The sequence below is a fragment of the Chelatococcus sp. YT9 genome, assembly GCF_018398315.1.
Classification (GTDB): domain Bacteria; phylum Pseudomonadota; class Alphaproteobacteria; order Rhizobiales; family Beijerinckiaceae; genus Chelatococcus.
On record NZ_JAHBRW010000001.1, the window covers coordinates 4,291,501 to 4,349,171 of the forward strand.

At 62.7% G+C, this 57,671-nt stretch carries 47 protein-coding genes and 2 tRNA genes (2 of these 49 only partly in view); 14 read left to right on the top strand and 35 right to left on the bottom strand.

What is annotated here, in order from left to right; all coding sequences use genetic code 11:
- From KIO76_RS19740 to KIO76_RS19755, 4 genes are all read right to left on the bottom strand, one after another.
- A protein-coding gene (locus KIO76_RS19740) for an amino acid ABC transporter ATP-binding protein (RefSeq protein WP_213325358.1) crosses the window boundary here: on the bottom strand, positions 1-42 show its start. Its footprint begins 675 nt before the window's first position; 42 of the gene's 717 nt are visible here — the first part of the coding sequence; it begins with the start codon at positions 40-42; its stop codon lies beyond the left edge, outside the window.
- An 83-nt stretch (positions 43-125) separates the two neighbouring features.
- Positions 126-1,277: an amino acid ABC transporter permease gene (locus tag KIO76_RS19745; RefSeq protein WP_213324846.1), complete on the bottom strand. Its 1,152-nt coding sequence runs from the start codon at positions 1,275-1,277 to the stop codon at positions 126-128.
- Positions 1,278-1,284: 7 nt separating this feature from the next.
- Entirely contained in the window at positions 1,285-2,478 is a 1,194-nt protein-coding gene (locus tag KIO76_RS19750) for an amino acid ABC transporter permease (RefSeq protein WP_502761864.1), read from the bottom strand.
- A gap of 1,070 nt (positions 2,479-3,548) precedes the next feature.
- A complete protein-coding gene (locus tag KIO76_RS19755; protein ID WP_213324848.1) occupies positions 3,549-4,580 on the bottom strand; it encodes an amino acid ABC transporter substrate-binding protein in 1,032 nt (343 codons plus the stop codon).
- A gap of 256 nt (positions 4,581-4,836) precedes the next feature.
- Between KIO76_RS19755 and metC the strand changes: the two genes are divergently transcribed.
- Positions 4,837-6,039, top strand: coding sequence for a cystathionine beta-lyase (gene metC / locus KIO76_RS19760; protein ID WP_213324850.1), 1,203 nt, complete (start codon positions 4,837-4,839; stop codon positions 6,037-6,039).
- A 6-nt stretch (positions 6,040-6,045) separates the two neighbouring features.
- Here the strand turns inward: metC and KIO76_RS19765 are convergent, their stop codons facing one another.
- From KIO76_RS19765 to KIO76_RS19775, 3 genes are all read right to left on the bottom strand, one after another.
- Positions 6,046-6,390, bottom strand: coding sequence for a lipid-A-disaccharide synthase N-terminal domain-containing protein (locus tag KIO76_RS19765; RefSeq protein WP_213324851.1), 345 nt, complete (start codon positions 6,388-6,390; stop codon positions 6,046-6,048).
- The gene (locus tag KIO76_RS19770) at positions 6,390-7,160 is read right to left on the bottom strand and encodes a glycosyltransferase family 2 protein (RefSeq protein ID WP_213324854.1); all 771 of its coding nucleotides are present in this window, start codon (positions 7,158-7,160) and stop codon (positions 6,390-6,392) included. The genes KIO76_RS19765 and KIO76_RS19770 overlap by 1 nt, the downstream gene beginning before the upstream one ends.
- 64 nt (positions 7,161-7,224) lie before the next feature.
- Entirely contained in the window at positions 7,225-8,955 is a 1,731-nt protein-coding gene (locus tag KIO76_RS19775) for an ArnT family glycosyltransferase (RefSeq protein ID WP_213324856.1), read from the bottom strand.
- Positions 8,956-9,796: 841 nt separating this feature from the next.
- On the opposite strand from KIO76_RS19775, the gene KIO76_RS19780 reads away from it, so the two are divergent.
- The 3 genes from KIO76_RS19780 (at position 9,797) to KIO76_RS19790 (ending at position 11,977) form a co-directional block, all read left to right on the top strand.
- A complete protein-coding gene (locus KIO76_RS19780; protein ID WP_213324857.1) occupies positions 9,797-10,666 on the top strand; it encodes an outer membrane protein in 870 nt (289 codons plus the stop codon).
- A gap of 531 nt (positions 10,667-11,197) precedes the next feature.
- A complete protein-coding gene (locus KIO76_RS19785) occupies positions 11,198-11,569 on the top strand; it encodes a hypothetical protein (RefSeq protein WP_213324858.1) in 372 nt (123 codons plus the stop codon).
- A gap of 186 nt (positions 11,570-11,755) precedes the next feature.
- A complete protein-coding gene (locus tag KIO76_RS19790) occupies positions 11,756-11,977 on the top strand; it encodes a hypothetical protein (protein WP_213324860.1) in 222 nt (73 codons plus the stop codon).
- A 50-nt stretch (positions 11,978-12,027) separates the two neighbouring features.
- On the opposite strand, the gene KIO76_RS19795 is transcribed toward KIO76_RS19790, so the two are convergent.
- The 11 genes from KIO76_RS19795 to KIO76_RS19845 all read right to left on the bottom strand — a co-directional run bounded on the left by KIO76_RS19795 (position 12,028) and on the right by KIO76_RS19845 (position 24,902).
- Positions 12,028-13,452, bottom strand: coding sequence for an FAD-binding oxidoreductase (locus KIO76_RS19795; protein WP_213324861.1), 1,425 nt, complete (start codon positions 13,450-13,452; stop codon positions 12,028-12,030).
- On the bottom strand, positions 13,452-14,210 hold the full coding sequence (locus KIO76_RS19800; protein ID WP_213324862.1) for an SDR family NAD(P)-dependent oxidoreductase: 759 nt from the start codon (positions 14,208-14,210) through the stop codon (positions 13,452-13,454). Before KIO76_RS19800 ends, KIO76_RS19795 begins: the two co-directional genes overlap by 1 nt.
- A gap of 4 nt (positions 14,211-14,214) precedes the next feature.
- Positions 14,215-15,924: an SMP-30/gluconolactonase/LRE family protein gene (locus KIO76_RS19805; RefSeq protein ID WP_213324863.1), complete on the bottom strand. Its 1,710-nt coding sequence runs from the start codon at positions 15,922-15,924 to the stop codon at positions 14,215-14,217.
- On the bottom strand, positions 15,900-16,883 hold the full coding sequence (locus tag KIO76_RS19810; protein WP_213324865.1) for an NAD-dependent epimerase/dehydratase family protein: 984 nt from the start codon (positions 16,881-16,883) through the stop codon (positions 15,900-15,902). The genes KIO76_RS19805 and KIO76_RS19810 overlap by 25 nt, the downstream gene beginning before the upstream one ends.
- Positions 16,884-17,112: 229 nt before the next feature.
- A complete protein-coding gene (locus tag KIO76_RS19815; protein ID WP_213324866.1) occupies positions 17,113-18,243 on the bottom strand; it encodes an ABC transporter ATP-binding protein in 1,131 nt (376 codons plus the stop codon).
- 15 nt (positions 18,244-18,258) lie between these two features.
- Positions 18,259-19,089, bottom strand: a complete 831-nt coding sequence (locus KIO76_RS19820; protein ID WP_213324867.1) for a carbohydrate ABC transporter permease — start codon at positions 19,087-19,089, stop codon at positions 18,259-18,261.
- Positions 19,090-19,101: 12 nt separating this feature from the next.
- Positions 19,102-20,061, bottom strand: a complete 960-nt coding sequence (locus KIO76_RS19825) for a carbohydrate ABC transporter permease (protein WP_213324868.1) — start codon at positions 20,059-20,061, stop codon at positions 19,102-19,104.
- Positions 20,058-21,110 (bottom strand): M14 family metallopeptidase, encoded by a 1,053-nt coding sequence (locus tag KIO76_RS19830; protein WP_213324869.1) that lies wholly within the window; start codon positions 21,108-21,110, stop codon positions 20,058-20,060. Before KIO76_RS19830 ends, KIO76_RS19825 begins: the two co-directional genes overlap by 4 nt.
- A gap of 234 nt (positions 21,111-21,344) precedes the next feature.
- Positions 21,345-22,595, bottom strand: coding sequence for an ABC transporter substrate-binding protein (locus KIO76_RS19835; RefSeq protein ID WP_213325360.1), 1,251 nt, complete (start codon positions 22,593-22,595; stop codon positions 21,345-21,347).
- Positions 22,596-22,756: 161 nt separating this feature from the next.
- Positions 22,757-23,950: a mandelate racemase/muconate lactonizing enzyme family protein gene (locus KIO76_RS19840; protein ID WP_291977358.1), complete on the bottom strand. Its 1,194-nt coding sequence runs from the start codon at positions 23,948-23,950 to the stop codon at positions 22,757-22,759.
- Positions 23,943-24,902: a dihydrodipicolinate synthase family protein gene (locus KIO76_RS19845; RefSeq protein WP_213324871.1), complete on the bottom strand. Its 960-nt coding sequence runs from the start codon at positions 24,900-24,902 to the stop codon at positions 23,943-23,945. The genes KIO76_RS19840 and KIO76_RS19845 overlap by 8 nt, the downstream gene beginning before the upstream one ends.
- 105 nt (positions 24,903-25,007) lie before the next feature.
- Between KIO76_RS19845 and KIO76_RS19850 the strand changes: the two genes are divergently transcribed.
- Entirely contained in the window at positions 25,008-25,943 is a 936-nt protein-coding gene (locus tag KIO76_RS19850; RefSeq protein WP_213324873.1) for a DMT family transporter, read from the top strand.
- Positions 25,944-26,191: 248 nt separating this feature from the next.
- On the opposite strand, the gene KIO76_RS19855 is transcribed toward KIO76_RS19850, so the two are convergent.
- A complete protein-coding gene (locus KIO76_RS19855) occupies positions 26,192-28,267 on the bottom strand; it encodes a M3 family metallopeptidase (RefSeq protein ID WP_213324875.1) in 2,076 nt (691 codons plus the stop codon).
- A 1,057-nt stretch (positions 28,268-29,324) separates the two neighbouring features.
- Between KIO76_RS19855 and KIO76_RS19860 the strand changes: the two genes are divergently transcribed.
- From KIO76_RS19860 to xth, 4 genes are all read left to right on the top strand, one after another.
- Positions 29,325-29,702 carry a hypothetical protein gene (locus tag KIO76_RS19860; protein WP_213324876.1) on the top strand — a complete coding sequence of 126 codons (378 nt, stop codon included), beginning with the start codon at positions 29,325-29,327 and terminating at the stop codon, positions 29,700-29,702.
- Between the two features lie 227 nt (positions 29,703-29,929).
- The gene (locus KIO76_RS19865) at positions 29,930-31,027 is read left to right on the top strand and encodes an alkene reductase (protein ID WP_291977354.1); all 1,098 of its coding nucleotides are present in this window, start codon (positions 29,930-29,932) and stop codon (positions 31,025-31,027) included.
- A gap of 173 nt (positions 31,028-31,200) precedes the next feature.
- Complete coding sequence (locus KIO76_RS19870; protein ID WP_213325377.1) at positions 31,201-31,536, top strand: hypothetical protein; 336 nt, start codon at positions 31,201-31,203, stop codon at positions 31,534-31,536.
- A gap of 124 nt (positions 31,537-31,660) precedes the next feature.
- Positions 31,661-32,458, top strand: coding sequence for an exodeoxyribonuclease III (gene xth, locus KIO76_RS19875; protein ID WP_213324878.1), 798 nt, complete (start codon positions 31,661-31,663; stop codon positions 32,456-32,458).
- Here xth and KIO76_RS19880 read toward each other — a convergent pair.
- The 7 genes from KIO76_RS19880 to KIO76_RS19910 form a co-directional block, all read right to left on the bottom strand.
- Positions 32,448-33,167, bottom strand: coding sequence for a ceramidase domain-containing protein (locus KIO76_RS19880; RefSeq protein WP_249729658.1), 720 nt, complete (start codon positions 33,165-33,167; stop codon positions 32,448-32,450). The genes xth and KIO76_RS19880 overlap by 11 nt on opposite strands.
- Positions 33,168-33,227: 60 nt before the next feature.
- Positions 33,228-34,064 carry a tetratricopeptide repeat protein gene (locus tag KIO76_RS19885; RefSeq protein ID WP_213325363.1) on the bottom strand — a complete coding sequence of 279 codons (837 nt, stop codon included), beginning with the start codon at positions 34,062-34,064 and terminating at the stop codon, positions 33,228-33,230.
- A 415-nt stretch (positions 34,065-34,479) separates the two neighbouring features.
- On the bottom strand, positions 34,480-37,266 hold the full coding sequence (locus KIO76_RS19890) for a valine--tRNA ligase (RefSeq protein WP_213325364.1): 2,787 nt from the start codon (positions 37,264-37,266) through the stop codon (positions 34,480-34,482).
- 194 nt (positions 37,267-37,460) lie between these two features.
- On the bottom strand, positions 37,461-38,174 hold the full coding sequence (locus KIO76_RS19895) for a PopZ family protein (protein ID WP_502761865.1): 714 nt from the start codon (positions 38,172-38,174) through the stop codon (positions 37,461-37,463).
- Positions 38,175-38,574: 400 nt separating this feature from the next.
- On the bottom strand, positions 38,575-39,993 hold the full coding sequence (locus KIO76_RS19900; RefSeq protein ID WP_291977350.1) for a TolC family outer membrane protein: 1,419 nt from the start codon (positions 39,991-39,993) through the stop codon (positions 38,575-38,577).
- 174 nt (positions 39,994-40,167) lie between these two features.
- Positions 40,168-40,833, bottom strand: a complete 666-nt coding sequence (locus KIO76_RS19905) for a protein-L-isoaspartate O-methyltransferase family protein (RefSeq protein WP_213324880.1) — start codon at positions 40,831-40,833, stop codon at positions 40,168-40,170.
- 149 nt (positions 40,834-40,982) lie between these two features.
- Positions 40,983-41,056 (bottom strand) — tRNA-Cys (locus KIO76_RS19910).
- Between the two features lie 180 nt (positions 41,057-41,236).
- Here KIO76_RS19910 and KIO76_RS19915 point away from each other — a divergent pair.
- The 4 genes from KIO76_RS19915 to KIO76_RS19930 all read left to right on the top strand — a co-directional run bounded on the left by KIO76_RS19915 (position 41,237) and on the right by KIO76_RS19930 (position 47,692).
- Positions 41,237-41,312: transfer RNA gene (locus KIO76_RS19915), tRNA-Asn, on the top strand.
- A 652-nt stretch (positions 41,313-41,964) separates the two neighbouring features.
- A complete protein-coding gene (locus KIO76_RS19920; RefSeq protein WP_213324881.1) occupies positions 41,965-42,867 on the top strand; it encodes an ImuA family protein in 903 nt (300 codons plus the stop codon).
- The gene (locus KIO76_RS19925; RefSeq protein WP_249729661.1) at positions 42,812-44,407 is read left to right on the top strand and encodes a Y-family DNA polymerase; all 1,596 of its coding nucleotides are present in this window, start codon (positions 42,812-42,814) and stop codon (positions 44,405-44,407) included. Before KIO76_RS19920 ends, KIO76_RS19925 begins: the two co-directional genes overlap by 56 nt.
- A 21-nt stretch (positions 44,408-44,428) precedes the next feature.
- Positions 44,429-47,692, top strand: coding sequence for an error-prone DNA polymerase (locus tag KIO76_RS19930; protein WP_213324882.1), 3,264 nt, complete (start codon positions 44,429-44,431; stop codon positions 47,690-47,692).
- Between the two features lie 210 nt (positions 47,693-47,902).
- Here the strand turns inward: KIO76_RS19930 and KIO76_RS19935 are convergent, their stop codons facing one another.
- The 4 genes from KIO76_RS19935 to ugpB all read right to left on the bottom strand — a co-directional run bounded on the left by KIO76_RS19935 (position 47,903) and on the right by ugpB (position 52,113).
- Positions 47,903-48,991: a sn-glycerol-3-phosphate import ATP-binding protein UgpC gene (locus KIO76_RS19935; protein ID WP_213324883.1), complete on the bottom strand. Its 1,089-nt coding sequence runs from the start codon at positions 48,989-48,991 to the stop codon at positions 47,903-47,905.
- A gap of 1 nt (position 48,992) precedes the next feature.
- Complete coding sequence (gene ugpE / locus KIO76_RS19940) at positions 48,993-49,844, bottom strand: sn-glycerol-3-phosphate ABC transporter permease UgpE (RefSeq protein ID WP_213324884.1); 852 nt, start codon at positions 49,842-49,844, stop codon at positions 48,993-48,995.
- Positions 49,837-50,721, bottom strand: coding sequence for a sn-glycerol-3-phosphate ABC transporter permease UgpA (gene ugpA / locus KIO76_RS19945; protein WP_213324885.1), 885 nt, complete (start codon positions 50,719-50,721; stop codon positions 49,837-49,839). Before ugpA ends, ugpE begins: the two co-directional genes overlap by 8 nt.
- An 81-nt stretch (positions 50,722-50,802) precedes the next feature.
- Complete coding sequence (gene ugpB, locus KIO76_RS19950; protein WP_213324886.1) at positions 50,803-52,113, bottom strand: sn-glycerol-3-phosphate ABC transporter substrate-binding protein UgpB; 1,311 nt, start codon at positions 52,111-52,113, stop codon at positions 50,803-50,805.
- A gap of 284 nt (positions 52,114-52,397) precedes the next feature.
- Here ugpB and sseA point away from each other — a divergent pair, with 284 nt between their 5' ends.
- Positions 52,398-53,249 (top strand): 3-mercaptopyruvate sulfurtransferase, encoded by an 852-nt coding sequence (gene sseA, locus KIO76_RS19955; protein WP_213324887.1) that lies wholly within the window; start codon positions 52,398-52,400, stop codon positions 53,247-53,249.
- Between the two features lie 229 nt (positions 53,250-53,478).
- On the opposite strand, the gene KIO76_RS19960 is transcribed toward sseA, so the two are convergent.
- The 5 genes from KIO76_RS19960 to acpS all read right to left on the bottom strand — a co-directional run.
- Positions 53,479-54,558 (bottom strand): class I SAM-dependent methyltransferase, encoded by a 1,080-nt coding sequence (locus KIO76_RS19960; protein ID WP_213324888.1) that lies wholly within the window; start codon positions 54,556-54,558, stop codon positions 53,479-53,481.
- Between the two features lie 141 nt (positions 54,559-54,699).
- Positions 54,700-55,626 (bottom strand): GTPase Era, encoded by a 927-nt coding sequence (gene era, locus KIO76_RS19965; RefSeq protein ID WP_249729976.1) that lies wholly within the window; start codon positions 55,624-55,626, stop codon positions 54,700-54,702.
- A gap of 16 nt (positions 55,627-55,642) precedes the next feature.
- Positions 55,643-56,347: a ribonuclease III gene (gene rnc / locus KIO76_RS19970; protein WP_213325367.1), complete on the bottom strand. Its 705-nt coding sequence runs from the start codon at positions 56,345-56,347 to the stop codon at positions 55,643-55,645.
- Positions 56,347-57,117, bottom strand: a complete 771-nt coding sequence (lepB, locus tag KIO76_RS19975) for a signal peptidase I (protein WP_213324890.1) — start codon at positions 57,115-57,117, stop codon at positions 56,347-56,349. Before lepB ends, rnc begins: the two co-directional genes overlap by 1 nt.
- 268 nt (positions 57,118-57,385) lie before the next feature.
- Positions 57,386-57,671, bottom strand: the 3' portion of a protein-coding gene (gene acpS / locus KIO76_RS19980; protein ID WP_213324891.1) for a holo-ACP synthase. Its footprint extends 113 nt past the window's final position; the window shows 286 of its 399 coding nt (coding positions 114-399); its start codon lies beyond the right edge, outside the window; its stop codon occupies positions 57,386-57,388.

The window sequence follows — 57,671 nt, forward strand, 5'->3', positions numbered from 1 at the left end:
GAGCACATGGAATTCACCATACCACTTGTGCACGTCGACCATCTCGACCGCCACCTCACCTTTCAGCGGTGTCGGCTTCAAACGGGCAGATGTCTGAGGGGCAGTTGCAGTGGCCATTGTCGCATTCACCTCTTGTGTCCCCTCGCGAAGCGCCGTTCGATCGCGAGCGAATAGCGAGACATACCGAAACAGAAGATAAAATAGAACACCGCAGCGAAGGCGTAACCCGAGAAACGGGTCGTGGGCGTGCTCCAGGTAGGGTCCGTCAACGTGGCTTCAATGGTACGCAGGAGATCAAAGATGCCGACGATGGAAACGAGCGTCGTGTCCTTGAAAAGCGCGATGAACACATTGACGATGCCGGGGATCACGATGCGCAGGGCCTGCGGAAGCACCACCAGGCGCATCATCGTCCAATAGCCGAGGCCGAGCGACATCGCGCCCTCGTATTGCCCCTTCGGGATCGCCTGCAGTCCGCCGCGCACGACCTCCGCCATATAGGCGGCGGCGAAGATCGCCACGCCCACCAGTGGGCGCAGCAATCTGTCCGGCGTCATGTTGCCCGGCAGAAACAGAGGCAGCATGGTGTTGGCCATGAACAGCACGGTAATCAGCGGCACGCCGCGGATTACCTCGATGAAGATGACACTGGCCAGCCTGATCGCCGGTAACGCCGACCGTCGGCCAAGCGCAAGCACCACGCCGAAGGGCAGCGAGAACACGATGCCGACGATCGACACGATCAAGGTGACGAGGATGCCGCCCCAGAGCGACGTGTCGACGGTGCTCAGACCGACGGCATTCCAGCCGCTGAGCAGGATGAACGACACGATCGGGTAAACGATGAAGAAATAGATGGCGCCCAGGTTGCGCCGTGGAGCGTCGAGCCAAAGCATCCAGACGACGCCGATCGCCGTGAGCACGAAGAAGATATCGACTCGCCAGCGCTGCTCCCAGGGGTAGGAGCCGTAGATGAAATAGCTGAGCTTTGCTCCCACATAGGCCCAGCAGGCGCCGACCTCGCCTCCGCCGGGGCCCGCCAGGCAAGCTTCACGATCCTGCCCTGTCCATACCGCGTCGATCAGCGCGAATTTGATCAAGGGCATGAAGATGAGATACGCGAGATAGAGCGTTATCACCGTCATTGCGATGTTGAGCGGTGACGACAACAGGTGGGCACGCACCCAGGCAATCGGTCCGCTGACCAGCGCGGGCGGCGGCTCCGGATCCACCTGGGTCTGACGAAGATAGGGCTGTGGGGTCACAAGCATCGACATCGCAGCCTCACCGTTCGACGATCGCCATGCGGCGGTTATAGATGTTCATCAGCAGCGACGTGACGACGCTGATGGCGAGATAGACAGCCATCGTGATCGCGATCACCTCGACCGCCTGCCCCGTCTGGTTGAGCACTGTGCCCATGAAGACCTGGACGAGATCGGGATAACCAATCGCGACCGCCAGCGAGGAATTCTTGACGAGATTGAGGTACTGGTTGGTCAGCGGCGGGATGATCACCCGCATCGCCTGCGGCACCACCACCAGCCGGAGAGTCGGGCTGGAATGAAGGCCAAGCGCGTAGGCGGCCTCGGTCTGTCCGCGAGAGACCGAGAGAATTCCGGCCCTGACGATTTCGGCAATGAACGCGGCCGTGTAAGTCGCCAGGCCGATCAAAAGCGCCACGAATTCAGGAAAGACCTGGATTCCGCCGGCGAAATTGAACCCGCGCAGCTCAGGGTAATTGAAGGTCAGCGGCTGCCCCATCAGGAAAAAGACCGCCAGAGGCAATCCGATGATGAGGCTGAGGGCGATGCGAACGACTGGATACTGCCGGCCGGTCGCCAGTTGCTGGCGGTGGGCCCAGCGGTGAAACAGGTAAGCGCCCGTGATCGCAACCGCGAGGCTGATCCAGACCCAGGCGAAACGTTCCCCGAACAACGGCTGAGGAATGAAGAGCCCGCGGCTGTTGAGATAGGTTCCTGCGCCGAGTTCGAGAGACTGCCGCGGACCCGGCAGCGGCTTCAGCACCGCGTTGTACCAGATGAACAGCTGCAGCAGCAGCGGGACGTTGCGGACGCATTCGACATAGACTGCGGCGAGTTTCGCGACGATCCAGTTCTGCGATAGCCGCGCCACGCCGATCGCGAAGCCGAGGATGGTGGCGAGGACGACGGCGATTGCGGCGACGAGCAGGGTGTTCAACAGTCCGACGAAGAATGCGTCGGCATAGGTAGACCCTGACGACGAAAATGGAATGAGCTTCTGGTTGACGTCGAACCCAGCCGGCTGACTGAGGAAGCCAAAGCCGGAGGCAATGCGTGCGGCGCGCAGATTCTCAATGGCGTTACTGGCCGCGCCATAGACGAGGAATGCCAGGACAGCGACCAGCACGAACTGGTAAATGAAGCCCCTGATCTTCGGATCGTTGATCAGGGACCCGCGTTTGGGTCCGGAAACGTCAGCGCTGGACACGGCCACTCCCCGATTTTATCGTCCGATGATCCGAAATTCGCGTCAAATTCATTATAATCCTGATTGCGAAAGAGCAGGAGAAGCACCGCAAACTCTTGGCCATATGCGCAAGAAGTCTGGTTCGGAACGCGTCGGCCGGGGATGCCACAGGACCGGCCTCACCTGCTTCTTCCCAGCCGGATAGGTCTTTGTTTCCAGCTGCTTGCATTCAATGCAGAAGCTGGCGCTTATTCCCGCCGTGGCCTTCTCTCAGAGCTTAGTGCTATCTCCGCCACTTTGATAACCGCCAGATGCTCCGCGCGCCTCTCGCTTCATCACCTTGATCTTCCTGGGCACGATCAGCGCCTACGGGATTTACCGACACGCACGGGCCGCGCCTGCGCCGGCAACTCCGGGTGGGGTTTTCCATATCAACGGCCCACTCCCTCTAGCCGAGGCAGCGGCGCAAGATCAGCGAAGCTAGCACTGCACCTCCGTGTGGCGAAGAATGCGTTTGCTTGACTGTAAACATTAACAGACTAACGAGCTTTGGCAATTTTGCATCCGCAGCAAGTCACATGCAATTCGATCCAACAATAGTCTAAGAGACTAGCAAGCAAGCAATCCATAGGCCTAACCAACAACGGGAAGGACCTGGCTGTGCTGGATCGCGTTCAGCGAACAACGGCGTCCGCCGGTTAGATCGATGGCAGCCGTGGAAATCGCACAGTGATTTGGAAAGCTGGCGGGCGATCTGGAGGACGAAGCCCATTACAGCTTAAGTCCTGAGCCATGAAACGATGGAATGAAGGCAGCCCTCAAGATCAGCGTCATTTTACCCGGAATCGAGGCCCATCGCTGAGGAAGCGCATGGCCGTACCATTGCCGTGTCCAAACGCCGGCACCCGGTAGTAACGGAAAAGCCTTGGCAGGAGCCTGCCAATTCAGGAATCACCTGGCGCTGGCGTCGGGCCAATTTCCACGCTGCCCTCAGGAAGGTTGCTCCGGCAGCTTGCCCGCCGGAGCCAAAATCAGCCACGAAGTTCAGGCGCTTGGGTCAAGCGTGGACACCTGACCGGGCCTTCGTCCATGCCCGATCAGCGCACTGGCGGCGCATACATCAACCCGCCCTTCGTCCACAGCGCATTCAAGCCGCGCTTGATCTTGAGTGGGGTCTTCTCACCCAGGTTGCGCTCGAAGACGTCGCCGTAGTTCCCGACATGCTTGACGATGCGCACGGCCCAATCCTTGGTCAGCCCGATGCCCTCGCCATAGTTGCCCTCCGTGCCGAGCAGGCGCTTCACTTCCGGGTTCTGCGACTGGAGCTGCTCGGTGACATTGGCCTGCGACACGCCAAGATCTTCGGCATTGACCATCGCGAAGAACGTCCAGTGCACGAGATCATACCACTGGTCGTCGCCATGGCGGACCGCCGCCGCGAAGGGCTCCTTCGAGATGATTTCCGGCAGGACGATGCTGTCGTCAGGCGCGACGAGCCGCAGACGCTCCGCGTAGAGCGCCGAGGCATCAGTGGTGAAGGCGTCGCAACGTCCGGAGTCATAGGCCTTCACGGCTTCCGACGAGGAGGCGAAAGCCACGACCTCATATTTGATGTTATGGGAGCGGAAGAAGTCCGCGAGGTTGAGCTCGGTGGTCGTGCCCTGCTGAACGCAGACCGAAGCGCCATTGAGTTCGAGCGCGGATTTCACGCCCAAGCCCTTGCGGACCATGAAACCCTGGCCGTCATAATAGTTGGTGGACGTAAAATTCAGGCCGAGCGATGTATCGCGCGACATGGTCCAAGTGGTGTTGCGGATGAGGACATCCACTTCACCAGACTGGAGCGCGGTGAAGCGATCCTTGGCCGACAAGGGTACGAATTTCACCTTGGTCGGATCATCGAAGATCGCAGCGGCGATCGCGCGGCACATGTCGACATCGAAGCCGGTCCATTCGCCCTTGTCATTCGGGACGCCGAAACCGGCGAGGCCGGTGTTCGAGCCACATTGCAGCACACCGCGTTGCTTGACCTGGTCCAGCGTCGCGGCTGCAGCCGAGGACATGGCAGTGGTGGCGCCAAGCGCAGCGATCCCCAGCGCCGTCGCGAGCGCCGTCAACTTTGATTTCATTGCTGTTCTCCTACTCTGGTTTCGCTTCCCCGCCAACAACGAACCTCTCTTGGCGCCTGCCAGTACCGGCCCCTCCGGCACCTGCAGTTCGATCCGGTCGGCACGAAACCTCAATAAATCTGCATCACATTCGAGATTAACGCGGCGGTCAAGAGCCGCATCATAGCGCTTTCGTGTGGCTTGACGGGGATGCCGTGCGCGGTGCAGTGAGCACGACACCTTTTTCACGAATGGTCGAAATCCTGGAGGCGCCGGCATGCGCAAGCTGACAGCAAGCGATATCGAAGGCTTGGGCGACGGCACGCGGATGGTGGTGGCCGGGCGCCACCCGGACGAGAATTTCGGTTTCGTGAATCCGCCCGTCGTGCACGGCTCGACGGTTCTCAGCCCCACCATGGCCGATCTCGTCGGCCATACCGGCCGCTACAGCTACGGGCGCCGGGGCTCCCCCACCATGGGCGCTCTCGAAGAGGCGCTCGTGGCACTCGAGGGCAAGGAAAGTGCCGGCGTCGTCCTCTGTCCCTCCGGTCTCGCCGCTGTAAGCACCGCCCTCCTTTCCTGCCTCAGGGCGGGCGATCACCTTTTGATGACTGACAGCGTCTACGGTCCGACTCGTAATTTCTGCGACGGTGTGCTGCGTCGATTCGGGGTGGAGACGACCTATTATGATCCGCTCGTCGGCGCGGATATCGCGAAATTGCTGAAGTCGAACACGCGGGCCGTCTTCACCGAATCGCCCGGCTCGCAGAGCTTCGAGATGCAGGACATTCCCGCGATCGCCGCGGTAGCCCATGCGCATGGTGCGATCGTCCTCACCGACAACACCTGGGCAACTCCCCTGTTCTATTCCGCGCACGAGAACGGCGCCGATATCGCGATCCAAGCCGCCACGAAATATCTCGGCGGCCATTCCGACGTGATGTGCGGATCGATCTCCGCCAATGCCGCCACGTGGCCTGCATTGAAGCGCACCTGGGGCGATCTTGGCGTCACGGTCGCGCCGGACGACGTGTTCCTGGTTCTACGGGGATTGCGCACGCTGCCGCTGCGCATGGCACGGCATCACCAGGCGGGACTGGAAATGGCGGGCTGGCTGGCGGGCCATCCGGAGGTCCAGCGTGTCCTTCATCCGGCGCTTCCGACCGATCCAGGCCATGCCCTCTTCACCCGGGACTATCGCGGTGCATCGGGCTTGTTCTCCATCGTGCTGAAACCGGGACCGGACGAGGCGGTCGCTGCCTTGCTCGACGGGCTTGCGCTGTTCGGCATGGGCTATTCGTGGGGGGGCTTCGAGAGCCTTGCCATTCCTTTCGACTGCGCGCCCCTGCGCACAGCGACCCGGTGGGCTCCAGGCGGGCCGGCGCTGCGCCTGCACATTGGCCTTGAGGACGTCGAGGATCTCAAGGCAGATCTGGGTGCGGGGCTGGAGCGGTTCGCGGCCGTTCGCGCGAAGGCCTGAGCGATGCTATTGCGGGGCCCCGCCCCTGCTTTTGGCGCGCCGCTTGTCGCGATTGATCAGCATGAGATTGCGCACATAGATGAATATGCTGAGCGCCTGCCCGAGGATGATCACTGGCTCGCGCTGGTGCAGGCCGTAAGCCAGGGTGATGAGTCCCCCGCCGATTGAAAAGAACCAGAAGGCGACAGGGATAACACTGCGTCCCTCCTTCTCGCTCACGAGCCACTGGACGATGAAGCGCGCCCCGAACAGCATCTGACCGAAGAGGCCGAGGACCAGCCAGAAGTCCAGCTTCTCGATGAAGACCTCATAGAGATAGCCGCCGACGGCCTGCGACAGGGAGATCAACATTATTCGGCTTCCTCGACCATCGGTATGCGTTTGCGCCGCACGATCAGCCAACGCACGCCCATGAGATCGACGATCCCCACCCAGAGGCGATCGAAGAACCCGTAATTGGACACGCCCGCAAAGCGCGGCCGGTCGACGACATCGACGAGGAGCACTTCGTAGCCGTCACGGCGGACCAGAGCGGGCATGAAGCGATGGAGCGCATCGAAATAGGGCAGCGCGAGATAGACATCTCGCCGGAAGAGCTTGAGACCACAACCCGTGTCGCGCGTGCCGTCCCGCAGCACGCGCGCTCGCACCGCATTGGCCACGCGGGACTGGAACTTCTTGAATCCGGTATCTTTGCGGCCGACGCGCTGGCCCTGTACCAGACCGGCCTTGGCGCCACCCGCCTGGAGTGCCGCCAGCATGGCGGGGATGAAGGCCGGATTGTTCTGGCCATCACCATCGAGCGTCACCACGATGGCCGCCACGGCAGCGCGCACCCCCGTGCGAACAGCCGCGCTCTGGCCACAGCTCGCCGCGTGGCGGAGCCGCCGGAGATGGGGACGCTCCGCGGCCAGCGCGGCGAGCTCGGTCGCCGTGCCGTCCGTCGACCCATCATCGACATAGATGATTTCGAAGGCGCCGAGGGGACGGCAGGCCGCTTCGATCTCCGCGACGAGAGGAGCAATATTGCCTGCTTCATTGCGCACGGGCACGACGACGCTCAGAAGCGGCACCGGCGCGTTCGCTTCTGGTTCGACGGCGACGCTGGAAGTCTCAGACATTCACGGCCCTTTTGGAGCGAGACGGAGGATCGGCTGGGATGGATGCGCGCCCACGCGTCCCGGGTCAATCCCGCCGGACGGCATAGACGTCGACAACGAGGCGCCGTCCCCCATTGATGTTGAATCCTGGCACGCTTGTGACGAGCGTGGGAGAAAGACCAAGGGCTGCGCTTGCCTGGGAGAACGCGTCGCGCTCGCGTGCCTCGATCAACGCCACGCGGCATCCCGGCGCGGTCAAGAAATGCGCGGCGCCTACACCGTCCGTCATCGCGAGATCCGTTCCGACGAGAAACACGAGGCTCGGCTCGCGATAGCCGGCCGTGACCACCGCCGGCGCCTCACAGCCAACTGCGGCAACAGCCTCCGCGAGACGCGGCGACAGCTTCAGGGCGCGCAGCAGCGGCTGCGCGAGGCCGAATACGGAGACGGACAGGGCAAGGGCGGCGATCAGGGAGACAAGCGCGCTGCCGACAACCCTGTCACGCAGGAAAAGGATCCAGGAGACAACCGCGATCACCACCGTCAGCACGAAGCCCGGGATCGCGGCATAAGGGAGGACACCATCGTAGGTCAGGCCGAAATAGCTGAGCCCGACCCCCAACCCCAGCGGAATGAGCGGAATGAGAAGTGTTGCGCTTTTTGCCAGGGGGCGATGCGGACCAACCGCTCCCGCGAAGATGGCACGCGCCGTGAGCGCCGCGATAGCCGCATAGAGCGGCAGCACATAGTGAGGCAGCTTTGTCGGCACCGCCTCGAAGACGAGCCAGGATGGCAGGATCCAGGCAAGGCAAAAGACCACCCATGGCTCGCGGCGGCTCCGCCAGACGAACGGAACGGCAATAGCTGTCAGCACGGCCGCCGGCCAGAACGTCCCAAAGAACGCGAGGAGATAGAAACCTGGCGGCGCTCCATGCTTCTCCTGTCCACTCGCCACCTTGCCGAGCATATCGTTGCCGATAGCTTCGCTGAAAAATGTGCCGCCGCTCTTGACCCAGATTGCTATGAACCATGGCGCGACGACCAGGGCGACAAGGAAAATGCCGAGCCCTGGCCGCAGCGCCGTCAGCCACCGGCCCGAGCGTTGATGGATGCAGAGGATGACTGTGGCGAGGCCGGCGATCATCGGTGTGATCGGCCCCTTCACCAGAATCGCGAGCGCTAAGGTGCCCCAGAAGGCGATCGCGCCGAGGAGGGAAAAGCGTTCCTGCGGCCGCAGGAACGCCATTGCCAGCCCCCCCATCACGGCAACCGAGCAGGCGGTGAGCACCGCATCTGTCTTGGCGAAACGCGCCTCGACCCCGAGCAGGATCGAGCAGGCCATGAAGGCACCTGCCAGAAATGCTTCGCGACGGGCGAGCCCCAGCATCAAGCCCGCCCAATAGGTCAGGACGACCGTGGCAAGAGCACCAAGCAGCGAGGGAATCCGGTAGAGCGCGATCGTGGTCCGAGCCTGCGGCACGCCGAGTGCCTCGGCGGAGGCGACGACCGTCCCCTGCAGCCAGTAGATGCCGACCGGCTTCTTGTGGCGTGCCTCGTCCTGGAAGCGGATATCGACGAAGTCGCCGCTTTCCAGCATCTGCTTCGTGGCCTGCGCGAAGCGCGGCTCGTCGCGGTCCATGGGCTGCAGGGAGGCAAACCCCGGCAGGAAAGCTGCGAAAGCGATCAGCAGCAGCAACGCGACCGCAATCCAATGACGGCTCTCGACGATCCCAAGAAAGCGGTTGCCGACAGGGACACCGCTTCCGACCGCGCCCCGTTCGAGCGCCTTGCTGTTCGTACCGTTCAGGGCAGCCATCCGCTTCCTGTATCTCGCTACATACGCTTGGCGGAACCACGGCGCCAGCCGCGAAAACGCCAGTCAGCCAACGCGGGACTTCCCCGGCGCCCCACCGGCAGTCCGTTCAGGACGACGATCCCGCCGTCCCGGTGAGGGTGTATTATCGGGGGCACGCCTCCGGCGCAATCGCACCGCTGCGTTCTATTGCCGTGGCGACGTCTTCACAACGGGCTAGGGCGATTCGCCGCGCTCCGTGCCATTCCCCGGGGCAAAGCTGCCCTCCGAGTGATGTCGCTTTCGAGGGCCTGTGCCAAGTTGCTCTCGGACCTGCCTTGGCCTGACGCGACAGGAAAGCTACACAAGGAATTGACTGTTCGCCCCTGTGTTTCGGACTCGAAAGGACCGCGCATGAAACCTGCCAAGCCTCTCCTCGCCGCCCTTGTCCTTGGCACCCTCGTCGGCCTCGTGCCGTTAGCGGGCTGCTCCAAGAAACGTCCGCCAGGCGTCCTGGAGGACACGACGGTGATTCCACCTCCACCATCGATGCAGGGGACTGCGCCCCGCGCTCCCTCGGGCGCACGTTGACCTGCAGAGAGGCAAGAAGTGGTCACGGCATCTGCCGTGACCCAGAGAAAATCTTATATCAATACTTTCTATGACGAGACTCGCCAACTATATAAGAAAATATGAGCCAGAATCCTCGATAAAAGTTACGATTTATAAATATTCATAAGAATGTCTAAACAACAAAAAAGCAACATACTGAACGAAACCATGGATAAGTCCTTTACACCCCTCCCGCTGGTGGAAATTCGCTGCTAGGTTTTTGCCAAGCCTCGACCATTGGAGGGATTTCCACATGAGGATGTTCAAGTCATCTTGCGTCGCGCTTGCCGTTGTTGCCGCTGGAGGCGCCTCGGCGCTGGCAGCGGATTTGCCCAGCAGGACGGTCGTGCCGGTCGCTCCGGTCGTTGTTGTTCCCCTGTTCACGTGGACAGGCTTCTATGCTGGCATTAACGCCGGCTATGGCGGCGGTACCAATGACAACCACGATCGCTATGATCCGTATACAGGCGTTCTCTACGGCGACGATTCATCGAATGGCGGCTTCATCGGTGGCGGCCAGATCGGGTACAACTATCAGTTCGGGCAGTTTGTCGCCGGCGTCGAAGCCGATATTCAGTATGCGGATCTTGGATCTTCTCGCAATAACAACGATTGGGCCTATTCGTACGCCGCTTATTACTACGGCCAGGGCAACGCTGGCTGGCCCTATTACGGCCCGAACGGCCGCGATAACTCGGTGGAATGGTTTGGAACTGTGCGTGCGAGGCTCGGCGTAGCTTTTGACCGGGTCCTTGTTTACGCGACTGGCGGTTTCGCCTATGGCGGCGGCGATAACAAGCACAACGACGGCTACTATGGCGGCCAAGAGGCGGCCTTCGGCTATCCCTGGTATTACGGCGGACGCCGCGGCAGCAGCAACTCAGGTGGATGGGTTGTCGGCGGCGGCCTTGAATATGCCTTCACGGACAGCCTGACGGCCAAGCTCGAGGGCCTGTATGTCAACCTGGGCAGCGATAAGAATAACGATGGTGATTATCTCTACGCGTATAATTATGCCAATCCTGCCGTCTACCCCTATTACTATGGGACGCAGCGTAAAAATGACAGGGAATTCGGCGTCGTCAGGGCGGGATTGAATTATAAGTTCAACGGACTTTGGTAGGATTTATCTTTAATATTATTGTTATATTGCAATTCTTCATTTTCTGAAAACTAAGTCTAATTCCTTTTTACCTTCAATACAATATTTTTATTTATCATATTGCAAACACACGCACACAAAGCCGGCGGCCTATCCGCCGGCTTTCTTGCCCGGAGATGCAAGACTGGGCCGCGTCCCTTGGAAACGCGTCCGCCGAAACGATCCTCGCTATTCACAGCTTGGCCGACTTCCCCCGCAAAACGCCGATCGGTCGGTTGCGCCCCGCATCGTGCAACATTCTTTTATGGGATGCCTCTTCGAGCCCAAGCGCGACTGGAAAGAAAAAACCATGCAAAAACAATGGCTTTGAATTCGCCATCCTGTCGAGTCCGCCCTTTTCTTGAGGCCGCCCCGGCGTCCGGGACCACGGGATAGTACTTTAGTCTAATAGACTGAAAGTTGCACTGTTTGCCACATTATTTTTGCGAGGCGGGGAACCTTTGGGCTTCGCGATAATGCTAGGTTTGAATGAGATTTGGGGGAGAAAGTCTCATGTACAATGCCTTGGACAAACATAATATATCCATAAGACCCAGCTTGGACGTCTACCTGCCGTGGGAAGGTAATATTGTCCATATCGGCAATGTTAACGATGCAATTGTAGTCGTGCAGAAGCTTATTGAGCACGAGCCTGACCCATGTTGGGCGCAGATCCTCAGCAGTTTACTTGCCGCCGATTCCGTGGAAGCCGCGAAAGTCGCGCGGCGCGACCTCCGTACGGAGTTCCTCCTTCGAGGAATGATGTTGCCAGAAGACGCCGACGCGCCCGTGTCTCCGCTTCCAAAAGCGAGACCCTGGTGGCGGGGCGTTATCGACAAGTCGCATCAGCTGGAAATCGAGCTTCCGCATCCTTTGCACGCCTGAGCAGAACTCAGGCATGCATTTATCCGGGACAAGCAAGCGCTTCCCGGATTTCGTCATTGAATCCGGTCGAAATCGAACTCCTGTCCCACTTCGTCACAAAGACGATGCGGACTGTGGGTTTTGTGTTTCATGCTGCTTCCGTGCTACCGCGGTCGCGACAGGAAAACAGATCGAGAAGGAGTCGCTATGACGAACGAAGCGATTGAGCGCGTGGCGCGCGCTTTGTGCGAGGCTGAGGGACAGGATCCCGACAAGCTTCTCGGCACTGGCTTGACGGAAACCATCCAGGTTGGTGACAGCACGACGGAGGTTCCGAAGACCAAGCCCAATTGGAGCGTTTTTGAGAAGGATGCACGGAAATTCCTCGCAGCCCTTGAAGCCGCTGCGGCGACTGAGGTCGCTCACTAGTTTCCCGAGGCGAGGGCCGCATCCCTGCAGGCCCTCGTCGCGCCGGATGTTCAGTTCCCCGGAAAAATCTTGCCCGGGTTGAGGATCCCGAGCGGGTCATAGAGCCGCTTGATGCCCTGCATCAGATGGTAGGCGGCTGGATCCGTATGCTTGGCCAAGCGGCCGGCGAGTGAGCGCCCGATACCATGTTCGGCGCTGATGCTCCCGTCGAATCGGTCAACCACCTCGAATACACAGTCATTCACGGCCACGGCAGCCTTCTCGAAGGCCAGCCGGTCAGTGAAGCTGCCGTGCGGAAAAAGCGCGATGACATGGATATTGCCGTCTCCGACGTGCCCCACGAACAGCGGACGCACTGAGGGGAAGCGGGCACTCAGCGCGGTCGAGATCCCGGCCAGGAAGGCCGGCACGTCAGCGGTCGCCACGGAGGTATCATGGGAGACATTTGGACCCGCACGCCGGTTGGCCTCAGACACGGCGAAGCGCAGATGCCAGATCGCCTTGGCCTGAGCCGCGTTCTGCGCGATCACGGCATCCAGCACGAGGTTCCTCTCGAGGGCCTCGCCGAGCGCCGCCGTCAGCATTTCAGCGAGTGAGGCTTCCTCGCCGCTATCGCTCGCCTCGATGAAGACATACCACGGCGCCCTTGTCTCAACAGGAAGGCGCAAAGCGCCGTCGTTGTCGAGCACGAGGTCCATCTCGCCGTCGCACATCAATTCGAAGCTGGAGATGCGGCCGGCGAGGTGCTGCCGGAGCAAGGACAGGAGATCCACCGCCGTCTGCGGGCTTGGCATTGCGCAGAACGCGCTGGCACTTGCTGTCGGCCGCGGGAAGAGCTTGAGCGCGGCTGCGGTTATCACCGCAAGCGTCCCTTCGGAACCGATCAGCAGATTCCGCAGGTCATAGCCGGTGTTGTTCTTGGCCAAGCGTTTGAGGCCATGCACAGGGGTGCCGTCGGCCAGCACATAATCGAGCCCAAGGACGAGCTCACGCGTAGTACCATAGCGGATCACATTGATCCCGCCCGCATTGGTGGCGACGATGCCGCCGATCTGGCAACTGCCTTCGCTGCCGAGGCTCATCGGGAAAAGCCGCTCGGCATCGGCCGCCGCCCGTTGCACATCGGCAAGGATAGCGCCAGCCTCCACCACCATCGTATTGCCGGCCGTATCGATATCAAGGATGCGGTTGAGCCGTCCGAGCGCCAGCACGATCCCCGTGCCGCTTTCGTCAGGCGTCGCACCACCCGCTAATCCCGTGTGGCCGCCCTGCGGGAAGACCCGCGTACGTGTCTCGTTGGCCCAGCGCAGAATCGCTGAAACCTGCTCCACGCTGCGCGGACGCAAAACCGCCTCGGCTCGGCCGACATAACGCCCCCGCCAGTCGGCGAGATAGGGCGTCATGTCATCCTCGGTCACCAGGATAGCGGCGGGATCGAGCGCATCAGCCAGGGCGCCGAGCTTCTTCAAGCTCATCACACCACCCCTGCATCGACGATGTAGTTCTGACCCGTGCACATGCGGGCGGCATCAGACGCGAGGAACAGGACCATGGCGGCGATATCCTCGGGCAGGATCTCACCTTTAAGCGCCTGCCGCTCCTGCGCCCTGGCGAGGCGTTCAGGAGTGGCGGCGGCGCGCTGGCGTTCCGTCATCACCCATCCAGGAGTGACGGCATTGACGCGGATGCCATCACCGCCGAGTTCCCGCGCGAGTGAGCGCGTGAAGCCGACCACAGCGGATTTTGCCGTGGTATAGGCGATGATGCCCGGTGCGCCCTGCATCCAGGAGGTCGAACTGAGGTTGATCACCGCCCCACCGCGCCCTGCTCGCATGCCGGGCACAACAGCCTGCGTCACGAACATCATGTGCCGGAGGTTCACTGCTAGCCGGTCATCCCAGTAGGCCAGTGTAACGTCATCGAAGCGGTGCCGCTCATCATGGCCCGCGTTGTTGACGAGGATCGAGAAGGGTCCGAGCTTTGTGGCGAGCGTGTCGATGGCCGCGCATGTCGCCGCGATGTCACGCAGGTCGACAGCGGCGAAGGCCGTCGCGGCGCCCTCCCCGGCAAGCTTGTCGGCCAGCGCTTGGCCACGGCTAGCGTCGATATCGAGGAAGCCGACATGCGCGCCCTGCGCAGCAAAGGCTTCCACGACGGCGCGACCGATACCGTCTGCGCCTCCGGTGACGAGCACGGGCTTGGCCGCGAGGTCGGAATATTTCGCTTGGCTCATGATGCTATCCCGCAAAGGCATGCGCTGGCAGCCCCGGTACGTCGACCGGCAACGCAAACAGCCCACCGGAGAAGGGTGCGTCCGTCAGCACGCGGGATGGCAGGCGGATACGTGCGGACGTGATGAACAGCGTTTTCAAATCGCCCCCGCCGAAGGCGACGCTGGTCGGTCGCGGCACGGGCAGGCGCACCTCGCGATCGAGCGTGCCGTCCGGCGCGAAACGCCTGACGCACCAACCATCCCAGATAGCGCACCAGACATAGCCTTCGATATCCACGGCGAGGCCATCGGGGCGCCCCTCCTCCTTGTCGACGGACGCGAAGATGCGGCGTTCGCCAACGGTGCCGGTCTCGACATCGAAGGCATAGGAGTAGATGCGGCCCGCCGAGTCGGCGAAATAGAGCGTGCGGCCGTCAGGGCTCCAGTCCAGCCCGTTGGCCACGGTGAAGCCCGTATCGGCCCGCTGCCAGGAGAGATCCGGCCCGATAGCGTAGAGCGCGCCCGCGGCGCGGCTTGCGTCGAGGCGCATGGTGCCAGCCCACATGCGCCCCCGCGCATCGCATTTGCCGTCGTTGAAGCGGTTGTCAGGAATATCGGCTTCAGGATCGACAAGCCGCGTCAGGCGGCCGCTCGCGAAATCGAAGGCTTCGAGGCCATCCTGCGTCAAGGCCACGAGACCACCGTCATGGCGCGGCGCGACCGCACTGATGAGGCGCGGCATCACGACTTCCTCGTTGCTCCGGGTCGCCGGATCAAAGCGGTAGACGGCGGGCGCGAGGATATCGACCCAGTAAAGGCGCTGCTCCCGCGTTGACCACACGGGCCCCTCCGCGAGATGCGCCCCCCAGGGGAGCACGCATTCCACATCCGCGTCGGCGACCCGCCCGGGCCGGACGTAAGAGGTGATGTTGAGCTGAGAGGCACCGACGTTCCCGGAAATCTGGCGGGCAGCCGCCATCAGATCGCGCCCCGTGACATGCAGGCGATCGTTGGAGAGGCGGGAACTCGGCCCGAAAACGCCGAGGGCGGCCACGGCCTTGCCCGTGTGGTCGAAGACCGGCGCGGCCACCGAGGAGACCCCGGGCACATGCTCAGCGAGCGAGATGGCATAGCCGCGAGCGCGGGACAAGGCGAGGTCGGCGACGAGCGCTCCCTCATCGGTGATCGTACGCTCGGAATAGCGATCAAGCGTCATGCCATCGAGCAGTGCGCGCTGCTCGTGCGGGGCGGCGAAGGCAAGCAGCGCCTTGCCGCCGGCCGTGCAATGCAGCGGGGCCCGGCGGCCAATCTCGATGCGGAAGCCGAAAGCCCCGCCGCGCGAACGCTGATCGATATAGAGCACCTCACCATTATCAATGGCGCAGACCGCCACCGTTTCGCGGGTCTCATCGGCCAGCCGCTCGAGCATAGGCCCGGCGACGCCACGGAGGTCAAAGGATTCCCATACCCGGTGCGCCAGCTCGAACAGCCGGTGGCCGAGCCGGTAGGTGTTGTCGCTATCTTCGTGCCGTACCAGACGGAACAGCACCAGCGTATTGAGCATGCGGGCAAGCGTGCCCTTCGGCAGTTTGGTTGCCGCCTGCAGATCCTTGAAGCGCGGCGGCGAGGGATACTCCCCGATGACGTCGAGGAGATAGAGGCCCTTGGCGAGCGCCGCGGCGCCCGTCGGAACATCGCGCTCCTCAGGCGTCAGGACGCGCGCGTCTTGGTCCATGTCTGTGCCGCCTCGCCGATCATGCGATCGATCGTCCATGCCGGTCGAAATCCTAATAGGTCGCGAATCTTGCTGTTGGAGGTGTGATAGTAGACACCCGCCCCGGGCAGATCGACGGTATGCAGCGGAAGGCCGGTGACGGCGGCCATCTGCGGCAGGGCGTCGGCGAAGTCAACGGGCTCTGTGGCGCCCAGATTGAAGGCCTCGCCCACCGCCTTGTCATGGTCTAGTCCGAGCAGGATGCCGGCCACCATGTCGCGCGTGTCGGTGATATGCATCTTGAACGGACGGCCGTTCTCGTTGCGTGACAGTACGAGCGCCTCGCGACCATCGTCCACACGCTTCAAGGCCTCCACGGCCGCTCGGTTGCCGAAGGCTTCCTGCTGCCGGATCTTCGGATGGAGGAAGAAGCGCGGCCCGGAGAAGAAGCTCGCGGGATCCAGGAGCTCGCTCGCGTCCTGGGTGTGCGAGAAGCGCAGGATGACGGAGGGGATGCCGGCCGTGCGCTCGGTGAAGCGCACGAGATCCTCGCCCAGAAGTTTTGTGAGCCCGTAAGGCGAACGCGGCTTGAGCGGATGTTTCTCGTCAATCGGCTGATAGTCCGGCACATTCTCTGGGTAAACTTCGCCCGACGAGGCAAAGACGATGCGGCCGACCTTGGCGGCGACGGCAGCTTCCAGAATGACCCGTGTCCCATCCACATTGGCGCGGTGCAGCTTGTCGGCGTCCGCCGCCAGCCACGACATGAAGGCACCAAGGTGAAGGATCGCGGTCGCGCCTTCGAGCGCGCGCCTCGCCGCGTCGCGATCGTCAAACGGACCGACCACTTCCCGATAGTTCTGATACACGAGCCCGAGCGGCCGCAGATCGAAACCCGCAACCTGCTCACCGCGATCGATGAGCGCTTGCACCACCTTGGAGCCAATGCGGCCGGCACTGCCGGTAACGACGATGGTCATGATTGTCCTCTAGTCTGCCAAATGACAGTTGTCTTGCACGCACTGATGACCCGAGGAATAGCGCCTCACCACCGCTCGCCCGAGCCTGATCATCAGCGTCCCCTCTCCCCGGCGGGGAGAAGGACAGGATGAGGGGCATCGAGAGGGGAAATATCCCCTCGCCCGGACGCTGCGCGTCCGATCTCTCCCGCCGGGAAGAGGTGACCGCCGCCTCGAAAAGGTCTTCCCCTCACCGCACCGCGCGGCCGGTTTCGGCGTCGAACACATGCAGGCGTGCCGGATCGAACCCGAGCTGGACCGGCCGGCCAAGGGCGATGTCGCCCGCGTTGATCAGGCGCGCAATCTGCGCATCCCCCCGCTCGTCATCGACCCCCGCCGCGCGCGCGATGTCGGTGCGATTGGCCTCGGGAATGTCACAATAGACATATTTCTCGCTGCCTAGGCTTTCGACGAGCCGCGGGCTCACCGTGAACGTGACCGGGCTGTTGCCTTCCGTGATATGCTCAGGCCTCAGGCCAAGAATAACCTCGCGGCCATCAAGGGGCTTCAGGCGTTCGGCCGGCAACGTCAGTTTCACGTCCTGCCCATAGAGCGAGACCGTCCCTGCTCCGCTGCCGAGCTTCAGCTTCGACTTGAGGAAGTTCATGCCCGGTGACCCGATAAAGCCGGCGACGAACAGATTCGCCGGGTTCGCGAACATCTCATCCGGCGCGGCGATCTGCTGAATTTCGCCATCGCGCATGATGACGATGCGATCAGCCATCGTCATCGCCTCGATCTGGTCATGCGTCACATAGATCGTGGTGACGCCGAGCCGCTTGTGCAGGGCGCTGATCTCGGCGCGCATATGCACCCGGAGCTTGGCATCGAGGTTGGACAGAGGCTCATCCATCAGGAAGGCCTGCGGCTCACGCACGATGGCGCGCCCGAGCGCCACGCGCTGGCGCTGGCCGCCCGAGAGCGCCCGCGGCCTACGTTCGAGCAGGTGCTCGACGCCGAGAATACGGGCCGCTTCCTTGACGCGCCGATCGATCTCGGCGGCCGGAGTTCCCCGCATCTTCAGGCCGAAGCCCATGTTCTTGGCCACGGTAAGATGTGGATAAAGCGCATAATTCTGGAACACCATGGCGATGTCACGATCACCAGGCGCCAGATCCGTCACCTCCCGGTCGCCGATGAGCACGCGACCTGAGGTCGCCTCCTCCAGGCCGGCGAGGATTTTCAACATGGTCGACTTGCCACAGCCGGAGGGGCCGACGAAGACCACGAATTCACCGTCGGCGATGTCGAGATTGAAATCCTTCAGGACCGCGAGCGGACCATAGGATTTCGTGACGTGTTCGATACGGATTCCCGCCATGCGTGTTTCACGGCCTCACTTTTCGGCGCCAGCGGTCAGCCCGCCGACGAGGTAGCGCTCAAGGAACAGGTAGATGACGATGATCGGCAGGGCGACGAGTACCGCTGCGGCCGAAATCTGGTTCCAGTTGGTGATGTACTCGCCCTTCATGGTCGTGATGCCTAGATTGGCCGTCCAGTTGGTCTGCGAGTTGGTCAGGAAGGTGCGGGCATAGGCATAGTCCGACCACGACAGCACGAAACCGTAGAGAGCGGTTGCGGCGAGCCCGGGTGTCGCGACCGGCAGGATCACGCGGAACATGGCGCCGAGCGGCGAGCAGCCGTCGACCATGGCCGCCTGTTCAAGCTCACGCGGAATGGTGTCAAAATAGCCCTTCAGCATCCAGGTGCTGAAGGGAACGATCAGCGTCGCATGGGCGAGAATGATCGACCACAAGCTGCCGATCAGACCGAGCTGCCGGAAGATGCCGAACAACGGAATGACGAGCAGGGTCGCCGGCAGCATCTTCGCCGTCAGGATGAACAGGCCGAGCGAGGGCCCGCCCCTCAACCGGAAGCGTGACAGCGAATAGCCGGCAAAGACGGAGACGAACATCGAAATGCCGACCGAACCGAGTGCCGCGAGGATCGAGTTACCGAGCCACAGCGGGATGGGCCGCTCTTCCATGATCTGCCTGAAGATGCCCCACTGGGGCACCTCCGGCCAGAACTTCGGCGGCAGATGATGCAGTGAGTCCGCCGGCGAAAGCGCCGTCACCACCAGCCAGTAGATGGGGAACAGAAGCACCCCGCAGGTGAGGACGACACCGAGATAGAGAAGAGCCTGACGGCTGGGACGTGTGCGCATCGCGGTGCCTCCTCAATAGATCGATTCAGCCGAGCGCCCGACCATCAGGCGGCTGGCGATGACGCAGAGGATGAGGGTGACGACGCCGACCGCCGAGGCATAGCCCATCTTGAAGAAGCTGAAGGCCTGCTCGTAGGTCATGATCGACAGGGTCTGCGTCGCCTTCAGCGGGCCGCCGCCGGTGAGCACGTAGATGATGGAGAAATCGCGGAACACCCACAGGATGGTCAGCACCATGGTGACGCCGAGCACCGGCATCAGACAGGGCAAGGTGATGTTGATGAAGCGCTGCCAGCCATTGGCGCCGTCGACGCGGGCGGCGTTGTAGAAATCCTCCGGAATGGATTGGAGACCAGCCAGCGTCATGATCGACACGAACGGATAGCCCTTCCACACCATGGTCACCGCCACCGCCGCGAAGGCCGCGGTCGGGTCCGAGAACCAGTTGATGGTCGTGTTGACGAGGCCGAGCTTGATGAAAAACCAGTTCATCAGGCCGAAGGAGGAATCGAAGATCCAGGCGAAGATGACGACTGCGACGATCTCCGGCACAGCCCAGGGCAGCGCCACGAACAGCCGTGCGATCGCCCGGCCCCGGAACTTGTTGTTCACGAGCAGCCCCGTCCCTACACCCAGCACGAAGCAGGCGATCGTGACGACGACGATGAGCTTGAAGGTCACCCAACAGGCCATCCAGAACTCGGGCGACGTGAACAGCCGCTCGTAGTTGATCGTCGTGAAGGGACGGCGCGGAGCGCCGAGCCTCACGAGACCGACGTTCTGGAAGGACATGTCGACCGAGACGAACAACGGATAGATGATGATCAGCGCGATCAGCACCACCGCCGGCGCCAGCAGCAGGTAGCCGAGCCAATGGCGGCGGCTCGGCCGGGCCAAGTCGAGACCGAACCTGCGGCGCGATGGAGCAGAGCTCGGCGTGAAGGGCGGCGCGATGGTGGGGTGCTGGTTCATTGGCGCTCCAAGCTTTGGCGGGCCCACATGAAAGCGGTATCGCCGGCGACGAAGGTCTGCTTGACCCAGAGTGGGACGGCCCCATCGAAGGGCGCGCGGATCGGCGTCTCGCCGTCGAAGGCGGCAACCTCGCCCTCAGCGTACGCAACGAAGTCGCCAGGCCGGCTGAGAAGGCGGACGCCGGCGGTCTCGACGGCCTGCGCCTCCTCGACCGTGATCAGCCGCCGCGGGGACGGGTCTCGCCAAACGATGAGCGAGGCTGCGGTCTCATCGGAGATCAGGCCATGGACGGCGAGCAGCTTCGCGATGGTCGAAAGGGCGACATCGGCGCTGGACCGCGCGAAAAACAGGCCGCATTCGACCGTCAGGCCTATAGCGTTTCCACCGGGGTCGCTGAATTGATTGTAGTTGGTCAGGGTCGGGCTGTGGACGCTGCCCTTGTTGAAGACAAAGCGCGTATGGGGCTGCCCGATGCGGTCGGCGAGCGCGGCCGCACGCGAGCCGGGCTTCAGCACGAAATAAGGGGTCGCCTCATAGGGCGTGGCATGGAGGTCGAGCAGCACGTCAGCGCTGGCGACCAGCGGCCGTAGCTGCCGGGCGCGATCGAGCTCGACGGAACGACGATCGCTGTCGAGGATCGCGTCGTCCCATAGCCGATTGAAATCATCCTCGATGAAGCGAATGCCGTAGGGATCCACGCCATTGGTCGCGGCATGGGCGGCCACGTTGCAGATGGCGAGAGACAAACGGCCGATCTCCGGACGAATGCCCCGTTCGAGCAAGGTGATCACCGCCTCAAGCCCACCCGGCTCGTTGCCGTGGGCAAGGGACGTCACCAGCACATGCGGACCGGCCCGGCCGCTGTCGAAAGTGAATGCGTAGGGAATCCCGCCCTCACCTTTCGCGAAGGGGCTGAGATCCCGACGCGGGATGCCGGTGTGACGACGTTCTTCTTCGATCCGCGCGCTGACTGCCGTCGCGCGGTCGCGCAATACGGCCAAATCCTCGCGCGCTGAATCTTGTGCGATGGTTGGGCTCTCAGCGGTCATGGTGGTCCGGATCGATGTTCAGGGCTTTGGTTTGGTCGCTGTTCGATGTCTAGCGGTCATCTGCGGAAGGGGCAGCGCCTGTTCCCCCACCCCTTACCCCCTCCCAACAAGGGGGAGGGGGACGGCAGCGTTGCGGATAAATCCGACACCATGCCGTGCACTGGGGAAAGAGGCGCGCCGCCAACCGATGCCCCTCCCCTTGTGGGGAGCGGTAAGGGGTAGGGCGCTACGCCCTCACTTCATGGCCTCGGCCTTGGCCTGCATCGTCTTGGCGACCTGGGCAGGGTCGAGGTCCTGAATGATCATGCGCTGGGATTCCTCCATGATCATCTTGGCGAACTCGTTGAACTGGATTTCCAGCCCAACTGGAATACGGTCGACACCAGCCTTCGCGGCCGCTTGCTGCGTCTCGATCAGCAGATCGAAATGCGGGGTCGTCTTCTTGGCCTCGGTCACATCGGCGCGGGGGCTGGGCGGCGTTGAATTAGCCAACGTGGCAAAGCTCGACTGGAACTGATCGGAGGTCGCAATCGCGATGAAATCCCATGCGAGCTGTTGGTTCTCCTCCGAAACCTCGCTCGCGATGCCGAGCACGTTAGATGTGCCGCCGAGCGGTGGGTTGAACGGCGGGGCGGCGAGCTTCAGGTTCGGGCGCACCTCGGGCTTGGCCTTTTCGATGATCGGGTAGAGCCACGGGCCATCGATCCGGATCGCTATGCGGCCATCCGCGAAGAGCTGGCGAATTTCGCCGGCCGACAGGTCGCGCGGCGTGAGATTGTCCTTGATGACCGTCTTCCAGCGCCGCAGCCCCTCGATCATTTCAGGCGTGTCGATGGTGACGTTGCCCTTGGCATCGGTGAAGGCGGCCTTGGCGTCGAGGAGATAGCTGATCATCTCGGCGAGATATTGCCCGCCACCGCCTTTCGTCTCATGGCCGGTTCCGAACTGGTCCATGATTCCGTCGCCGTTGGTGTCCTTTGTTGTCTTGCGAACGACTTCGATGAACTCGTCCCAGTTCTTCGGCAGGCTAACGCCCGCCTTCTTAAGAAGATCCTCGTTATACGCCATGAGCCCACCGTAGTAGAGCATCATGATACAGACAGTTTCGCCCTGCCACTGGCACTTTTCCTGGCCAGCCCAGTTGTTGAGATCGAGCTTCGACTTCTTGATGAAAGGGTCAAGGTCGGCCAGCCAGCCGTTGTCAGCAAATTTCTGGAACTCGAACGACGCCAGATGCACAATATCCGGCGGTGTGCCGCCGGCGAAGAGGGTCGTCATCGTGTCGGCGAAGGCGCCGCGCTCGACCTTCGTCCATTCGATCTTGACGCCAGGGTGCTTGGCCTCGAATTCCTTGATGACCGAGGCCCACCAGTCACCGACGCCGCGCTCGTCCTTCTGCCACGAGACAAATTTGAGCACCTTATCGGCGGCAAAAGCCTGGCTCATGAAAGGCTGCCCGGTCAGGACTTGGCCGGCTCCCGCCATCAGAGCTGTCGCAGCAACGGCGCCGACGGCCCAACGTTTCATCCAATTGAATGTCATTCTATATCCCTCCCGAAATTTATGGCTTCAACGAAGGGGGCCGTTTCCGGCCACCCGGATTGGACAATGCGTGTGAGCGGATGGCAGCGATGCGGCCCGCCGCGTCAATGCTTCTGCAGCAGCTTGAGCGCTTCCTCAGAGGGCTTGACGCCAAGCCCTGTTCCGGTCGGCAGGCTATAGAGGCCGGACGCGCAGTCCATGTCGCTCTCGATCAGACGCCGGTTCGGTTCGAAAACCGAATGCTGGTACTCGTGACACTCGACCACGGTCAGCGCCGAACTCGCATGGAGGCTCGCCGCCATAAACAGGCCGATGCCGATGGTGGCATGCGGAATGACCTTGAGATGATGCGCCTCGGCATAACGGCCGATGCGCATGAACTCGGTGATCCCCGTATGGCCCATCTCCGGCTGGATGATACCACAGGCGCGGCGTGCGACACGCGGCACGAGATCGAAGACCGTCCGCCACTCCTCGCCGGCCGCCACCGTCGCCGAAACGGACTTCGCGACATGGGCGAGCCCGTCAACATCCTCGGGCCTCACAGGCGCTTCGGCGAACCACAGTCCGTGCGGCTCCATCGCCCGGATCAGGGCAACCGCTTCCTCCGCGGTGTGGACCCAGTGCATGTCGCAGGCGATGCGCGCCTTCGGCCCGAGGCGGCCACGCAGGCTCTCCATCTCCGCAACCACGCCATCGTCGGCGACCGGCGCGGCAAATTTGAAGCTGTCGAAGCCCCTGCCCTGCCATTCTGCCGCGAAATCCGCGCGCTCGGCCAGGGTTCGCTTGGGGAGCCCGGACACGTAAGCCGGCAAACGATCATGCCTCTGCCCGCCGAGCATCTTGACGATGGGCAGGCCGGCGAGCTGGCCCGAGAGATCCCACAACGCGATATCGATCGCGGCCAGGGCATCGAGATAGAAGCCGCCCGTATAGCCCCTCACCCGCATGAGATCGTAGAGATCTTCGTGGATCACCACCACGTCGTGGGGATCGCGTCCGACCACGAAGGGCCCGAGCAGGTCCGAGATCAGGGCGATGACGGCACCAGGCGCGACGATGCCGTAGGTCTCGCCCCAACCGACCGCCCCGTCGCGGGTCTCGATGCGCACGACCACCGTCCGGTCGGCGGTCGGATAGACCGTGCGGTTGCCGAGCCGCACGATGTAGCCTTTCTCGTTCACGCGTTCGCCGGGGCGAAGCGCCCCGAGATAGGGTGTGTCCCGCGGGATAGTGATCGAGAAGACCTCGACCTTCGCGACTTGATCAGGCTTATGCCCGGCCAGTTGTTCAGCCACGCGCGCCCTCCCCGGTCAGAAGGTCCCGCGCCAAGTCGAGCCAGGCGTCGATCTCCGCCACATCATAATCGTCGAAGGAGAGAAGCTTGGCCCGCACGACGTCGTTGTCCATGACGCCGCGACGGCTGAGCACATGCTTGGTGAAGCGCATGCGGTAATTGGCCTGGATCACCAGCAGCGGCAACGTACGCATGTAGAGCTCGCGCGCCTTGGCGATATCGCCGGCCCGGAAGGCGCGGTCGAGCGCGACATGGACGTCGGTGATCTCGACGGCCGGCATGGCCGCGCAGGCGCCGCGCTGGTATTCATCGATGATGTAGCGCGCCCCCCCGCCCCCGATCACGCCCCTGAGATGGGCCGGCTTGCCCTTCAGTATCGCGGAGATCGGCGGCCCTGAGGGCAGCGTCTCTTCCTTGACATAGGTGATGGAAGGATTACCCGCCACGATGGCGTGAATGGTCTCGGCATTAAGGTCCGAGCCCCGTGGCGCGGGCGCATTCTGGAGGACGATGCTGAGTTCCGGGACGGCTTCCGCAATGGCGCGGTAGAACCCACCGACAGCCTCAGCCCCCACGCCGACGCTCTTTGGCGCCTGGATCATGGCCGTGGTGACGCCGGCGGCCACCGCATCCCGTGAATGGGCGATCGCCTCTTCCGCACTCGGCGCGCTCGCCCCCGCGATTACCGGCACACGGCCCGCAACGCGCGCCACGACCGTGCGCAGCAGCGTGGCCCGCTCGTCAGCGGTCAGATCGTCGACCTCGCTCGCGAAGCCCGGAAAGACCAAACCATTGGCACCGCAGGCGAGCGCGAAATCGACGATGCGCTCCATCGCCTGAAGATCGACAGCCCCATCGCGACGGAACGGCGTGGGCAGGACGGGCAGGATGCCGGTGAGCGATAGGCCTTGGAGCAATCGATCCTCCTGTTTGATCCATACTATGGATCTCATGTTTTTCATCGTGGACCTTATGCGGAACGCCTGTTACCGTCAAGCGGTCTGCGGCGGCGCCCCGGACCCTTGCCAGCTTCACGCAATCTCGGCCGATCCCGATCCATGTCATTTTCCTCGCCAGCTCCAGATGAGGCCGGTCGCGCAAGCCAGCCGGCCGGGCCTTCGGTCCCGCCCGACAGTCACGACCAGGAGCGGCTGGGAATCCTCCAGACCTTCGTTGCGGTCGCGGCAGGCGTCGGGAACAATTTCTTCTTCAAACTGCTCGCGATGCTACCCGTCTCGGAAATCATCGCGCTGCGCTCGGGTGCGGCCCTGCTGGTCATCCTGCCGCTGATTGCCTGGCGCGCCCGGCGTCAGCCGCCGAGGCCATCACCCTTCACACTCGCGGTGCTTGTGCGCGCGGCATGCGAGGCCACCGCCACCGCCTGCCTCATCTTTGCAGTGACTCGTATGCCGCTTGCTCTGGTCACCGCCGTATTGATGACCATACCGATCATGACGGCGCTGATCGGCCGCTTCGTGCTCCATGAAGCGACGCCTGCAACGGCCTGGGTCGCGATCGGGTTTGGGCTAGCCGGTACCCTGCTGCTGCTTCGCCCCGGTCTCGATGCCTCGCCGGCGGGCCTCGCCATGGTGACGCTCAGCGCGCTCGCCTTTGCGCTGCGCGATGTGCTGACGCGCTCCATGCCGCGCAATTATGGCTCGCTACGTATGACCGCCATGGCCAATGCGGCCACGCTCCTGCTGGGGCTCACCCTCTCACTGGGAAGCAGTTGGAAGCCCATCAACATCGGCGACATCGGCATTCTCGCCGCGGCCGTGGCGCTTTACATCGCGAGCAATGTTCTGATCGCGCAGGGGATCCGCAATGCACGGCTCGCGATAACAAGCCCTTTGCGCTACACGAGCGTTCCGCTGGCGCTTGTGCTCGATATTGTGGTTCTGGGCATCATGCCTGACGCGCTCGCGCTCGCCGGGACAGCCCTCATCATTGCGAGCGGGCTCGCCATGCCCCTCATGGCGGCGCGGCACAGATAGTCCGGCCGATCGGGTGGATGGGAATCACCCGCTGCCGACGGCGGTCATCCCGGGACGAGCGTCAGCTCGGGCCCGGGATCCAGAACCGATGCGGATCGTGAGTGCCGTCAGTCCTTGCGCAAGGGACCTTCGTGCTGAAGCGGCGGTGTTCCCGGATCCCGAACAACAGCTTTGTCGTTTCCGGATGGCACAGCGGTCCCCGAGCTTCCAATCCCACCAAAAGTGACGATCAGAGGTCGATCCCGACTTCAAGCGGAGGCGAAGCCGCGTTTGCGCAACAACGCCGCCGGATCGGGATCGCGGCCCCGGAATGCCCGGTAGGCAGCCTCCGGCGCCTGCCGGTAACCGGCCGCATAGACGTGATCCTTCAATCGTTGTGCGACAGTAGGGTCGAACACGCTCCCGACCTCCTCGAAGGTGCCGAAGCCGTCCGCGTCGAGCACCTCTGACCAGAGATAGCTGTAGTATGCTGCCGAGTAGCCATCGCCGGCGAAGACATGGGTGAAATGCGTGGGCCGGTGGCGCATGACAATGGCGTCGGGCATGCCGATCCGCGCGAGCGATGCTTTTTCGAAAGCCGTAACATCGAGGTTGTCAGCGGACGCGAGGCTGTGGAAATCGAGATCGACCAAGGCCGACGAGACATATTCGACCGTCGCGAAGCCCTGGCCGAAGTTCCGGCTTGCGAGAATGCGCGCGATCAAGGCGTCCGGCATCGGCTCCCCCGTGCGATAATGAAGGGCGAAACGCTTCAGGACCTCCGGCTGCTCCAGCCAATGTTCGTAAAGCTGCGAGGGAAACTCCACGAAATCCCGGGCCACATTCGTGCCGGCGATCATGGGATAATCGACGTTCGAAAGCAGCCCGTGAAGCGCGTGGCCGAATTCGTGGAACAGCGTGCGGGCGTCATCGAAGGAGAGCAGGGTTGGCTCGCCATCCCGCGCCTTGGCGAAATTCATCACATTGACGATGATGGGTTTAACCTCACCGTCAAATTTCTCCTGGGTGCGATAAGAGCTCATCCATGCACCGCTGCGCTTGGAAGCCCGGCCGAAATAGTCGCCCAGGAATAGCCCGACGACCTCGCCGGCCGCGTTTTTGGCTTCGAAGGCACGGACATCCCGGTGATAAAGGCTGAGATCGAGGCGCTCGGCGAAGGTCAGGCCGAAGAGCTTCCTCGCCACATAGAAGGCCGCGTCGATGATGGTGTCGAGCTGGAGATAGGGTTTGATCTCGCCCTCGTCGAGATCGAATTCCGCCTTGCGCACCTGCTCCGCATAATAGCGCCAGTCCCAGGGCTGCAGTGGTCCGTTGACGCCATCAGTCACCATACGCGTCTCAAGAGCGGCGCGTTCGGCATCCGCCTGCCGCAAGGCTGGCGTCCAAACCGACTGGAGCAGCGCGAGCGCGGCAGCGGGGGTCTTCGCCATGGAATCGTCGAGTCGAAAATCCGCAAAAGTTGGAAAGCCGAGAAGCCGCGCACGCTCAGCGCGCAGCGCCACCGTTTCCGCAATAAGGGAGCGGTTGTCGGTCTTGCCCGTCTCCCCCCTGGCGATCCAGGCCTTGAAGGCCTGCTCGCGCAGGTCGCGCCTTGCGGAGAACATCAGGAAAGGCTCGACGCTGGAGCGCGAGAGCGTGATTACATGCTGCCCGTCATGGCCGCGCTCCCGGGCCGCCTCCGCCGCGGCGTCCCGCAGGAACTCCGGCAGGCCAGCGAGATCTTCCTCGCCCTTCAGCACCAGGCTGTAGGACGCCTCATCAGCGAGAACGTTCTGGGCGAATTGGGTGCCCAATAGCGCAAGGCGTTTGGCGATCTCGCCCAGACGCTCCTTGGAGGCCGCCTCGAGCCCGGCCCCTGCCCTCACGAAAGCCTTGCGATAGCGGTCGAGTACCTGCGCCTGTTCTACAGACGTCACCCCCTCACCGCTTGCTGCCACGGCTTCCACGCGCGTGAAGAGGGCGGCATTCTGGTAAACCGCGTTGCGGTGGCCGGCGAGTACCGGGGAAATGGTGCGATCGATAGCCTCCAACGCCTTGTTCGTATGCGCGCCTGTGAGATTGTAGAAGACGGCGGCCACCCGCGTGAGACTGCGGCCGCTGCGCTCCAGCGCCGCGATCGTGTTGTCAAAGTCCGCTTGCGCCGGATTGCGGGCTATCCGATCGATCTCCGCGTCGTGCTCAGCGAGCGCCGCGTGAAAGGCCGGCTCGAAATGCTCCGGCTTGATACGCGCGAAAGGTGGCACGCCAAATGGCGTTTCCCATGTTTCCAGCAAGGGATTGGCGCCATGCTGCACACGCGGGGAATCAGTCAGGCGATCGACCATGAAATTCTCCATTCCGGGGCGAATTCTAGGCGACAGCGGGAACGGAGGGAACCGCCAGGCTGAACTGCCAGCCCATTTGGCAGCCACTCAAGGGCAGACGGCGCGAAAGGCTCGTCACGCGCCGCAGCACCACTATCGATCATGCGAATATTGTAAAAACATATAAGCAAATTTGCGGGACTAAACCAATCAGCAACCGACATCAGCAGATTTTCATTTACGGGACATTTACCATGGCGCCATACTGGAGCGCATCGTCCCGATACGATGCACATTAATCTTTTGTAACGTTCAGGGTCATTAATCTGCGGTTCATCTCGAAAATTCTTTACTTGCTTTGTCAGACAGCAAAGCGTCGGTAATGCCTGCGAGTCTTGAACAAGGATATTGAATGTCTGCCCGGCACCGCAAAGGCGCTGAGATCTGCCGCGTCGTCATCTCGGCCGTCGATCCGATTGCCACAGATGCGCGGTAATACCTCCCGCGTTGGAACCGCAGAGGCAGGCAAGACTTTTCATCTATAGGAGGAGCAATCCATGCTGAAATCATTTGGTCGCATTCTGGCCACGGCTGGCCTGTTGGTCGGCGCAGGCCTCGTAGCCGCCCCCGCCTCCGCGGCCCCGGTGGGCATGCCCTTGTCGCCGCCGGCGCCCGTATTGAACGTCGAGCCAGCCCAGTACTATCCCCCGCCGCCTCCCGGCTATCGCCGCCCGCCGCCTCCCGGATACCGCTATGGCTATCGGGCGGGTCCCCGGCGCGTCTGCCGGTGGGAGACCGTTCGTGTACGGGGTCCCTATGGCGGGTGGCGGACTGAACGCGTTCAGAGGTGCTACCGCCGATAAGCTGGCAGCCTATGACGCGCCGTCCGCGTCCTGAGGTGCTAATTTTCTTCACCCCCGGTCCCTACAACCGGGGGTGATCCTTTTGGAAGAACCGACTTCCACGGTATGCATTTCACAAAAGCCTGATATAGCGAACACACTATGCCCGCCAAGCTCACGGTGGACGGTCGAGGGCGGGTCCACTAGCGTCGCTTCATGTTTGTCAGGAGATCCGTATGGCTGTCGTTCGCTTGCACCACAATCCCGAGACGCAAACCGTCACCCTGTCGGATGAGAACAATCCTGCCGTTGCCCTCGAGATCGATGCCGCGCAGCTTGAGCAGATCCTGCAGGGACTTGGGGAAATGCGGGCCCGTATGGAGCCTCGCGTCGAGGCGGATTGGCAGCCTGGACGTCCGGTTCAGGCCATCACCAATCCGCGATTCTCGGCCGAGCTTCCGCAGGACAAGGATTTTACCGTTCTCCACTTGCGCGACCCACGGTTCGGCTGGCTGCACTATGCCGTTCCTTTCCCCGAATGTGGCCGCCTTGCCGAGTTTCTCGCGCGCGCTGTGAAGCGCAAAGCTTCGCCAGAAGCACCCCAGCAGCACTAGCAGGAGACGAGGTCTCCCGCTGGACATCGGGCTCAGGCGCCGGAAGATGCATGCGGTGCATGGCAGGCCCGGCTGCGAACTGGTCGGCGAACTTCCTGGGCACCTCACCGCCAGAAGCAGGGGTCACATGCACCAAGTGCATCCATCGCCCCCTGCTCGGCTCTCGCGATGTCCCCCATATTTGTTGGATAAATCCTTTATCCACATCTATTGGCTGGAGTTTCGCCGTGAGTTCTGACGCCTCGATTCTTTTCTCCCCATTTCGCCTGGGCGCCATCGACGTCGCAAACCGGCTGGTCATGGCCCCGTTGACCCGGAATAGGGCGGTCACCGGTGACGTCCCAAGCGAGCTTGCCATCGACTACTATCGACAACGCGCCAGCGCCGGATTGATCATCTCCGAAGGGACGCAAATCTCTCCCCAAGGGCAGGGCTATATGGCGACGCCCGGCATCTATTCTGAAGCCCAGGTCGCGGGGTGGCGTCGAATCACCGAGGCGGTCCATCAGGCAGGGGGCAAGATCATCGCCCAGATCTGGCATGTCGGCCGCGTATCAAGCACCGAGCTCCAGCCCGGCGGCGCGGCCCCCGTTGCGCCCTCGGCCATCCCCGCCCATACCAAAACCTATCTTTCCGGCGGATTTACCGAGGTATCTGCTCCTCGTGCGCTCGCTTTGGACGAGATCCAGGGGATCATCGACGATTATGCCGCAGCCACCCGCAATGCGCGCGAAGCGGGCTTCGATGGGATCGAACTGCACGGTGCCAACGGCTACTTGATCGATCAGTTTCTAAAAGACGGCACAAATCATCGCACCGATCGCTATGGCGGCTCGATCGAGAACCGTGTCCGCTTCGCGGTTGAGGTCGCGACGGCGGCGGTCAAGGCCTGGGAAAAGGGGCGGGTTGGCATCCGGCTCTCGCCTGTGTCGCCCGCCAACGACATCTCCGATAGCAATCCCCAGCCACTGTTCAATCATCTCGTTGCGGAACTCGACAAGCTCGGCCTCGCCTTCATCCATCTCGTCGAAGGCGCCACAGGTGGCCCCCGGGATGTCGCGCCCTTCGATTTTCGGGCGCTGCGCAAGGCCTTCCGCGGCGCTTATATCGCCAACAACGGCTACACGCGGGATCTCGCCATTGCAGCCCTTACGTCAGGTGACGCTGACCTGATTGCCTTTGGCCGGGCATTTATCGCCAATCCGGACCTTCCCGAGCGCCTCCGCCGCGACGCCGCCCTCGCGGATGTGAAGCGCGAAACGCTCTATGGCGGCGGGTCAGAGGGCTACACGGACTATCCGTCATTGGCCGACACCACGGCATGAGCGGGAACTCAGCCGTTTTCCATGCGTTTCCTTCGCGACAACAGTTCCCTTCGTGAACTGGAACTGAACAGCTCGAACAGCCGTGGTTCAGTTGGATCACGGCAGAGTGAAGAGGTTGGGATATCCTCACCGAGGGCTGTGAGGTGGATCGGGGGCGTCAGGAGACGATATCGATGCACTTTTTCCTTAAAGGCGCTTTCCTGGCCACCGCGATTGCGGCTGGCGGGATAGGGTTCAGCGGCAGCGCCCAGGCTGCGGGACCAATCGTCGGCGGCGTAGCCTCTGCCCTCCCCGCGAGCGCCGCGGACCTCGTGCAGCAGGTTCAGTACTGGGGCCCCCCGCGTGGCTATTATGACCGGCGCTATTACGGTCCGCCGCGCCGCTACTATAGGCCCAGGCCGTATTACGGCTACGGCTACGGCCCGCCACGTTATCGGCCGCGCGTTGTATGTGGCTGGCGATGGCAGCCTTCCCCCTGGGGGCCTCGGCGGGTCCGCGTATGCTGGTAGTTTCAATCGGCTGATGCGACTGCTGTAAGATCGTTCGCCAACGGAGGATTGCTTTCCTCGACATGACTTGACGGACATGATGTGGCAAAGGTGGCGTTGGGCTCTTCGATCAAAGTCGTGAAGCATGCGCATCGCCACCTGGAACATCAACTCGGTCAAGCAACGCCTTGGCCATCTTACGGCTTTCCTGGCGGAGCAGGCACCCGACGTGCTCTGCCTGCAGGAAATCAAATGCCTCGACGAGGCGTTTCCGCTCGCCGAAATTGAGAGCGCCGGCTACAACGTCGCCGTCTATGGCCAGAAGAGCTTCAACGGCGTCGCGATCTTGTCGCGCTCACCGCTGGAGGACGTGCGACGGGGATTGCCTGGCCGCGACGGGCTCGACGAAGATGGTCCTGATCAATCGCGCTATCTTGAGGCGACCATCTCGACCGCAAGCGGCGCTGTTCGGGTGGCGTCGATCTATCTTCCTAACGGCAATCCACCGGACACTGCGAAGTATCCCTATAAGCTCCGCTGGATGGACCGCCTGTCCGAGCATGCGCGCGATCTCCTTGCCTTGGAAGAACCACTCGTCCTTGCCGGAGACTATAACGTCATTCCAGAGCCGTGGGACGCGGCAAGGCCTGAAGTGTGGGTGCATGACGCCCTGTTCCTGCCTCAGACCCGCAGCGCCTTCCGCTCTCTCATCGAACTTGGCCTGACCGACGCCTTGCGCGCCTGCAGCGATGAGAATGGGGTCTACACATTCTGGGACTATCAAGCTGGCGCCTGGCAAAAGAACAACGGCATTCGTATCGACCATCTTCTGCTCTCCCCGCAGGCGGCCGATCGCCTGGAGACCACCGCGATCCACAAGTATATGCGCGCGCTGGAGAAACCCTCCGATCACGTGCCGATATCCGTTGACCTCAGGTTCTGACGTCACACCCCAGCACAGCTGTCGCTTCGCGGCCTTGGATGATCGCTGCGCGCATCAGAAGAAATAACACGGTGCCGTTGAGGATATGCCAGAGGAAGTGGCTGCCAAGCGGCACCGCGCCACAGATGCGGGCATCGAGCGCGCGGCATGTGAGTGATAGCGTGAAGACGCCGCCCGCCATGAAAAGCCGCCGCGCCGTCGCGGGATCACGCCGCATAGTTGCCAAGCCCACGCCAATGATAGCGAGGAGTGCCGGGAGATAGCCGGCTGAGCCGTTGATGGGATCGGAACCCAGCGGCGTCACTACGGCATTTCGCCAGAGCCAGGTGATAAGGACGGAGAGGCCCTGGAAGCCGATTGTCGCGCCGATAGCCCCCATGAGGGACAGCCCGAGAAAGCGACGCATCGCGAGAAAAAAATAAGCCAGGATGAAGATGCCGATCGGCACAACGTCAGCTAGCGCCGACCAACGGTTCGCAAACGTGTGGAACAGAAAGCTGCCGGCGCCGATCAGAAACGTCAGCGCGATCAGCAACAGAACCGGCCGGTCATGGCGATTGTTCAGAATAAGATAAGCAGCAATGCCCGCGGCGAAGAAAGCTCCGTTGGTTAAGGCATTAACGGGCTCGGACCAAAAGTTCGGATCAACTCGCTCGCAATAGGCGTCGATCGGCGTGAACCAGGATGTCCCGATGGTTCCAGACGCCAAGACGATGGCCTCACCGCGTCCCGCTCAGGCCAACAAGCCCTCGCGCCGCCGCGACCACGATCAGCGGTCCTTCTTGAGATAGCCTTCCAGATAAGCGAGCGCTGCTTGGCGATCGCTCTCGCTGGCGCTGGCGAAATCCTTTTGATGGAGTTCGATGATCCACTCGTCCTTGTCTGGATCGGCCGCTTCGCGCGCCATCGTGAGCCACATCAAACCACGAGCGCTCTGCCGCGGCACACCGAGACCGTTCACCAGAATGTGGCCGAGCAAGGCTTGGGCCTGGTGATGGCCCTTCTCTGCGGAGAGATTCAGCCAGCGCGCCGCCTGCCGGGCATCCTTGGCGACGCCCTGGCCCTCGAGATAGAGCCTGGCCAGATCATACTGGGCGTTCGGATCGCCGTAATAGGATGCCGCATACTGCAGCAAATCGACTGCGCGGCGCAGATCCGGCTTCACATAGGTATTCGGAATCCCGTCGATGAAATAGCCGCCGAGAGCCGTGAAGGCACTTGCGACGAAGCGGGCATTCGGCGAATCCGGGCTTTCGTCCGCGTATTCATCGGCAACCTTGGAGAAATACTCGAATGCCTTGAGGTCGTCGTGGGTGACCCCGTCCCCCTCGGCATACATGCGGCCAAGTTTCCAAAGCGCAGGCGTATGCCCTTGGGTCGCCGCATATTCCAGCGCCTGCACAGCGCTCCGCTTGTCGCCCGCATTGTAGTTCTTCATGCCGCTGCGGAAAGCTTCCCGAACGGACTTGAACGCTCCCGCAGGCGCGTTTGGCGTCGCGGCTGGTGGGGTGGAAGGCCGCGGGCCGTCAAAAGCGGCTGCCGGCAAAGCTCCCCCAAGAGCCATCGCGGCAGAAAACCCCCACGCATAAAGCTTGCTGATCCGCATCGCTCTCAATTTCATCCCAAGAGCTATTCAAACCCATAACCACAGTTTCCTCGCCAAAGCCCGAAAGCTCCGCGCGAGACCATGGTTTGCCCCACCCCGGCCGACTAACACTTGCACCCGATCGATGTGCTCAATCCCGGACCCTGCCGGGCTGCGCACGTTGTTCGATCGGCCTCTTCAAATGACACGGAGGCATAGCGTAATGCAAATGCCCCGCTGACGTTTGGCGAGATGCCGGCTCCATGCCAAGCAATTCGCAAGCATTGGCAAAAGGCAATGCTATCAATAAGTTGCCTGTGAGCTTATCTAGCGCCGGGTTTATGGCGGCATCGCGGCGAGCGTTGGCCCTCCTCAAGACCAACGCTGATTGCAGCAGGCCTGTTGCGTGTTCGCCACAGGTTTAGGCGGCCGCAGCTTATCCAGCCGCGCGCGCCAAGCGATCCGCGGCATCCCGAATTTTGACGAGGCGGGCCTCTGCTTCCTCACGCCGCTCGCGCTGCTCCTCGACAACCTCCTCCGGCGCCCGCGCCAGAAAGTCGGCGTTGCCCAGCTTGGCATCGATCTTGGCGATATCGGACGTCAGCTTGGCCGCCTCCTTTGCCAAGCGTTGCTGCTCAGCTGCGAGATCAACGACCCCCGCGAGCGGCATGGCGGCTATCTCGCCGCGCACCAGAAGCTGCACGGAGCCGGGAGGCACGGCCTCGGCGACGGTTACGTCGCCGAGGCGCGCGAGCCGCCGCAGCGTCTCATCCCAGCGCGCGGCCCGCGCGGCCGTTTCAGCGCTCGGCTTAACCAGAACGAGGGACACCTGAGAGCCGGCCGGAACATTGGTCTCGGCGCGCGCCGAACGGATCTCGGACACGAGCTCCACCAGCCAGCCAATCTCCATTTCGGCCTGCGCATCATTCACGCCAGTCACATCAGGCCAACGGGCAAGGGCCAGCACCGATGAACGGACTGGGCCTTCCGCACCCTTGATCGTCCAGAGCTCCTCGGTGAGGAAGGGCATGAAGGGGTGGAGGATCTTGCAGATCTGGTCGAGGAGATAGGCCGTCGTTGCTCGGGTCTCGTCCTTGGCCGCGCCATCCGCTCCCTGCAGGATCGGCTTGGCAAGTTCGAGATACCAATCACAGAAGACATTCCAGACGAAGCGATAGGCAGCGCCGGCGGCATCGTTGAAGCGGAACGCCTCCAACGCCGACGTCACCTCACTTATCGCGCGCGCGCATTCGCCGATGACCCATGTGTTGAGGGTCTCCGTCACCTTGGCTGGCGCATAGCCCGCAACCCGAACGCAGCCGTTCATCTCTGCGAAACGCGCGGCATTCCAGAGCTTGGTCGCGAAATTGCGGTATCCCTCAACGCGTTGCGGCGAGAGCTTAATGTCGCGTCCCTGCGCCGCCATGGCCGCCAGCGTGAAGCGCACGGCATCCGCGCCATAACGGTCGACGAGCTCGATCGGATCGATGACGTTGCCCTTGGACTTCGACATCTTGGCGCCCTTCTCGTCGCGGACGAGCGCATGCATGTAGACGGTCCGGAACGGCACCTCCTCCATGAAATGCAGGCCCATCATCATCATCCGGGCGACCCAGAAGAAAATGATGTCGAAGCCGGTCACGAGCACGCTGGTCGGATAGTAGCGTGCGAGCTCCGGGGTGGCATCCGGCCAGCCGAGCGTCGAGAATGGCCACAGCGCCGATGAGAACCACGTGTCGAGCACGTCCTCGTCCCGGGTCAGGAAGGCAGCGCGCTTGTCGGCATCAGCGAGGATGGCGGCCGCCTCTGTCTCGTCAATATTCCCATCGGCAACGTTCTGCCCGAGCGCGGCCGCAAGTGCTTCCTCCTCGCTGTCTGCGACGAAGACATGCCCGAAGCCGTCGTACCACGCCGGGATCTGGTGTCCCCACCAGAGCTGGCGCGAGACGCACCACGGCTCGATATTCTCCAGCCAGTCGAAGAACGTCTTTTCCCAGTTCTTCGGCACGAAGGAGGTCTTGCCGTCCTTCACCGCCTCGAGGGCCCGATCCGCCAGAGGCTTGACGTCCACATACCACTGGTCGGTCAGCCAGGGCTCGATCACGACATTCGAGCGGTCGCCGTGCGGCACCATATGGACATGCGGCTCGATCGTCTCGAGCACGCCACTCTCCTCGAACCGGGCGACGAGCCGTTTGCGCGCCTCAAACCGGTCGAGACCATCGAGGCCGAGCACCCAGGCGAGATCCTCACTCTCGGCAGCACCTTCGAGGAAGTCCTCATTGCCCGCGAGCAGCATCTGTGCTTCCGGACCGAGGATGTTGATGGCTGCAAGGCCATGCCGCTTGCCGACATCGAAGTCATTGAAATCATGAGCCGGCGTGATCTTGACCGCTCCGGTGCCCTTTTCCGGATCCGAGTAGGTGTCCGCAACGACCGGGATGAGACGGCCGACGAGCGGAAGGCGCACGTGACGGCCATGCAAGTGGGCATAGCGCTCGTCATCCGGATGCACGGCGACGGCTGTGTCGCCCAGCATGGTTTCAGGCCGGGTCGTCGCAACGACGATAACCTCGCCGGTCGGCGCGCCAGCATCATCGACCACCGGATAGCGCAGGTGCCAGAGGTTGCCTTTCACCTCGATCTGCTGGACCTCGATATCCGAGATCGCCGTCTGGAACTTCGGGTCCCAGTTGACGAGGCGCTTGTCCTTATAGATCAGGCCTTGGCGGTAGAGCTCAACGAACACCTTCCGCACAGCCTGCGAGAGGCCCTCGTCCATGGTGAAGCGTTCACGTGACCAGTCACAGGAGGCGCCGAGGCGCTTGAGTTGGCGGCCGATGGTACCACCCGACTCCTCCTTCCACGCCCAGACCCGCTCCAGAAACGCCTCGCGACCCATCTCGCGGCGTCCGGGCTGCTGGCGCTCCGCAAGCTGGCGCTCGACGACCATCTGGGTGGCGATGCCCGCATGGTCCATGCCGGGCTGCCACAGCACGTCCTTGCCGCGCATGCGCTCGAAGCGGCACAACACGTCCTGAAGCGTATTGTTGAGGGCATGCCCCATATGGAGCGAGCCAGTCACATTCGGCGGCGGAATGACAATACAGAAGGGCTCTGCGCCCGCACGCTCGGGGCGGCCCGCTTTGAAAGCCTCAGCCTCATCCCAAACCGCCGAGATTCGCGCCTCGACGAGGGAGGGTTCAAACGTCTTATCCATGATGCCAACCGCTATCGCGCCGATACAATTGGCTTGAGGTAGACGACGAAGCGGGGGCTTGAGTCAATGCAAAGGAAGCCGCTAACCGTCGGCCTCCGGCTTTTTCCAAGGGAAGGGTCTTTTTGGGAAGGGTTCAGCGGGGATAGTCCCACGGGACGCGTCGCACCCGCGCGAAAGCGACAGGTCGATCGGCAGGATCAGCGCTGACCCTGTCCCCGCGCAACCCGCTCGATCTCCTGCCTGACAAGACGCTCGACCAGCGACGGCAAATTCTCGTCCAGCCACGATTTGAGCATCGGCCGCAGCATCTCGCGGACGAAATCTTCCATCGTGGGACTGACGTGCTGTGCGGCCGATGAAGCCAGCGCATCGAAAGCCGTAGATACCGACGCATGGCTCTGCGGCGAGAGCAGACGCTCAGCGATGTCGGCGCCCTCGCTGCGGCGAAGCCTCGGTCCGGAATCCAGCGCCTCGGCGGGAACGGCCTGGGCACGCAGAACCGCCTCGGCTGGCGGCGGACTAAATGTGTGTGGCGCCGGCTCACGCATGACGGGAGGAGGCGGTGACCTCATGTCGGCCGTCTCGTTGAGTGTCTTCGGTGCTCTTGCCAACCGGTCCGCTTCGCCAAGTCGCATGTCGGGCGCTCCTTCAAGGAGAGGACGGGACGGACGCCGCGGCTCCGTCCGCGTTTCCAGCCGCTGGTCCGAACGTGGTTCGCCGCGTTCCGCAGCATACGCCTCGGGCGGCGGATTACGACGAGCCGGCCCTGCAAATCCCTGTGCCTGATCGTCGGCGATGATGCGACGGATTGAGGCCAGGATCTCGTCCATAGAGGGCTCCGCGCCACGCGGCGCATCGGCCCGGGTCATATCTGAAGCTGCATCATGGAGTTTGGGATTCGCTGAGCTCATGCCGCTCCACCGCCTTGAATGACAGGCAAGAATCAACCTGTCTATGATCCAACCATATTGGCCTTTGGCCAGAATCCTATCCGGCCGAGGCGGTACTGGCTGACGAAACAATAGCCTTGCACAGAAAGCTTGAACGCGTCTCAAAGATCAATAGCTGAGCTTGCAACAGAGGAGAGTTATCATCAGGTCGCTGACCCCGGAGCCGCTTCGTGCCGAAACGGAACAGAAAGGCCATGGCCATGAGAGCGCGGTTCGCGGGGGCGAAAGGCGCTGCCACGGAATGCTAGCTCGAACGCCTGTACAAAGACGTGAGTGAAGCGCAGGGACGGAAAGAGCTTGCCCCTGTAGGGCTCGCGCTGAAAAGAGGCACTTGCGCGATGACGCAGTGCCTCGAACCCTGTCAGCGACCGTCCGGCGTCTGCAGACCGCCCCACTTGTCGCGCACCTGCTCGTAGTGCTTCTTCGCGTCGTACTTCGTCACTCTGACGCCGAGCGTCGTGACTGAAAGCCGACCGATGGAGCCAAGCACGTTATAGGAGGCAACGATACGATCGCGCTGGGCACGCACGAGTTGCACGCGCGAGCTGAGCAGGGTCTGCTGAGCGTTCAATACGTCGAGCGTTGTTCGCTGGCCGACCTTCGCCTCTTCACGAACACCGGCCAGGGCGATCTCATTCGCTTCGACCGCCGACTGCGACGCAGCGATCTGCTGCTTCGCTGCATCAAGGGCCGCCCAGGAGGCGATCACCTGCTGGCGCACCTGGTCGCGCGTTACGTCGACCTGAATACGTGCCTGCCCCACCTGCTCCTTGGCCTGGCGAACCTGGGAATAAACCAGCCCGCCTTCATAGATGGGCACGTTGAGCTGAGCGACGATGGACGCCGACGTCGATAGATCGCGACGGTAGTTGGTATCGTAATTGCGCGTCACCGAGCCCGTCACGCCGAGCTGCGGAAGAAGCTGCGCCTCCAGAATCTTGACCTGAAATTCCTGGGCATCGACACTGTGGAGCCCAGCGAGAATCGCCGGATGGGCGCCAAGCGCCACCCTCACGGCGGCATCGACGCTGCGTGGCAGAAATTTCTCGACCGGCTGCCCCGGCGCAAGCTGGCGCGGATCGTCGCCGATAATCTGGCGATAGGTCGCGATGCTGCTCTTCAGCGTCGCCGCGGCAGCCGCTTCCTGAGCGTGGCCGGTGGCGAGCGCCGCCTCGGCCTGCGCCACGTCGGTCCGGGTCACTTCGCCGACGTTGAAGCGGTCGCGGGTCTGCCGCAGCTGCTCCTCGAGCACCTCGACGTTGTTGCGCTGCAGGCTCAACACGGCCGTGTCCTGCAGCACGTTCATATAGGCTTGCGCGCCGTCATACAGGATCGACTGCTCTTGGAAACGCAGCTGCTCCCGGCCCGCCTGCACGGCCGCCTCGGCCTGGCGCACGGAGTTCATGGTCCGGCCGCCGGTGAAAATATTCTGGTTGATCTGAAGCGTCAGACCGCGGGGGTAAAGCGTGTTCCAGGCCGCATCCCCGCCCCCACCGGCGGTTGCTCCGGCAGGAACCTGAAAATTGGAACTCCGGACACCCGCATTCGCTATGCCGGAAATAGTCGGACGGTAGCCTGACAGGGCCTGCGGCACGCCTTCGTTGGTAGCCCGCAGCGATGCTCGCTGCATATTGAGGGTCGGGTTGGCGGTATAGGCCTTGCCAAGCGCGCCGTAGAGCGTTTCTGCATGGACACTCGACAGTGGAAATACCCACGCGGCCCCCAGGAGAAGGCCAAGACGGAGAGCATGACTGCCTGTAGCTCGGATTGTTCCTGCCACGATCACCTTCCCAAAGCGGAGAAACACCGAACCGGGTTCCCTATGCTCAACACCATTTATCCTGTCCCTGCCCGGATCTGAAGATAATGCGATGCTTCTTCAGCGGAAACAGGCGCAAGCGCAGCGTTACTAATCTATCAAGTTGTGCCGCAAAAATATGACACTTGACAAACGCTAGAAATCAAATGCCGCAACTTTGGCAAAGCCGGGAAGGATAGGCGCTGACGCCTCGAACAGAGCTCGCCGGCCGAACGAGCTTCCGCTACGCCGATATACGACGGCTTTACCAGCACCGCTGGCTCCGTCGATGCCAGCCAACTGGCCACCATCGGCCATCTGCTCTTTCAACGCGTCCGGCAACACCTCGAACGCTCCATTGACGAGGATGGCATCATAGGGCGCGCGCGCCGCGTGACCTGACGCGACATCTCCAACTACGACGTCGATTCCCGAGGCCTGACAAGCGTCTAGACGCTTACGCGCCTCTTCTGCCAACTCTTGTCCACCGACAACCGCGACAACCTCGGCACCGAGGCGCGACATCAGGAGAGCACTATAACCAAAGCCAGCGCATACATCGAGAACACGGATGCCCGGCCTGATATCCAGGGCCTGAATGAGGCGAGCCAAAATCATTGGCGCGAGCATGCAATACCGACCACCGGCAGCGTCTCCGAACACCAGATTCTGGTCGCTATAGGCTAGATCCTCCTGCCCTTCCGGCAGGAATAGCTCACGAGGTGCATCCTCGAGTACGGCGAGAAGACTGCGACTCGTGACATCATAGGTTCGGACCTGATTATCCACCATGGTCCGGCGCAACCGCGCGAAGTCATTCATCGGCTACTCCACCGTAGGCAAGTGGGAGATGCGCAAAGCTCTCTCACAGCCCTGCAGAATCTCTAAATATTTGAAAAACGCTGACTTCCGCCCTCAGACGGGCGTCGATGCCCGCCTGGCACTTCCATCGCGTGCATGGTCGAACTTGTTGGAGGCCTCGCCCGGAATCGAACCGGGGTGCAAGGATTTGCAGTCCTCTGCGTAACCACTCCGCCACGAGGCCTCGTGGAGGGTTCATAGCAAAGCTCCACCGTCCGCCGCAACACCACAATGTGCGCTAAATTGGTCCACCCGCCTCCCATTCACAAAAACCCGGAACAAGCTGCACAAAAAATTCGAGTGATCTTCAAAAGGGGGTTGCAGTCCCCACGGACATACTGTACCCACTGCCCTGCGTTAGCGATCCCCGATAGCTCAGTTGGTAGAGCAAGCGGCTGTTAACCGCTTTGTCGCAGGTTCGAGTCCTGCTCGGGGAGCCAATCAATCCACGGTCAAATTCATATTGCGGCAGTGCTGGCAGATTTGACGCCGGGCTCCTGACTGACTGGATTGCTCTTACGCCACGACGCGCATGATCTTCATATAATGCTCCGTTTCGAAGTTGCTGCCGGCAGTGCTCTGGCGTGACTGAGGCCTCCATGGTTTGAGCCTTGATCAGGCTTGGCCCTGACCGGGGAGCGCGCCCGTTGTCACCGCTCTGCGAGTCATCGCAGCCTGGGCAAAGGTGGACTTTCACTCGCCGTCATTCAGACATGAATGCCTTGCTTCACTCGGAGCATGGCAAAGGAATCGCAAAGAAGCGATGATCCAATTGTGTGTCGCGGGATCCTGCCACGAAAGAACGAAGTGAGATTCCGCCGCGCAAAATCAACGCTCTGTTAATCATAAGGCCTCGACTGCGCCATTAGGTCGCAATTACTTAGTATTGTTAACAATTAGTTGCGAAAGTCAGAAATTTCGGCTCGGCTCTCCCCGTACTACTGAAACCTCTCCTATCGATGGCCTGCCTTCTATTCAGAACACCAGCGGCAGCATCCAACCGCCAGACAACTGATTCGGCATGTTGACTCACCTGAAAGAGAGGACTATTTTAGAACAAACCAGGAACATTATACCGCAAGGAATTTTTCAATGAGCACCGCGAGGGGGTCTCTCGCCGGGCTACGGCACGATATTGCCACCGTCGTCACGGCCGACAGGGCTATCAAAACCCTGTCGGCGGGGCCCTTGGATGAACAGCGTTTCTCGCTTGGACTGCCTGCCCTCGATTCAGCCATCGGTGGCGGGCTGCGGCGGGCGGCCTTGCATGAATTCTTCGCAGGCAGCGCGAGCGACGCGGCAGCCACGCGCGGTTTCTGCCTTGCCCTCACCGCCTGCGCGGCCGTCCACCGTCCCATCATCTGGGTCCGCCAGGATATGATCGCGCAGGAACAAGGTGAATTGCACGCGCCCGGCCTCCAGGAACTCGGCTTGCCTCCTGAAAATGTCGTGCTGCTGCGCATGCCGGATGCCCTGCAGACCTTAAGAGCAGGTCATGAGGCTTTGCGCTGCCAAGCGACTGGTGTCGTGGTCGTCGAGCTCTGGGGCGCACCGAGGGCCCTCGACCTCACGGCGAGCCAGCGCCTGAACCGCGCCGCGGCACAAGCCTGCGTCACCGCCTTTCTCATTCGCAGCGGCCCGGGAGCCGCGCCACAGCCGAGCGCCGCGCTGACCCGCTGGAGCATCCGCGCGGCCCCCTCCTCCCGCCTCGCGGCCGGGGCTCCCGGCGCGCCGGCTTTCGAGATCGGCCTGCTTTTGCACAGGGAGGGCTATCCACCACAGACTTTCCTCGTGGAGTGGAATCGCGATGACCGTGCCTTCCGAAAAGCGGCGCTATCTCGCTCTCTGGCTGCCACTTCTGGCGACCGACCGACTGCATCGCCTGTCCGCGAGAACCGGCCGCCCGGGTGGAATGTCGTCTCCCTTCAAGGGAGCTCCCATGACGACAGCGGTGGGAACACCGCCGAGAAGGCCGGCTGGAGACGCGCGGGCTGAGGCTGCTTTTCCCGCGCCTCCCCTCGTCGTCGTCGCCAAGATCAAGAGCGCCCTGCGCATCGTCCAGGCCGATGTCCATGCCCGCAAGCTTGGGCTGCGCCCTGGCCTCACCCTGGCTGATGCCCGGGCGCGCGTGCCGCATCTCACCTTGGCCGATGAGGATAAGATGGCGGACCTCGCCCTGCGTGATCACATCGCCGACTGGTGCGATCGCTATACGCCGCTGGTAGGTCTCGATGGCGAGGACGGCCTCCAGCTCGATATAACCGGCTGCGCGCATCTTTTCGGGGGTGAGGCGGACTTGCGCGGCGATCTCATGGCGCGCCTTGCGGCCCAGGGCTTCACCGCCTTGAGCGCCATCGCCGATACGCCCGACGCGGCCCGAGCCGTCGCCCGCTATGGCCGGGGAGGCCTCGTTCCCTCCGGCCAGGAAAGGGAAGCTGTCCGTCCTCTGCCCATCGCGGCCCTTGGCCTTGAGGCGCAGAATCTCCGCGCCCTCACCCGCGCCGGCCTGACCACCATCGGCGATCTCGCCATCCGACCGCGTGCCCCGCTCGCTGCACGCTTTGGCGCGGATCTCGTCAACCGGCTGGTCCGCACCCTGGGGGAGGCGCAGCATCCCATATCGCCGCGCCGACCTGTGCCGGACCTCATCGCGACACGGCGCTTCGCCGAGCCAATCGCCCTCATGGACACGGTGCTGGCAACCTTGCGCGAGCTGGGTCGAGAATTGGAAGCCATGCTGGCGGAGCGGGGGGGTGGCGGGCGGCATTTCGAAGCCTCCCTCTATCGGGCGGATGGCGCCATCCGTCGCGTCCGGATCGAGACCGGGCGTCCCCTGCGTGATGCGGCTATTGTGACGAGGCTCTTGTCCGAGCGGATGGCTGCCCTCGCCGATCCGATCGATCCGGGTTTCGGCTTCGACATGATACGTCTGGACGTCCTCGCCGCCGAGGCCATGACCACCGTCCAGAGCGGCCTCGATGGTCGCCAACACGACGCTGAAAGCCTCGCCGATCTCATCGACCGGTTGAGCGTGCGCTATGGCCAGGCGCGGGTTCTGCGCTTCACGAGCGAGGACAGCCATGTCCCGGAGCGCATGGCGCGCCTTGTCCCGGCCATTGCTTACGGCAGCGGGCAGGACAAATCCGGGAAAGCCTGGCTTCAGGACCGGGGCGGGGCTGGTTTGGCCGGAGGGAGCTTGGCTGGAGGGGGCTTGGCCAGAGAGGGCTTGGCCGGCGATCCCCCGGCGCAGCCGTGCTGCCTGTTCGATCCGCCGCAGCCCATCGAGACCCTGGCCGAGGTGCCGGATGGGCCGCCGCTGCGTTTCCTTTGGCGGCGGGTCATGCATGAAATCGCCGCCGCCGAGGGCCCGGAACGCATCGCGCCGGAATGGTGGCGCGATGCTGAAGGCGCACTGACCCGTGATTATTTCCGGGTCGAGGACCGCAACGGCCACCGCTTCTGGTTGTTCCGCGAGGGCCTCTACGCGGTGGAGATCAAGCATCCCCGCTGGTTCCTGCATGGCCTGTTTGCCTGAGGCCAGCATCGAGACACCGCCATGTCGGACGACATCATCCCGCCCCCTCTTCTTTATGGCGATCCGGTCGCCGCCACGCATTTCTCCTTCCTGCGCGGCACCTCGCACCCGGCCGAGATGGTCCGACGCGCCGCCGAACTCGGCCAGAACGGCATCGGCATCGCCGATCGCAACACCGTGGCCGGGGTGGTCCGCGCCTATGTGCCGGTGCGGGATGCCGCGCGCGCCTATGAGAAGGAGAATGGCGGCGCCGCCCTGCCCTTCAAGCTCCTGGTCGGCGCCCGCCTCGCCTTTACCGACGGCACACCGGACATCGTCGCCTATCCCGCTGATCGCGATGGCTGGGGTCGCCTCTGCCGGCTGCTCACGGTCGGCAACCGGCGCGGCCTGAAGGGCGAATGCCTCCTCACCCGCGATGATCTCATCGCCGACACGCGCAACCTCCTCCTCATCCTGATGCCACCACGCGACATCAAGGCTTGCGCCGACACCCTCGCCATCCTGGCGGAGGCTGCGCCCGGCGCGCTGTGGCTCGGCGCCACCCGGCCCCAGCGCGGGGCGGACCGTCGGCGCCTCCTCGACCTGAAGGCACTGGCGGCCGTCCATGACGTGCCGCTCATCGCCACCAGTGACGCGCTCTATGCAACGCCTGAGGAACGCCCCTTGCAGGATGTGGTCACCTGCATCCGCGAGGGGCTGAAGATCGCCAGCGCCGGGCGCATCCTGGAAGCCAATGCCGAGCGCCATCTCAAGGCGCCGGAGGAGATGGCGCGCCTGTTCCGGGACGTCCCGGAGGCCATCGCCGAGACCCAGCATCTCTTTGCCCGCTCGGATTTCTGCCTGTCGCAGCTCAAATATGATTATCCCGAGGAGCCGGTGCCGCCGGGCAAGACGCCTCAGGGTCATCTGGAGGATCTCGTCTGGCGGCGCGCGGAGCTACGTTATCCCGAGGGGACCCCCGCGAAGGTGGAGGCATTGCTCAAACAGGAACTCGCCTTCATCGCCGAGATGGACTATGCGCGCTACTTCCTGACGATCCACGACATCGTGCGCTTCGCCGATGATAAGGGCATCCTCTGCCAGGGACGCGGCTCGGCCGCCAATTCAGTGGTCTGCTTCATCCTCGGCATCACCAATGTCAATCCGGAGGATATCAACGTGCTCTTCGCGCGCTTCCTCTCCAAGGAGCGTGACGAGCCGCCGGATATCGACGTCGATTTCGAGCATGAGCGACGCGAGGAGGTCATCCAGCATATCTATGACCGCTATGGCCGCGAGCGCGCCGGCATTGCCGCGACCGTCATCTGCTATCGCCCACGCAGCGCCATCCGCGAGGTCGGCAAAGTCTTCGGCCTGAGCGAGGACGTGACAGCCGCGCTCGCCTCGACGGTCTGGGGCAGCCATGGCGAGGAACTGCCGGAGGGCCATATCCGCCAGGCCGGGCACCAGCCCCTCAATCCGGAGATCGCGCGGGCTGTCCATTTCGCCAATCGCCTCATGGGCGCGCCGCGCCATCTCTCCCAGCATGTGGGCGGCTTCGTCCTCACGCGCGGCCGGCTCGACGAGACCGTGCCCATCGGCAATGCGGCCATGCCGGACCGCACCTTCATCGAATGGGACCGCGACGACATCGACGTACTCGGCCTGATGAAGGTCGACGTGCTGGCGCTCGGCATGCTCACCTGCATCCACAAGGCGCTGGTGATGCTGAAGGATGAAAAGGGCATCGAAAAAACGCTGTCCTCGATCGAACACGACGACGAAGTCTACGACATGCTGTGCCGAGGCGATTCGATCGGCCTCTTCCAGGTGGAAAGCCGGGCCCAGATGAGCATGCTGCCGCGCCTGAAGCCGCGGGAGTTCTACGATCTCGTCATTCAGGTGGCGATCGTCAGGCCCGGCCCTATCCAGGGCAATATGGTGCATCCCTATCTACGCCGGCGTGCAGGCAAGGAAGCTGTTGTCTTCCCCTCGCCCGGGCCGGACTATCCGCAGGATGAACTGCGGCAGGTGCTCGGCGACACCTACGGTGTTCCGCTATTCCAGGAACAGGCTATGAGGCTCGCCATCGTCGCGGCCGATTTCACACCGGACGAGGCCAATGGACTGCGCCGCGCCATGGCCACCTTCCGCCATGTCGGCACCATCCACACCTTCAAGACCAAGATGATCGAGGGCATGGTGCGGCGCGGCTATGAGCGCGACTTCGCCGAGCGGTGCTTCGCGCAGATCGAGGGCTTCGGCAGCTACGGCTTTCCCGAAAGCCATGCCGCCGCCTTCGCCCATCTCGTCTATATCTCGGCCTGGATCAAATGCCATTACCCCGACGTCTTCGCCTGCGCGCTCCTCAATTCCCAGCCTATGGGCTTCTATGCCCCGGCGCAGATCGTGCGGGATGCGCGCGAGCATGATGTTGAAGTCCGCGCCGTCGATATCAATGCGAGCCACTGGGACAACACCTTGGAGGCTTGCTCAGGGGGAAAACACGCTTTGCGCCTCGGCCTGCGCCAGCTCGACGGCTTCCAGAAGACCTGGGCAGCGACGCTCGCCAGCCGCCGCGGCATGGGCTTTCCCGATCTTGAAACGCTCGCCCGGCGCACCGCCCTGCCCCGCCGCGCCCTGGAGATTCTGGCTGATGCCGATGCCTGCCGCTCGATAGGCCTGGACCGGCGTGAAGCGGCCTGGGCTGTGCGCCGCTTGCCCGACAGTGTGCCTCTCCCGCTGTTCGCCGCCGCGGATGCGGCCGAACTGGCGGCCGAGCCGGATGTTCACCTGCCAGCCATGCCGCTTCCCGAACATGTCATCGCCGATTATCAGACGGCGCGTCTGTCCCTGAAGGCACATCCCGTCCAATTCCTGCGTCCGCTCTATCGAAGCGAGGGACTACTCTCCTGCGAGGAGGTAAGGCAAAGCCGCAACGGCCTCTGGACCCGCACGGCCGGTGTCGTCCTGGTACGCCAGCGTCCGGGCCAGGGCAATGTCGTGTTCATGACCATCGAGGACGAAACCGGCATCGCCAATATCGTGGTCTGGGCCAATCTCTTCGCGCGCTTTCGCGGCGAGGTCATGGGTGCGCGCATCATCGAGGTCGCCGGACAGATCCAGCGCAGCGAAGACGACGTCGTCCATATCATCGCCCGGCGGCTCACCGATCGCAGCCGCGACCTCGGCCATCTGCGCGAGGGAGAGGGCCACCCCGACGATGGCACTGCGAAACAGGTCGCACGAACAGGCGGCCACCCGCGCAACGTCCGGATCCTTCCGCGCTCGCGCGACTTCCATTGATGCGGGCGTTAGCGCGCCGGTGCCTCCCCCAGACGAGGGTGGCGCCGCAGGCGCCAGGTGGGTCCGCCTGACACCAACCCGATCGCAAGACGGCGACATGTGCTGGCCAGTGGGGCACGATCTCCTGCCGCGAGGCCCCACCCGACCTCGCTGACGCGAGGCCACCCTCCCCGACGGACGGGGAAGGATCAACGCGACGGCTCCCGCGTGTCATCCCTGGCGTCGCATAGCCATGGGAAGAGAATCCACCCTTCTACCGTCGGCGTCGAAGAAATGGAGCTTGTCGATGGGGGCCGCGACTTTGAGCTTGCCGCTCTCCGGCACGGCCGCGCGCCCCGGCAGGCGCACGACGATAGGGCCATCCTGGATGCGGGCGTAGAGATAGCTCTCGGCCCCGACCGGCTCCAGCACATCGATGGTCACATCGAAGGCGATGAGGCCGTCAGACCCGGCTTCGGCTGATTTGGCTTCAACGGTGCCGAGATCCTCGGGACGGATGCCGAGCGTCACAGCGCCGGCCGGCAGGATGCCCTCGAGCGCCGCGCCGGCCGCCGAAAGACGCTCCGGAGTCAGGAGATTCATGGGCGGCGCGCCGATGAAGCTCGCCACGAAGGTCGTCGCGGGCTCCTCATAGACATCGAGCGGTGCCCCCACCTGCTCGATCCGCCCGCTGTTCATGACGACGAGAACATCGGCGAGCGTCATCGCTTCGAGCTGATCATGCGTCACATAGATGCTGGTGACACCGAGATCGCGCTGCAAGCGGCGGATCTCGACGCGCATCTGGCCGCGCAGCTTGGCGTCCAGATTGGACAGAGGCTCGTCGAAGAGGAAGACCTTGGGATCGCGGACGATCGCGCGGCCCATGGCCACGCGCTGGCGCTGGCCACCGGAGAGCTGGCGCGGCCGACGGTCCAGCAGGGAGCCCAGCTCCAGCATGCGGGCTGCCTCGCGCACCTTGCGTTCGATCTCGGCTTTAGGCGTGCCACGGTTGCGCAGACCGTAAGCCATATTGTCGTAGACGCTCATATGCGGATAGAGGGCGTAGTTCTGGAACACCATAGCGATGTCCCGCTCCGCTGGCTCAAGCGCATTCACGACGCGGCCGTCGATCTCGATGGTCCCGGCGGTGATGTCCTCGAGCCCGGCGACCATGCGCAGCAATGTGGACTTGCCGCAGCCGGAGGGCCCGACGAGCACGCAGAGAGCGCCGTCGGGCACGCTGAGCTCGATGCCCTTCACTGCTTCCATGCCACCTGCATAAACTTTGCGCACCGTCTTCAGAGCAACTGTCGCCATCTTACTTTTCCGTCTCGACAAGGCCCTTCACGAACCAGCGCTGCATCAGCACGACCACGGCCACCGGGGGCAGGATGGCAAAAATCGTCGTCACCATCACCAGGTGCCATTGGGTGTCGGCATCGGCATAGGAGATCATCTTGCGGAGCGCGATGATGATCGTGTTCATATCGTTGCTGTTGGTGACCAGAAGCGGCCAGAGATACTGTGTCCATCCGTAGATGAAGAGGATGACGAAGAGCGCCGCGATATTGGTCCTCGACAAGGGCAGCACGAAATCGAAGAAGAACCGCCACGGCCCCGCTCCGTCCACCCGCGCCGCCTCAAGAAGCTCACCCGGAATCGTCATGAAGAACTGGCGGAACAAGAGCGTCGCCGTCGCCGAGGCCATGAGCGGCAGGGTGAGCCCGGTGTAGGTGTCGATGAGCCCGAGATCCACCATGACCTTGTAGGTCGGCAGGATGCGCACTTCGACCGGCAGCATCAACGTGACGAAGATCACCCAGAAGAACGTCATCCGGAACGGAAACCGGAAAAAGACGATCGCGTAGGCGGACAGGATTGAGATGACGATCTTCCCGACCGCGACCGCGAGCGCCACAATCGATGTGTTGATCAGGAGGCGCCAGACATTGACCCCGCCCACGCGCCCAAGCCCCCCGAACAACGCCTCATAATAATTGTCGAGGAAATGGCTGCCCGGCACGAGTTGCAGGGGCGGCCGCAGGATCTGCTGCAGGGACAGCGTGGAGGCCACGAACGTATAGTAGATCGGGAAAACGACCACGAGGATGCCTACGATCAGCACGGCATGGCTGAGCCAGGATCTCTTTCTCTTGACGCGCTCAGGCATAATGCACCTTGCGCTCGACATAGCGGAACTGGATTGCCGTCAGGGCGATGACGATGCCCATGAGAATCACTGACTGGGCGGCGGAGCTGCCGAGCATCAGATTGACGAAGCCGTCGTTGTACACCTTGTAGACCAGCGTTTCCGTCGCCTTGCCTGGCCCGCCCCCGGTGACAGCGTGGATGATGCCGAAGGTATCGAAGAACGCGTAGACGGTGTTCACCACGAGCAGAAAGAAGCTCGTGGGCGCGAGAAGCGGGAAAACGATGGTCCAGAATCGCTTCATCTCGCGCGCGCCGTCCACGGCAGCGGCTTCGATCAAGCTCTTAGGGATCGCCTGTAACCCTGCGACAAAAAACAGGAAATTATAACTGATCTGCTTCCAGGCGGCAGCGAGAATGACGAGCATCATGGCCTGGTTGCCGTTGAGCAGCGGATCCCAGTCATAGCCTGAGCGCCGCAGCATGTAGGCGAAGGTGCCGATGGTCGGATTGAACAGGAAGAGCCACAACATGCCGGCGATGGCCGGTGCGACGGCGTAGGGCCAGATCATGAGCGTGCGGTAGAAGCCCCTGCCCTTGATCACCTTGTCCGCCATGACAGCCAGCACGAGCGCGATCGCCATGGGGATCAGGGCTGTCGCGACTGAGAAGATGATAGTCGTCTGGACCGAACCGATGTAGTCGGGGTCGCTGAGCACTTGCCGGAAATTGCCAAGACCGACGAAAGTGGTGGCAAGGCCGAACGGATCCTCACGCAAGGTCGACTGACGTATCGCCTGGGACGCCGGCCAGTAGAAGAACACCAGCGTGATGAGGATCTGCGGCAACAGCAGCAGGTAAGGCAGCACCTTGTGGGGAAAGATCACTCGTGACGTCACGCGGCAGACCTGGCGGGCGGTGATCGAAAGAAAGCGAGCCGCCCGCGGCCCAACCGCGGGCGGAACCGAAGGGTACCGAAGCTACTGACCCAAGGCCTGCTTGATCGCGGCATTGCCGCGCTTCACAGCGCTGTCGAGAGCCTGCTTTGCCGTTTGCTGGCCGGCGAGCATCTTCTCGAACTCCTCGTTCTGGATATCACGGACCTGCGGCAGGTTCACGAGACGCACGCCCTTGGAATTCTCCGTGGGCGCTTTCCCCATCATCTGGAGGATCGGCGTCTCACGGCCCGGATTCTTCTCGTAGAACCCCGACTTCTTGGTCGCGTCGTAGGCGGCAAGCGTCACAGGCAGATAGCCGGACACCTGATGGAGGCGAGACTGGATATCCGTCTTCGACAGGAACTGGAAGAAAGCCGCCACGCCCTTGTATTCATCGGGCTTGTGACCGGCGAAAACCCAGAGACTCGCACCACCGGGGGTCGTGTTCTGCGGGGCCCCAGCCGCCGCGCTGTCATAAGGCAACTGCCCAATGCCGTAGTTCATGCCGGACTTGACGATATCCCCCAAGCCACCGGAGGATTCGGTCAGGATGGCGCATTCACCGCTCAGGAAGAGGTTCTTGGCCTCAGACGTCCGCCCGCCGTAGCGGAACACACCTTCCTTGGCGAGGTCAGCCACCGCCTGGAAGTGATTGGCGTAGATCGGCGCGTCGATCTTGAGCTGAACATCGAGACCGCCGAGGCCGTTCTCCTTGGTGCCATAGGGCTGGTTGTTCCAGGCGGCGAAATTTTCGAGGTGAATCCAGGTAAGCCACGTGGACGTGTAGCCGCAGGGGGCCGCGCCGCTCGCCTTGATCTTCCGCGCGGCCTCGAACACTTCGTTCCAGGTCTTCGGCGGCTTGTTGACGTCCAGCCCCGCCTTTTGGAAGGCATCCTTATTGTAATAGAGGATCGGCGAGGATGAGTTGTAGGGGAAGGACAGCATGGTGCCGTCGGGCTTGGAATAATAGGCGACGATGCCCGGCAGGTACTGGCTCTTGTCAAACTTGGCGCCGCCTTCGCTCAGCACGTCCGCAACCGGCTTGACCGCGCCCTCGGCGCCCATCATCACGCCGGTGCCAACATCGAACACCTGAATGATGTGAGGCGGCTGCTTGGCGCGGAAGGCGGCAATGCCGGCATTCAGCGTCTCTGGATAGGTGCCCTTGAAGACCGGCACGACCTTGTAGTCGCTCTGGCTGGCGTTGAATTCTTTCGCGAGGGTCTCGACAACCTCGTTGTTGGCGCCGGTCATGGCATGCCACCAGGAAATCTCGGTGGCCGCCAGCGCTGGGGCCGATACGGTCAGAGTAAGCGCCGCCGCAACGCCCGGAATGAAACCGCGCAGTGTCATGTTCGTCTCCCTTGTTCGGCCACGCGGGTGTCCGCCGGCCGTGCCACAGTTCCGTGGTTCTGGACATGACGTTATTTCGATTTCAGTTTTGCGACAATCGCGAGCCTTGGTCTCTCTAGGTCTTGGGCGTTAGACTTTCGCACGAGGACCTGCTTGAGACGACGGCAGCGAGCGCACAACCGGAACCCGCATGGCGGCCACCGCACGGTCCATGGTAGGGATGCTGTTGAAATCAGCGTCGGACATGCGAAAGCGCGGCGCCTTGCATCACAGGAGATTGTTTCGTGGGTGATTTTCCGGCTCTCGTCAGCACAGCATGGCTCGCCGACAACCTCGGCGCTGCTGATCTCGTGGTCATCGACGGCTCCTGGTATTTGCCGACCGAAGGCCGTGACGCGGATGCCGAATATCAGGCCGGTCATATTCCCGGCGCCGTCCGCTTCGATGTGGATGCGATCAGCGATACCACATCGAATCTCCCGCATATGCTGCCAAGCGCTGAGAACTTCGCCAAGGCCATGGGTGCGCTCGGCGTGTCCAACGCGGCGCGCATCGTCGTCTATGACGGGGCCGGCCTGTTCTCGGCCGCGCGCGTCCGCTGGACGCTGAAGATCTTCGGCGCGGGCAAGGTCGCCGTGCTCGACGGCGGCCTGCCGCAATGGAAAGCGGAGAACCGGCCGCTCGAAACCGGCGTCGCCAAGCGGGAGGCGACGACCTTCACCGCTGCGTTCGACGCCGATCAGGTCGCTGACGCCTCCCGCGTGCTCGCGAGCCTCACGAACAAGACGGCTCAAGTCGTCGATGCGCGCGCCGCTGCCCGTTTTCGCGGCGACGCTCCAGAGCCACGCCCGGGCGTGCGGGCCGGTCACATGCCGGGAGCCCGCAACGTCCCCTTCAACGATCTCATCGAGAACGGCCGGCTCAAGACCCCGGAGGCGATCACCGCAACTTTCACCAAGGCCGGCGTCGATCTCGACAGGCCGGTGATCACGAGCTGCGGCTCGGGCGTCACAGCAGCCGTTCTGGCGCTGGCGCTGGAAACCGCCGGTAAGCCCGTGGCGGGGCTCTATGACGGCTCATGGTCGGAATGGGGCAGCCGCGAGGACCTGCCGATCGCCACCGGCGAGGCGGATTAAGGCCGGCCGGCGTTCACGGCGTCGGTTGGATTGTGACTAAGAAGGGGGGTGCATCCCGGAGCAACGCATAGCAACGGGTCCGGGATCCATAAACGCCATCGCCAAGAGAAAAGGATACCTCATACAAAAGCTGATCGCCGTCACGCGTCGTATCGGTGTATGGGTCTCGGGCCGAGTTCACGCTCGTCCGAGGATGACCCTCACGAATGATTCTTGAACCTCAATCGCCCTAAGCAGGCGCCCTATCCATCTTGCGAGCCATGACCAGGAGGTGGTCGCTCGGCGGCACCGGTGTCAGCCGCTTGGCGAGACGGGCCAGCAGGCGGTCGATTCTCTTGGTGGCGCGCAGGGCCTTGGGCAATACGCGTCGTTCCCGGAGCCCCATCAACCTTCCGAGGCGGGTAGGCACATAGAGCGTGTCACGGAGTTCGTCGGCCGACTGGGGGCTCAGAAAATCGAGGGAAAAGAACGGGCTCGCGAGATAGTCGCCCATAAGCGTCTCCGAGGGTTCGGTTTCCATGCGCTCGATCACGAAGCCCGCCCGCTCGAGACATCGGGCCATTGCGGCCTCGGTGAACAGGCTGACATGGCTCGGCGCCGTGAAATGCCCCGAATGGGACGGGAAGAAGCGAGACGGCGTGTTGCGGACGGAATCGGTGGTCAGGAAGAGCCGTCCTCCCGTCCGAACGAGATCGCGGATCTGGAGCAGGAAACGTGTCGGATCCGGAATATGCTCGATCACCTCGACGAGCATCACGAGATCGAACGCCCCCCGCAGGGTGGTACTGTCGGTGGTGACCCGCACACCGTAGCTGCGTGCCGCGATCTCCGCGCTCTGGCGATTGAGCTCCAGCCCCTCGCAATTTTCGTAGCCGTAGTGGTCGCGCAGCAGCGCCAGGAGGCTGCCCGGCCCACAGCCGAAATCCAGAATCCGAGCCGACTTCTCGGCATCGATCCACGACGCCAGACGGCGAAGGTCGCTGTAGCTGAGGCTGAAATAAGGTTCGCGCGCGATGCGCTCCGCCTCGAAGCGCCGATAATTGTTATAAAAGGACGAGTTGTAGAAGGCGGCGAGCGTCGCGTCGTCCGGCAATGGATTGGCGAAGGTGAAGCCGCAACGCGTGCAGCGATCATGGGCGATATGGCGCAGCGTCGCGAAGGGACGGATGCTCGCCGATCCGCAAGCCGGGCAGCTTCCTGCTTGAGACCAACCCGCACGGGCAAGGGACGCGTTGATCGCGCGAAGGCTTAACGGGCGATCGAGATCGGCCGACTGCGGATTGCTCCCGGCATGGACGCTCGCCGACATGCTTGCCTCCCCTGCGGCTACAGCGTGCCGCCGGGTGGCGATTGTCCGCAATTATGCTGGCGCGCCTAGCTGCCTAGAGGCGGTAGCCTCTACCCAGAAAGGACGAAGGGTCTCGTCCGATCGATGGCAGCGCCCGGATCGTCAACCCTTCGGGAATTCCAGCCCCATCTCGCGGTAGCGCTCCGGGTCATCGCCCCAGTTCTCGCGTACCTTCACGAAGAGAAAGAGATGCACGTTGGTTTCGGCCGCCTCGATGATGTCCTGGCGCGCGGCCGAACCGATGGCCTTGATTGTCTGCCCGCCCTTGCCCAGTACGATCTTGCGCTGGCTCTCCCGCTCCACGAAAACCGTCTGCTCGATGCGGACGGAACCGTCCTTCTGCACCTTCCACTGGTCGGTTTCGACGGTGACTGCATAGGGCAGTTCATCATGCAGGCGCTCGAACAGCTTCTCGCGCGTGATCTCGGCGGCGAGCATCCGGAGCGGCGCATCCGAGATCTGGTCGTCCGGATAGAGCCATGGCCCCGCCGGCATCCGCCTGCCCAGGCTTTCCCTGAGATGCGCGACACCGTCGCCCGTCAGGGCCGAGATCATGAAGGTCTCGTCGAACGGCACCTTGGCATTGAGATCGGCCGCCAGTTCGAGAAGTGAGGGCCTCGCCACGAGATCGATCTTGTTGAGGATCAGGATCTTAGGCTGCCTGAGTTCAGGCAGCTTGCCCAGGATAGCGGTGCTTTCCTCGTCCAGGCCCTTGCGCGCGTCGAGGAGAAGGGCAACCACGTCTGCATCGCCCGCCCCGCCCCAGGCGGAGGTCACCATCGCACGGTCGAGGCGACGCTTCGGCTTGAAGATGCCCGGCGTGTCGACAAAAATGAGCTGCGCGGCCCCGTCGATCGTAATGCCACGCACCAGCGCGCGCGTCGTCTGCACCTTGCGCGAAACGATCGACACCTTGGCGCCAACCAGATGGTTTATCAGCGTCGACTTGCCTGAATTGGGCGAACCGATAAGGGCGACGAAGCCGCAGCGCGTTGCCTCCTGCCCTGTGGTGTCCGGGCCGTCGTCCATTGCGCCGCTTTCGTTCTCAGGTACCATCAGTCGTCCAGATCTGTTCACGCACGAGAAACTCCCGTGCCGCGGCCTGTTCGGCCACGCGTTTCGAGGTACCGGCGCCTTCAGCCGGCGTCATGCCACGGACCATGACCGCGATGCGGAAATTCGGAGCATGATCCGGTCCGGACCGGCTTGCAACGACATAGCTCGGCGTCGGCAGTCCACGTCCTTGCGCCCATTCCTGCAAGGCGGTCTTGGCGTCACGCAGCGGGCGACGCGGCGCGTGCAGGCGCTCGCCGAACGCCCGCTCGACTATACCTTGCGCCGCCGCTGCCCCGCCGTCGACAAAGGCGGCACCGACAATGGCTTCACAAATATCGGCGAGAATGGCTGCGTTCTGCTGGGCGCCGGCGGCGATTTCGCCATCGCCGAGCCGCACATGCTCGCCAACGCCCCAGGTCGCAGCAACTTCGGCGCAGCTCTCGCGACGGACGAGTTCAGCCAGACGGCGTGAAAGCTCGCCTTCCTCAGCGTCGGGGAAAGCGCGAAACAGCATGTCCGAGACCGCGAGGCCGAGCACTCGATCACCGAGAAACTCCAGGCGCTGGTAGGTCTGCGCCTTGTCGGACGGCACGGCGCTGATATGGGTCAACGCCTGTACCAGGAGATTGCGGCGCGCGAAGCGATAGCCGATGCGATCCTCGATCGCGCCGAGACCTGAGTTCTTCGTCTTCATCACTTCACGGGCGTGAACAGCCGGTTCCACCGGACCGTCCAGGGCCATTCCCAGAACTTCCAGCCTGACGCACCTTCCTCCACCGAGAAGAAAATGACCTCAGCCCGACCCACAAAATTCTCGAACGGGACGAAGCCCACGACGTTTTCGTCACGCGAGTCCGTGGAATTGTCCCGGTTGTCGCCCATCATGAAATAGTGCCCCGGTGGCACCTTGTAGGCATAGGTATTGTCCCAGTAGCCGGTATCGCCCTCGCGCTCGATCACGACATGGCTGACACCGTTTGGCAATGTCTCCATGAAGCGGGGCACCGAGACCTCGCGCCCCCAGAGATCCTGGGACTTGTAGTCCGGCAGCGGCTCGCGCGGCACGATCTTCCCGTTGATGTAGAGCCGACCGGAGATCATCTGGACGGTGTCACCAGGCAGGCCGATCACGCGCTTGATATAGTCCGTCGAGTTATCCTTCGGCAGCTTGAAGACGGCCACGTCGCCACGCTGAGGCTCAGAGCCGAAGATACGGCCGGAGAAAGGCGGCAAGCCGAAGGGGAATGAATAGCGCGAATAGCCGTAAGCGTATTTCGAGACAAAGAGATAATCGCCGATCAGGAGTGTCGGGATGAGTGATCCGGAGGGAATATTGAACGGTTGAAAGAGGAAAGTGCGAACCACGAGCGCGATGAGCAGGGCCTGCACGATAACCTTGACGGTATCCCAGATTCCGCCATCGGCCCGCTTGTTTTCCGCTTGCTTCACTGTGCCCTGATCCATGTCTGGCCTTTCCGCCGATCGGAGCCGGCACGCCTGTGGTCTACCTTACTGTTCCCATTCCCGCAACGCGACGCATCAACGTCCCATCTCGGGCGAAAATATGCTCGGCAGCGCCGATCACGCCAAAGTGTCACCTGAAAACGCGCCCTGAACCGCCCAGCGATGTTCTCGCCTCGTCCTGCAAGCGCTCTGCGGTACTCCGGTTGGTGCATATGGGAAAGGCGCTGCGGTGTTTCCAGCCATGCCCCCAGCGCGGATCACCCAGATCTTACTTTGGGCGCGCCTCGATGATGACGAAAGCCTGGGCCATGGGTGGATCGTCAGTCAACGACACGTGGATAAAGGCGTCATGCCCAGGCGGCAGCATCGCCGCCAGTCGCAAAGCCGCGCCGCCCGTGAGACGCATGGTCGGCTGACCGCTTGGCAGATTGACGACCTCCATGTCCCGCCAGAACACACCGCACGAAAGGCCGGTTCCCAACGCCTTGGCGCAAGCTTCCTTGGCGGCGAAACGCCTCGCGTAGGTCGGAGCCCGCGCCTTGCGCCCGTCGGCC

Excerpts from the sequence above, each read along its gene's own strand:
- KIO76_RS19870 (WP_213325377.1), top strand. The coding sequence starts at position 31,201 with ATGCACTTTTTCCTTAAAGGCGCTTTCCTGGCCACCGCGATTGCGGCT.
- KIO76_RS19815 (WP_213324866.1), bottom strand. The coding sequence starts at position 18,243 with ATGGCGGGAATCCGTATCGAACACGTCACGAAATCCTATGGTCCGCTC.
- KIO76_RS19800 (WP_213324862.1), bottom strand. The coding sequence starts at position 14,210 with ATGAGCCAAGCGAAATATTCCGACCTCGCGGCCAAGCCCGTGCTCGTC.
- KIO76_RS19790 (WP_213324860.1), top strand. The coding sequence starts at position 11,756 with ATGACGAACGAAGCGATTGAGCGCGTGGCGCGCGCTTTGTGCGAGGCT.
- era (WP_249729976.1), bottom strand. The coding sequence starts at position 55,626 with ATGGACGACGGCCCGGACACCACAGGGCAGGAGGCAACGCGCTGCGGC.
- KIO76_RS19810 (WP_213324865.1), bottom strand. The coding sequence starts at position 16,883 with ATGACCATCGTCGTTACCGGCAGTGCCGGCCGCATTGGCTCCAAGGTG.
- KIO76_RS19745 (WP_213324846.1), bottom strand. The coding sequence starts at position 1,277 with ATGTCGATGCTTGTGACCCCACAGCCCTATCTTCGTCAGACCCAGGTG.
- KIO76_RS19785 (WP_213324858.1), top strand. The coding sequence starts at position 11,198 with ATGTACAATGCCTTGGACAAACATAATATATCCATAAGACCCAGCTTG.
- KIO76_RS19935 (WP_213324883.1), bottom strand. The coding sequence starts at position 48,991 with ATGGCGACAGTTGCTCTGAAGACGGTGCGCAAAGTTTATGCAGGTGGC.
- KIO76_RS19860 (WP_213324876.1), top strand. The coding sequence starts at position 29,325 with ATGGCTGTCGTTCGCTTGCACCACAATCCCGAGACGCAAACCGTCACC.
- KIO76_RS19920 (WP_213324881.1), top strand. The coding sequence starts at position 41,965 with ATGAGCACCGCGAGGGGGTCTCTCGCCGGGCTACGGCACGATATTGCC.
- KIO76_RS19960 (WP_213324888.1), bottom strand. The coding sequence starts at position 54,558 with ATGTCGGCGAGCGTCCATGCCGGGAGCAATCCGCAGTCGGCCGATCTC.
- KIO76_RS19830 (WP_213324869.1), bottom strand. The coding sequence starts at position 21,110 with ATGACCGCTGAGAGCCCAACCATCGCACAAGATTCAGCGCGCGAGGAT.
- KIO76_RS19795 (WP_213324861.1), bottom strand. The coding sequence starts at position 13,452 with ATGAGCTTGAAGAAGCTCGGCGCCCTGGCTGATGCGCTCGATCCCGCC.
- KIO76_RS19770 (WP_213324854.1), bottom strand. The coding sequence starts at position 7,160 with ATGTCTGAGACTTCCAGCGTCGCCGTCGAACCAGAAGCGAACGCGCCG.
- KIO76_RS19905 (WP_213324880.1), bottom strand. The coding sequence starts at position 40,833 with ATGAATGACTTCGCGCGGTTGCGCCGGACCATGGTGGATAATCAGGTC.
- KIO76_RS19850 (WP_213324873.1), top strand. The coding sequence starts at position 25,008 with ATGTCATTTTCCTCGCCAGCTCCAGATGAGGCCGGTCGCGCAAGCCAG.
- ugpB (WP_213324886.1), bottom strand. The coding sequence starts at position 52,113 with ATGACACTGCGCGGTTTCATTCCGGGCGTTGCGGCGGCGCTTACTCTG.
- KIO76_RS19755 (WP_213324848.1), bottom strand. The coding sequence starts at position 4,580 with ATGAAATCAAAGTTGACGGCGCTCGCGACGGCGCTGGGGATCGCTGCG.
- KIO76_RS19895 (WP_502761865.1), bottom strand. The coding sequence starts at position 38,174 with ATGAGCTCAGCGAATCCCAAACTCCATGATGCAGCTTCAGATATGACC.
- KIO76_RS19845 (WP_213324871.1), bottom strand. The coding sequence starts at position 24,902 with ATGAGATCCATAGTATGGATCAAACAGGAGGATCGATTGCTCCAAGGC.
- KIO76_RS19805 (WP_213324863.1), bottom strand. The coding sequence starts at position 15,924 with ATGGACCAAGACGCGCGCGTCCTGACGCCTGAGGAGCGCGATGTTCCG.
- KIO76_RS19835 (WP_213325360.1), bottom strand. The coding sequence starts at position 22,595 with ATGGCGGGAGCCGGCCAAGTCCTGACCGGGCAGCCTTTCATGAGCCAG.
- KIO76_RS19780 (WP_213324857.1), top strand. The coding sequence starts at position 9,797 with ATGAGGATGTTCAAGTCATCTTGCGTCGCGCTTGCCGTTGTTGCCGCT.
- KIO76_RS19885 (WP_213325363.1), bottom strand. The coding sequence starts at position 34,064 with ATGCGGATCAGCAAGCTTTATGCGTGGGGGTTTTCTGCCGCGATGGCT.
- KIO76_RS19775 (WP_213324856.1), bottom strand. The coding sequence starts at position 8,955 with ATGGCTGCCCTGAACGGTACGAACAGCAAGGCGCTCGAACGGGGCGCG.
- KIO76_RS19855 (WP_213324875.1), bottom strand. The coding sequence starts at position 28,267 with ATGGTCGATCGCCTGACTGATTCCCCGCGTGTGCAGCATGGCGCCAAT.
- KIO76_RS19925 (WP_249729661.1), top strand. The coding sequence starts at position 42,812 with ATGACGACAGCGGTGGGAACACCGCCGAGAAGGCCGGCTGGAGACGCG.
- lepB (WP_213324890.1), bottom strand. The coding sequence starts at position 57,117 with ATGGATCAGGGCACAGTGAAGCAAGCGGAAAACAAGCGGGCCGATGGC.
- ugpE (WP_213324884.1), bottom strand. The coding sequence starts at position 49,844 with ATGCCTGAGCGCGTCAAGAGAAAGAGATCCTGGCTCAGCCATGCCGTG.
- KIO76_RS19930 (WP_213324882.1), top strand. The coding sequence starts at position 44,429 with ATGTCGGACGACATCATCCCGCCCCCTCTTCTTTATGGCGATCCGGTC.
- KIO76_RS19765 (WP_213324851.1), bottom strand. The coding sequence starts at position 6,390 with ATGTTGATCTCCCTGTCGCAGGCCGTCGGCGGCTATCTCTATGAGGTC.
- rnc (WP_213325367.1), bottom strand. The coding sequence starts at position 56,347 with ATGAAGACGAAGAACTCAGGTCTCGGCGCGATCGAGGATCGCATCGGC.
- KIO76_RS19820 (WP_213324867.1), bottom strand. The coding sequence starts at position 19,089 with ATGCGCACACGTCCCAGCCGTCAGGCTCTTCTCTATCTCGGTGTCGTC.
- xth (WP_213324878.1), top strand. The coding sequence starts at position 31,661 with ATGCGCATCGCCACCTGGAACATCAACTCGGTCAAGCAACGCCTTGGC.
- metC (WP_213324850.1), top strand. The coding sequence starts at position 4,837 with ATGCGCAAGCTGACAGCAAGCGATATCGAAGGCTTGGGCGACGGCACG.
- KIO76_RS19825 (WP_213324868.1), bottom strand. The coding sequence starts at position 20,061 with ATGAACCAGCACCCCACCATCGCGCCGCCCTTCACGCCGAGCTCTGCT.